General features: G+C 43.3%; 42 protein-coding genes (1 of these 42 cut by a window edge). 24 read left to right on the forward strand and 18 right to left on the reverse strand.

What is annotated here, in order from left to right; translation table 11 throughout:
- The 4 genes from L1D15_RS12145 to ttcA all read left to right on the forward strand — a co-directional run.
- Positions 1-623, forward strand: partial view of a sulfite exporter TauE/SafE family protein gene (locus L1D15_RS12145; RefSeq protein ID WP_239875830.1) — the 3' portion only. It extends 49 nt beyond the left edge of the window; only the last 623 of its 672 coding nucleotides appear in the window; its start codon lies beyond the left edge, outside the window; its stop codon occupies positions 621-623.
- A 90-nt stretch (positions 624-713) separates the two neighbouring features.
- Entirely contained in the window at positions 714-1,463 is a 750-nt protein-coding gene (locus L1D15_RS12150; protein ID WP_239836938.1) for an FNR family transcription factor, read from the forward strand.
- A gap of 129 nt (positions 1,464-1,592) precedes the next feature.
- Positions 1,593-2,540 carry a universal stress protein UspE gene (uspE, locus tag L1D15_RS12155; protein ID WP_239836940.1) on the forward strand — a complete coding sequence of 316 codons (948 nt, stop codon included), beginning with the start codon at positions 1,593-1,595 and terminating at the stop codon, positions 2,538-2,540.
- Between the two features lie 139 nt (positions 2,541-2,679).
- Entirely contained in the window at positions 2,680-3,612 is a 933-nt protein-coding gene (gene ttcA / locus L1D15_RS12160) for a tRNA 2-thiocytidine(32) synthetase TtcA (protein WP_239875831.1), read from the forward strand.
- A gap of 55 nt (positions 3,613-3,667) precedes the next feature.
- Here the strand turns inward: ttcA and L1D15_RS12165 are convergent, their stop codons facing one another.
- From L1D15_RS12165 to L1D15_RS12175, 3 genes are read right to left on the reverse strand one after another with little or no spacing between them, the layout of a single operon-like run.
- On the reverse strand, positions 3,668-4,327 hold the full coding sequence (locus tag L1D15_RS12165) for a DUF2987 domain-containing protein (RefSeq protein ID WP_239875832.1): 660 nt from the start codon (positions 4,325-4,327) through the stop codon (positions 3,668-3,670).
- Between the two features lie 14 nt (positions 4,328-4,341).
- Positions 4,342-5,208 carry a glucosaminidase domain-containing protein gene (locus L1D15_RS12170; RefSeq protein ID WP_239866413.1) on the reverse strand — a complete coding sequence of 289 codons (867 nt, stop codon included), beginning with the start codon at positions 5,206-5,208 and terminating at the stop codon, positions 4,342-4,344.
- A complete protein-coding gene (locus tag L1D15_RS12175; protein WP_239875834.1) occupies positions 5,177-5,989 on the reverse strand; it encodes a hypothetical protein in 813 nt (270 codons plus the stop codon). The genes L1D15_RS12170 and L1D15_RS12175 overlap by 32 nt, the downstream gene beginning before the upstream one ends.
- Before the next feature lie 364 nt (positions 5,990-6,353).
- On the opposite strand from L1D15_RS12175, the gene potA reads away from it, so the two are divergent.
- The 6 genes from potA (at position 6,354) to L1D15_RS12205 (ending at position 12,342) form a co-directional block, all read left to right on the forward strand.
- Positions 6,354-7,487, forward strand: coding sequence for a spermidine/putrescine ABC transporter ATP-binding protein PotA (gene potA, locus L1D15_RS12180; protein WP_239866409.1), 1,134 nt, complete (start codon positions 6,354-6,356; stop codon positions 7,485-7,487).
- Complete coding sequence (potB, locus tag L1D15_RS12185) at positions 7,468-8,328, forward strand: spermidine/putrescine ABC transporter permease PotB (RefSeq protein ID WP_239836951.1); 861 nt, start codon at positions 7,468-7,470, stop codon at positions 8,326-8,328. Before potA ends, potB begins: the two co-directional genes overlap by 20 nt.
- A complete protein-coding gene (gene potC / locus L1D15_RS12190; RefSeq protein ID WP_239875836.1) occupies positions 8,328-9,098 on the forward strand; it encodes a spermidine/putrescine ABC transporter permease PotC in 771 nt (256 codons plus the stop codon). Before potB ends, potC begins: the two co-directional genes overlap by 1 nt.
- Before the next feature lie 123 nt (positions 9,099-9,221).
- On the forward strand, positions 9,222-10,256 hold the full coding sequence (locus tag L1D15_RS12195; RefSeq protein WP_239875874.1) for an extracellular solute-binding protein: 1,035 nt from the start codon (positions 9,222-9,224) through the stop codon (positions 10,254-10,256).
- A 173-nt stretch (positions 10,257-10,429) separates the two neighbouring features.
- The gene (locus L1D15_RS12200; RefSeq protein WP_239836955.1) at positions 10,430-11,467 is read left to right on the forward strand and encodes an extracellular solute-binding protein; all 1,038 of its coding nucleotides are present in this window, start codon (positions 10,430-10,432) and stop codon (positions 11,465-11,467) included.
- 80 nt (positions 11,468-11,547) lie between these two features.
- Positions 11,548-12,342 (forward strand): GGDEF domain-containing protein, encoded by a 795-nt coding sequence (locus L1D15_RS12205; protein ID WP_239875839.1) that lies wholly within the window; start codon positions 11,548-11,550, stop codon positions 12,340-12,342.
- A gap of 7 nt (positions 12,343-12,349) precedes the next feature.
- On the opposite strand, the gene cobB is transcribed toward L1D15_RS12205, so the two are convergent.
- Positions 12,350-13,081, reverse strand: a complete 732-nt coding sequence (gene cobB, locus L1D15_RS12210; protein ID WP_239875840.1) for a Sir2 family NAD+-dependent deacetylase — start codon at positions 13,079-13,081, stop codon at positions 12,350-12,352.
- Between the two features lie 298 nt (positions 13,082-13,379).
- On the opposite strand from cobB, the gene L1D15_RS12215 reads away from it, so the two are divergent.
- Entirely contained in the window at positions 13,380-15,269 is a 1,890-nt protein-coding gene (locus L1D15_RS12215) for a methyl-accepting chemotaxis protein (RefSeq protein ID WP_239875841.1), read from the forward strand.
- 468 nt (positions 15,270-15,737) lie between these two features.
- Positions 15,738-16,811, forward strand: a complete 1,074-nt coding sequence (locus L1D15_RS12220) for a M23 family metallopeptidase (RefSeq protein ID WP_239875842.1) — start codon at positions 15,738-15,740, stop codon at positions 16,809-16,811.
- Positions 16,812-16,874: 63 nt separating this feature from the next.
- Here L1D15_RS12220 and L1D15_RS12225 read toward each other — a convergent pair whose 3' ends face one another.
- Entirely contained in the window at positions 16,875-17,747 is an 873-nt protein-coding gene (locus tag L1D15_RS12225) for a LysR family transcriptional regulator (protein ID WP_239875843.1), read from the reverse strand.
- A 109-nt stretch (positions 17,748-17,856) separates the two neighbouring features.
- Between L1D15_RS12225 and L1D15_RS12230 the strand changes: the two genes are divergently transcribed.
- The 4 genes from L1D15_RS12230 (at position 17,857) to L1D15_RS12245 (ending at position 20,648) form a co-directional block, all read left to right on the forward strand.
- Entirely contained in the window at positions 17,857-18,726 is an 870-nt protein-coding gene (locus L1D15_RS12230; RefSeq protein ID WP_239875876.1) for an MBL fold metallo-hydrolase, read from the forward strand.
- Positions 18,720-19,355 carry a DsbA family protein gene (locus tag L1D15_RS12235; RefSeq protein WP_239875844.1) on the forward strand — a complete coding sequence of 212 codons (636 nt, stop codon included), beginning with the start codon at positions 18,720-18,722 and terminating at the stop codon, positions 19,353-19,355. Before L1D15_RS12230 ends, L1D15_RS12235 begins: the two co-directional genes overlap by 7 nt.
- Before the next feature lie 281 nt (positions 19,356-19,636).
- Positions 19,637-20,350 (forward strand): AzlC family ABC transporter permease, encoded by a 714-nt coding sequence (locus tag L1D15_RS12240; protein WP_239875846.1) that lies wholly within the window; start codon positions 19,637-19,639, stop codon positions 20,348-20,350.
- Positions 20,340-20,648 (forward strand): AzlD domain-containing protein, encoded by a 309-nt coding sequence (locus tag L1D15_RS12245; protein ID WP_239836969.1) that lies wholly within the window; start codon positions 20,340-20,342, stop codon positions 20,646-20,648. The genes L1D15_RS12240 and L1D15_RS12245 overlap by 11 nt, the downstream gene beginning before the upstream one ends.
- A gap of 47 nt (positions 20,649-20,695) precedes the next feature.
- Here the strand turns inward: L1D15_RS12245 and L1D15_RS12250 are convergent, their stop codons facing one another.
- From L1D15_RS12250 to L1D15_RS12285, 8 genes are all read right to left on the reverse strand, one after another.
- Positions 20,696-21,271 carry a hypothetical protein gene (locus L1D15_RS12250; RefSeq protein WP_239875848.1) on the reverse strand — a complete coding sequence of 192 codons (576 nt, stop codon included), beginning with the start codon at positions 21,269-21,271 and terminating at the stop codon, positions 20,696-20,698.
- On the reverse strand, positions 21,268-22,851 hold the full coding sequence (locus tag L1D15_RS22115; RefSeq protein ID WP_239875849.1) for an FAD-binding protein: 1,584 nt from the start codon (positions 22,849-22,851) through the stop codon (positions 21,268-21,270). Before L1D15_RS22115 ends, L1D15_RS12250 begins: the two co-directional genes overlap by 4 nt.
- 41 nt (positions 22,852-22,892) lie before the next feature.
- Positions 22,893-23,120 (reverse strand): hypothetical protein, encoded by a 228-nt coding sequence (locus tag L1D15_RS12260; protein ID WP_239875850.1) that lies wholly within the window; start codon positions 23,118-23,120, stop codon positions 22,893-22,895.
- A 356-nt stretch (positions 23,121-23,476) separates the two neighbouring features.
- Complete coding sequence (locus tag L1D15_RS12265) at positions 23,477-25,069, reverse strand: ABC-F family ATPase (RefSeq protein WP_239875877.1); 1,593 nt, start codon at positions 25,067-25,069, stop codon at positions 23,477-23,479.
- A 251-nt stretch (positions 25,070-25,320) separates the two neighbouring features.
- The gene (locus tag L1D15_RS12270; protein ID WP_239875852.1) at positions 25,321-26,064 is read right to left on the reverse strand and encodes a hypothetical protein; all 744 of its coding nucleotides are present in this window, start codon (positions 26,062-26,064) and stop codon (positions 25,321-25,323) included.
- Positions 26,049-26,570, reverse strand: a complete 522-nt coding sequence (locus L1D15_RS12275; protein ID WP_239836977.1) for an RNA polymerase sigma factor — start codon at positions 26,568-26,570, stop codon at positions 26,049-26,051. Before L1D15_RS12275 ends, L1D15_RS12270 begins: the two co-directional genes overlap by 16 nt.
- A gap of 7 nt (positions 26,571-26,577) precedes the next feature.
- Positions 26,578-27,294: a hypothetical protein gene (locus tag L1D15_RS12280; protein WP_239875854.1), complete on the reverse strand. Its 717-nt coding sequence runs from the start codon at positions 27,292-27,294 to the stop codon at positions 26,578-26,580.
- A gap of 14 nt (positions 27,295-27,308) precedes the next feature.
- On the reverse strand, positions 27,309-28,106 hold the full coding sequence (locus tag L1D15_RS12285) for a substrate-binding domain-containing protein (RefSeq protein WP_239866380.1): 798 nt from the start codon (positions 28,104-28,106) through the stop codon (positions 27,309-27,311).
- Between the two features lie 301 nt (positions 28,107-28,407).
- On the opposite strand from L1D15_RS12285, the gene mobA reads away from it, so the two are divergent.
- Genes mobA through L1D15_RS12300 form a run of 3 tightly spaced genes read left to right on the forward strand, consistent with a single transcriptional unit; the run spans position 28,408 to position 30,790 of the window.
- Entirely contained in the window at positions 28,408-28,995 is a 588-nt protein-coding gene (mobA, locus tag L1D15_RS12290; protein WP_239836983.1) for a molybdenum cofactor guanylyltransferase MobA, read from the forward strand.
- Complete coding sequence (gene mobB / locus L1D15_RS12295) at positions 28,992-30,473, forward strand: molybdopterin-guanine dinucleotide biosynthesis protein B (protein ID WP_239875856.1); 1,482 nt, start codon at positions 28,992-28,994, stop codon at positions 30,471-30,473. The genes mobA and mobB overlap by 4 nt, the downstream gene beginning before the upstream one ends.
- Positions 30,474-30,523: 50 nt before the next feature.
- A complete protein-coding gene (locus L1D15_RS12300; RefSeq protein WP_239875858.1) occupies positions 30,524-30,790 on the forward strand; it encodes a DUF2960 domain-containing protein in 267 nt (88 codons plus the stop codon).
- Positions 30,791-30,954: 164 nt separating this feature from the next.
- On the opposite strand, the gene nagK is transcribed toward L1D15_RS12300, so the two are convergent.
- Positions 30,955-31,863, reverse strand: a complete 909-nt coding sequence (gene nagK / locus L1D15_RS12305; RefSeq protein ID WP_019276128.1) for an N-acetylglucosamine kinase — start codon at positions 31,861-31,863, stop codon at positions 30,955-30,957.
- A 142-nt stretch (positions 31,864-32,005) separates the two neighbouring features.
- Positions 32,006-32,746, reverse strand: a complete 741-nt coding sequence (locus tag L1D15_RS12310; RefSeq protein ID WP_239875879.1) for a tRNA-uridine aminocarboxypropyltransferase — start codon at positions 32,744-32,746, stop codon at positions 32,006-32,008.
- A gap of 84 nt (positions 32,747-32,830) precedes the next feature.
- Between L1D15_RS12310 and L1D15_RS12315 the strand changes: the two genes are divergently transcribed.
- Positions 32,831-33,619 (forward strand): sterol desaturase family protein, encoded by a 789-nt coding sequence (locus L1D15_RS12315; protein WP_239875860.1) that lies wholly within the window; start codon positions 32,831-32,833, stop codon positions 33,617-33,619.
- A gap of 24 nt (positions 33,620-33,643) precedes the next feature.
- Here the strand turns inward: L1D15_RS12315 and L1D15_RS12320 are convergent, their stop codons facing one another.
- Positions 33,644-35,671, reverse strand: coding sequence for a methyl-accepting chemotaxis protein (locus tag L1D15_RS12320; RefSeq protein WP_239875862.1), 2,028 nt, complete (start codon positions 35,669-35,671; stop codon positions 33,644-33,646).
- A gap of 95 nt (positions 35,672-35,766) precedes the next feature.
- Here L1D15_RS12320 and L1D15_RS12325 point away from each other — a divergent pair, with 95 nt between their 5' ends.
- Positions 35,767-36,279, forward strand: a complete 513-nt coding sequence (locus tag L1D15_RS12325) for an NlpC/P60 family protein (protein WP_239866370.1) — start codon at positions 35,767-35,769, stop codon at positions 36,277-36,279.
- Between the two features lie 2 nt (positions 36,280-36,281).
- Here L1D15_RS12325 and L1D15_RS12330 read toward each other — a convergent pair whose 3' ends face one another.
- Positions 36,282-36,626, reverse strand: coding sequence for a DUF3802 family protein (locus L1D15_RS12330; RefSeq protein WP_239837000.1), 345 nt, complete (start codon positions 36,624-36,626; stop codon positions 36,282-36,284).
- Positions 36,627-36,979: 353 nt separating this feature from the next.
- Here L1D15_RS12330 and L1D15_RS12335 point away from each other — a divergent pair, with 353 nt between their 5' ends.
- Together L1D15_RS12335 and L1D15_RS12340 are read left to right on the forward strand one after the other, a co-directional pair.
- Positions 36,980-37,846: a fructosamine kinase family protein gene (locus L1D15_RS12335; RefSeq protein ID WP_239837002.1), complete on the forward strand. Its 867-nt coding sequence runs from the start codon at positions 36,980-36,982 to the stop codon at positions 37,844-37,846.
- Positions 37,847-38,105: 259 nt separating this feature from the next.
- Complete coding sequence (locus L1D15_RS12340) at positions 38,106-38,309, forward strand: CPXCG motif-containing cysteine-rich protein (protein WP_019276122.1); 204 nt, start codon at positions 38,106-38,108, stop codon at positions 38,307-38,309.
- A 33-nt stretch (positions 38,310-38,342) separates the two neighbouring features.
- Here L1D15_RS12340 and L1D15_RS12345 read toward each other — a convergent pair whose 3' ends face one another.
- The gene (locus tag L1D15_RS12345) at positions 38,343-38,957 is read right to left on the reverse strand and encodes a riboflavin synthase subunit alpha (RefSeq protein WP_239866366.1); all 615 of its coding nucleotides are present in this window, start codon (positions 38,955-38,957) and stop codon (positions 38,343-38,345) included.
- Between the two features lie 178 nt (positions 38,958-39,135).
- On the opposite strand from L1D15_RS12345, the gene L1D15_RS12350 reads away from it, so the two are divergent.
- On the forward strand, positions 39,136-40,506 hold the full coding sequence (locus L1D15_RS12350; protein ID WP_239875864.1) for an MATE family efflux transporter: 1,371 nt from the start codon (positions 39,136-39,138) through the stop codon (positions 40,504-40,506).
- Positions 40,507-40,676 lie beyond the last annotated feature (170 nt).

The following is a 40,676-nucleotide window of genomic DNA, read 5'->3' on the forward strand; positions in this document are numbered from 1 at the left end:
GCCACTGTATGGGAATGTGTGGAGGCATTGCTTCAGTGCTTACCATGGGGCAAACCCACAGCTCTAAATGGGTTCCTGTCTTTTATAATCTAGGCAGACTGTTGAGTTATGCCAGTCTCGGTGCCATCGTTGGTGGCGCTATCTCTTCTATTGCCGAAATCAGTTCACTGAACAACGCGTTGACTTGGTTGAGGCTGGGAGCGGCAGTATTCATGATGATACTCGCCTTCTACATTGGTCGTTGGTGGCAGGGCTTACTTTACGTCGAGAAGATAGGCCAGAAACTGTGGAAATTCATTTCCCCAGCAGGGAAATCACTATTGCCGTTGAAATCCCCTGCTCATGCGCTTCCATTTGGCTTTATCTGGGGGTGGTTACCATGTGGGTTAGTGTATTCAACATTAACTTGGTCTGCCGTGTCAGGTAATGCTGTTAACGGGGCGTTAATCATGCTCGCATTTGGGGTAGGAACTTTACCTGCTATGCTGCTTATGGGCTTTGGTGCCACCTATTTGCACAAACTGCAACAGTCGACGATTTTTCGCAACTTTGGGGCGTTATTGATCTTATCTTACGGGATCTACACAGCTTACGGAGCAATAACTATATTATCATTAACTTGATATACTCCTGTTTTTCTGCGGCTTTTTTAACTACCCTTTAGGATTAATGAGTGCTAAAATATTGATGTATATCAAATCTTGAAGGTTGTTATGATTTCTGAAAAGCCTGCAACAAAACGCGTCCAATCCGGTGGATGTGCTATTCACTGTCAAGACTGCAGTATCAGCCAACTGTGTATTCCATTTACACTGAATGAGTCCGAGCTGGACCAACTAGATCAAATCATCGAGCGAAAAAAGCCAATCCAGAAAGGACAAGAGCTTTTTAAAGCGGGTGACGAGCTAAAGTCTCTGTACGCTATTCGTTCAGGCACAATCAAAAGCTATACCATCACAGAGCAAGGTGACGAGCAAATTACCGCTTTCCATCTCGCAGGTGACTTAGTGGGCTTTGATGCTATCACCGGTGATCTACACCCAAGTTTTGCACAAGCACTGGAAACATCGATGGTGTGTGAAATTCCATACGAGACCTTAGACGACCTTTCAGGAAAAATGCCTAAACTTCGTCAGCAAATCATGCGCTTGATGAGTAACGAAATCAAAGGCGATCAAGAGATGATCTTGTTACTGTCTAAGAAAAATGCAGAAGAGCGTTTAGCCGCATTCCTTTATAATTTATCGACTCGCTTCTCTCAGCGTGGATTCAGCCCTCGCGAATTCCGTTTGACTATGACACGTGGCGACATCGGTAATTACCTAGGCTTAACTGTAGAAACCATCTCCCGCCTATTAGGTCGTTTCCAAAAATCAGAAATTCTCAGTGTCAAAGGTAAGTACATCACAATTCTTGACCACGACACGCTAATGGAGTTAGCTGGAGTTTCAACAGAATCTTAATAACTTCAATGACGTAGCTCAAAACAGAGCTGCGTCATATTTTTTCCACCTTCCCAGCTTTTTTTCTAAAAATCTTCTCCCAGCTAGGCTACATTAGTCATATAACTCTCCCACTCCTAAGGAGTTACTATGAGTATCTATAACAAAATACTAGTGGTTGCAGACATCAATAAAGATGAACAACCTGCCCTAGCTCGTGCTATGCAGCTCGCTGCTAAAAGTCGCTCTCGCAGTCAGGTGACTTTCTTCTTGTCTATCTACGATTTTTCTTATGACATGACTTCAATGTTGTCCGTTGACGAACGAGACGCTATGCGCCGTGGTGTTATTGGCCAACGCGAGCAATGGATGCAAAATGTTGCGAAACCTTATTTGAATGACAATATTGATTTTGAAGTGAAAGTGGTATGGCATAATCGCCCTTACGAAGCGATCATCGCTGAAACTTTTGCGGGAAGCCACGACATTGTCATCAAAGGCACACGTAAACATGACGTCCTTGAGTCAGTAATTTTCACCCCAACAGACTGGCACCTGCTCCGTAAATGCCCTTGCCCTGTATTACTGGTGAAAAATGCGGATTGGCCGGAAGATGCAAGCATTCTCGCCTCTGTTCATGTAGGCTCTGAAAATGATACTCATCTCGGACTCAATGATAGTATGGTTGAGCAGATGAAAAGCTTAACAGAGCGCCTTGGTGCTAAGCCCTATCTAGTTAACGCTTACCCTATCACTCCGGCTAATATCACGATCGAACTACCCGAATTTGACCCTACTACTTACAGTGATGCGGTTCGTGGTCATCACCTCACAGCGATGAAAGCATTACGCCAGAAGCATGGTTATGATGAACAACAAACAATCGTGGAACAAGGGTTGCCTGAAGATGTCATTCCAGAAGCAGCCGAAAAATTAAATGCTGCCATGGTGATCATTGGAACCACTGGCCGCACTGGTTTATCTGCTGTTTTCATCGGCAATACCGCTGAACATGTTATTGATAAAATAAACTGTGATGTATTAGCCCTCAAACCACAAGGTTATATAAGCCCTCTGGACCCAAAAACCGCCGTGTAATTCAGCCTCTTCTCATCCCCTTAAGATAACTTAAGGGGATTTTTTATTGCCTTCTATTTATTAGAACTGGCATCTAATTCATTTATCCGTATCATACCCACTTCATTTTGGTTTCATGATTGATTAAGACTGCAAGCGAATGACTGAGCAAACTCAAGAGCTAACAAAAGCTCAACAATACAACTTCAACAAGTTACAAAAGCGTATTCGTCGTAATACAGGCCAAGCGATTCAAGACTTCAACATGATTGAAGAAGGCGATCGCATTATGGTTTGTCTGTCAGGCGGTAAAGACAGCTTTACTATGCTTGATATTCTGATGAGTTTGCAAAAAAGTGCGCCGATTAACTTCTCGCTAATTGCTGTGAATCTAGACCAAAAGCAGCCAGGCTTCCCAGGCTATATTCTTCCTGAATACTTAGAGTCTTTGGGTGTTGAGTACAAAATTGTAGAAGAAGATACTTACTCGATTGTTCAGGACAAGATCCCTGAAGGTAAGACAACTTGTTCTCTATGTTCTCGCCTACGTCGTGGCATTCTATACCGTACCGCGAACGAGCTAGGTGCGACTAAGATTGCTCTAGGTCACCACCGCGACGATATTTTAGAAACACTGTTCCTAAACATGTTCCATGGCGGAAAGATGAAAGGCATGCCACCTAAGCTGGTATCAGATAACGGTGAACATGTGGTAATTCGTCCGCTGGCTTATTGTCGTGAGAAAGATATTATCAAATTCTCAGATATGCGTGGTTATCCTATCATCCCATGTAATCTGTGTGGTTCTCAGCCAAATCTACAACGTCAAAATATTAAGCAGATGCTGAACGATTGGGATAAGCGTTTTCCTGGTCGAATTGAAACCATGTTCCGTGCAATGCAAAATGTAGTGCCGAGTCACTTAGCTGATCATGAATTATTCGATTTTAAGTCTATCGATAAAGACTCTGGTGTTATTAATGGCGGGGATATCGGTTTTGATAAAGAAGAGATGCCAACACAAGAGATCGTTGACGAAGATAGAGTTCAAGAGTTTGATCCGAATTTACAACTTGACGTCACTAACATCTAAACGCATTGAGTATTAAAAAAGGGTCGTATTTACGGCCCTTTTGTATATTCGAATATTACTTTGCTTTTGGTAAATACGGTAATACTCTTGCTGTTTCCTGTGGCAGCGTCATAAAGCCCCCCTTACCAATATCCGATAAAGCAACCTGAACTTTACCTTCCATGATAGGCTTGCTAGAACCATCAGAGAATTCAACTTTAGAGTTCAGTTTGTCAGCGAATTCCAGTGTCACGCCTTCAACGTCGGGCGTAAACCAACTCGCAAACATTCCCCCCAGATCCTCGAGCATCGTCTGCATTTGTGGCATTAATTTCTCAACGTCTTCATAAGTAACTTTGCCTTTAAGCGGCTCTTTAGTCATCACAACCATTGAGAAATCACAGCGTTGATCTCTTGGAGTTTGAACAAAAACCAGAGGGTTAGCTGATTTAAGATTGTTATCCAATGGAACGATCAGTTCGTGGTAAGGAGAAGACTTTAACTCTTCATAGTGTTCTTCTTTTTCCATCCATGCTTTCTCGATAATGCAGTTTTGTTTTGTATCCACATTGAGGAAAAAGAACCCGACTTTGACGTCTTCATGTCCTTCTTTCACATTTTGCTTCATGTGAGTAAAGAGCTTCGAGTAGGTAAACATGTATTCTTGAGCAGAGACAGGCAGTGCCACCACAGTTGAGAGGGTGGCTGCTAAAAAGGCTAACGGTAGTTTTTTCATTGATTATGCGGTACTTATTCTTTAGTTAGGGGCGCTTCCCAGAACGCCTGATTGTGCCTGATCATCGCTTGTAAATCCTTGACGTAGGCCTCACCCCGCTCAGAGTATTTCAACAGGCCATTGGTCAGAGCAATCGCTGCATCAGTATCTGTGAGGCTTTCGCCACTAAGATGGCGTTGATAACGAATTTCTCGCAGCTCTTCATAAGCAAGATTCCGGTTCACATTCATAAAGTAACCTTGAATCGACTGCTGAACTGAACTGAACTTAGCAACTTCATGAGTCATCCCCTCACCTCTCGCCATAGGAACCAGTCCACAGCCTGTGCTGTAACACCACTGACCGAAGTAATTGTTTGCCTGAATCGCAAAGCGTGAGGTCCCCCAAGCAGATTCATTGGCCCCTTGAACCAAAACCAAGGCTTCCGGTATCACATCAACGCGATGAAACATTTGATCCAGCCATTGCTGGTTTATACCAGAAGGTTCAAGTTCAACGTTATAAAGCTCGCTTAATCGTTTTGCATGATTCGTATCATTACTCGAAAGCTGCCCAGCTTGTAAGCGGGCTTGTATCTTATTTAGGCGCTTTCGTTCATCGAGAATACGTTGGTTCTCAAAGGCGATACCTGGGCGTAAATAATCGAAAAATGCTTTTTTCTTTGCCTTCACATCCGTGATAGCTGAAAATTCTGGCGCTTGACCCACCGAGTGACCGTCAAATGAAATCGAATACTCTGGCATTTGGTCCTGCTTCCTGCGCTCACGTTCCTGTGCTTCATTTTTCTCGTAGCTATAAAAACTACAGCTGGCGATTAAGCCAGCTGTAGCGATAGCAATGAATTCACTTTTACGCATTGAACACTTGTGAATCGTCGTCATTGTCATCCTCATCTTTCGATCTGTCCGTTGTGACAATCTTGAGTTTGATACCAAACATATTGCGATAGATTATGCCCTTCACATGAAAGAAGAACGGTAAAACAAGAATCAAACCAAGACCATAGAACCTGGCTGCAGCAACGAACATTAGCATAACCAATAAGTAGATCCCTGCCAAAACAAAAATCTTTTTATTCACCGCACGTAATGACAGCAGTAAAGATTGCATCGGTGGGATCTGCTTCTCACAAATGAGAAGGATAGAGTTACTGAACGCAAGGGACAGATACATAGAAAGGAATGGCAGAACACCTTGAAGCAATAAGCTAAACAGAGTCGCCAGAATCACAGGCATGGTATGCTGAAGCCCCTTCAAGATATGGCGAGGCTTCGTAGGTAGGCCTGCTGCGTGGCTCATCGCCATTAAGCTAACACCAGCATAAATAGGAGCACTCACCACTTCATAACTGAATTTAGCAATAAAGATGGCTTGGATCATACGAGGCTCAAACGCCTCTGGGTTTGTGAACGCATCAAAGATATTTGTGAACGCATCAAAGATAATAGATGGTTCACCTAACTGCAGTTTAAGCGCGATATAGAAAATCGCTAACTGAACGACGAGTAAGACAACAATAGCGGGAGAAAACGACAAAAAGTTTTTGATTGTATGGCTCCACGCTTCTCTGAGCACTTCGCCTACCTTAAGTTCGTAGTCACCAGAAAGAGCACGCTCAACACTTCCACCTAAATTGAAATCTTTTTCAATATCATTATTCATTATTGAACCCAGCGCTTAATACATCATGCACTAAGCTAACTTGTTGATTAAGAGTTATGTTACGACATCCAGACATTATACTGAAACCTTACCAAGTCCAAAATCGATTCGTACTCATCTTCTTGCTTTATTACCCATATGATTGATAATTGACCATTAACTGCGCAATCAAAGCCTAAATTTGCCATAAGTTTTCTATGTTTAAAGTATTAGAGTCACCTTAAAACAGTATGGTAAAAAATGTTTACCTTAACCTGCAAAATTTTTTGTGTTTCAAGGTAAGAAAATACTTTGATTTCACACTTTTGGTGATTATGATGCGCGCCTCTAATTTGTGTAACTACGGGTCATTTCTGTTGGCCGATTGGGAGAAAGACAGACGTTGAACGCTAAACAACACGCAGGACAGCCAGTTATCCGTTTAACTGGTATAAGCAAAAGCTTTGATGGCAAAGAGATTATCAGAAATCTTAACCTTGATGTGAATCATGGTGAATTTCTAACCATTTTAGGTCCGTCAGGCTGTGGTAAAACCACTGTATTAAGGATGATTGCCGGTTTTGAAGCCGCTGATAATGGTGACATCATTCTTGATAGTCAGAATGTCACTCATGTTCCTGCTGAGCAAAGACACGTCAACACTGTATTCCAAAGTTACGCCTTGTTCCCACACATGACCGTTTTTGACAACGTGGCCTTTGGCTTGCGTATGCAGAAAGTCCCCTCCACTGACATTGAACCGCGTGTCATCGAAGCATTGAAAATGGTGCGTCTTGAAAAAATGGCGCAACGTAAACCACATCAGCTTTCGGGCGGTCAGCAACAACGTATCGCGATTGCACGTGCCGTAGTCAACAAACCCAAGGTTTTGTTACTTGACGAATCTCTGTCAGCTCTCGATTACAAATTGCGTAAACAGATGCAAATAGAGCTTAAACAGCTTCAGCGCCAGCTTGGCATCACCTTTATCTTTGTCACACACGATCAGGAAGAAGCGCTTTCAATGTCAGACCGTATTATTGTGATGCGCGACGGCGTAATTGAACAGGACGGCTCGCCTCGTGAGATCTACGAAGAGCCTAAGAATTTATTTGTTGCTCGCTTTATTGGTGAAATCAACGTATTTGACGCAACCATGATAGAACGTATCGATGAGAAGCGAATTCGCGCTGAAATTGAAGGTGTTGAATCGATTGTTTACTACGGTAACGAAGCTCTGACAGGAGACAAACTTCAAGTCCTGCTCCGCCCGGAAGATCTCCGATTAGAAGAAATTAACGAATCCGAACAAAAAGGGATTGTTGGCCACGTAACAGAACGTACGTACAAAGGCATGACCTTAGACTCAGTGATTGAACTCGACTCAGGGACTCGCGTTATGGTGAGTGAGTTCTTCAATGAGGATGATCCTGATGTTGACCATTCATTAGGCCAGAAAGTGGCGATCACTTGGGTTGAAAGCTGGGAGGTGGTTCTTAATGATAAGCAAAAAGCTTAATCTGCAGAACGCCATCATCACATTGATTGTCGGTTGGCTAGCGCTGTTTGTGCTTGTGCCCAACCTCATGATCATTGGTACCAGTTTTCTGACCCGTGATGAAGCGAATCTGATTGAACTAACATTTACGTTCGATAACTACCTTCGTTTGATGGATCCGCTCTATGCAAAAGTGCTATGGCATTCTTTCTATATGGCGATTGTAGCAACATTACTGTGTTTGGTGATTGGTTATCCTTTTGCTTACATCATCGCAAAGATGCCAGAGAAATGGCGACCTATCATGCTGTTTTTAGTGATTGTGCCTTTTTGGACAAACTCACTGATCCGGACTTATGGCCTAAAGATTGTGCTTGGGACTCAAGGAGTATTGAATAAATCCCTAATGGCAATGGAAATCATCGAAAAACCTATTCGTCTGATGTATACCGAGACAGCGGTGATGATCGGCTTAGTCTATATCCTACTGCCATTTATGATTTTGCCACTCTATTCAGCTATCGAGAAACTTGATGATACTTACATTGAAGCGGCGAAAGATCTGGGCGCGAACAAATTTCAGACGATCACAAAAGTGATTTTGCCACTGACGATGCCAGGTATTATAGGTGGTTGCCTGCTAGTGCTTCTGCCTGCTCTAGGCATGTTCTACATTGCGGATCTACTTGGTGGGGCGAAGAACTTGCTCATTGGTAACGTGATTAAAAGTCAGGTCCTTAATGCTCGAGATTGGCCATTTGGCGCCGCGACGAGTATCGCACTGACTATTGCCATGGCGATCATGCTCTATGCCTACTACCGAGCCGGTAAGTTATTGAATAAAAAAGTGGAGCTAAACTAATGGGACGTACAGTTAGATTTAGCTTTATGGCATTGGTTTATGCATTTCTGTATTTGCCAATCATCGTGTTGATCGTCAACTCATTTAATGCCAATAAATTCGGCATGAAATGGGGAGGCTTTACCACCAAGTGGTACGAAACGTTAACTAATAATGACAGCTTAATGCAAGCGGCTTGGCACTCATTGAATGTCGCGGTTTTTTCGGCGACTGCAGCGACTGTGATCGGTAGCCTAACGGCCGTTGCCCTATTCCGTTATACGTTTAAAGGAAAAAGCGCAGTCAACGGCATGTTATTCGTGGTTATGATGTCACCCGATATTGTAATGGCCATCTCGTTGCTTGCGCTGTTTTTGGTTTTGGGTGCACAACTGGGCTTTTTCACCCTGTTAATTGCGCATATTACCTTCTGTTTACCTTTTGTTGTGGTTACGGTTTACAGCCGCTTAAATGGCTTTGATGTAAAAATGCTTGAGGCTGCCAAAGACCTTGGTGCTAGCGAATGGGTTATTCTCAAACAAATCATTCTGCCACTGGCGAAGCCCGCTGTGGCGGCAGGCTGGTTGCTGAGTTTTACTCTATCACTGGATGACGTCATCATTAGTTCATTTGTGACAGGACCAACTTATGAGATATTGCCACTCAAGATCTACTCAATGGTTAAAGTGGGAATCTCTCCAGAAGTGAACGCGCTTGCTACTGTCATGCTGATAGTGTCACTCATCTTAGTCGTGATTTCTCAGTTACTCGCGAGAGAAAAAGTTAAATAGATTTACACCTTATTTCATGAAACAGAATGGCTTGATGTCATTCTGTTTTTCTATCGACCGCCAACATGCTCAGAGATTTATCCAAAGAGTATTATGGCAACGTTTGGTTTGGAGCTAACGTCAATGAAAAAATGGGCTACTTTTTTAGCTGGTAGTGCATGTGCGCTTTCACTGTTCTCAAGTTCAGTGTTCGCCGATGAAAACAAAGAACTGGTATTTATGAACTGGGGGCCATATATCAGTAGCAGCCTTCTGGAACAATTTACCAAAGAGACAGGTATTAAGGTTATCTACTCGACTTACGAGTCAAATGAAACCTTATACGCCAAGCTAAAGACACACAATCAAGGTTACGATTTAGTTGTACCTTCGACGTATTTCGTCGCCAAAATGCGCGATGAAGGTATGCTGCAAAAAATCGATAAATCAAAACTGAGCAACTTTAATAATCTGGATAAAAACTATCTGGATAAACCTTATGACCCAAGCAATGACTACTCTATCCCTCACGTTGTAGCGATTACCGGCCTAGCTGTTAACGCCGATATGTATGACCCTAATGATTTTCAAAGCTGGGCAGATTTGTGGAATCCAGAGCTTGAAGGTCAGGTCATGCTGATGGATGACACGCGTGAAATATTCCACATTGCACTACGTAAACTGGGTTATTCCGGCAACTCAACTGACCCGAAGCAGATTGATGAAGCTTATGCTGAGCTGCAAAAATTAATGCCTAACGTACTAGTGTTTAACTCTGATAATCCGGGTGCACCCTATATGTCAGGCGAAGTCGGCGTAGGCATGCTGTGGAATGGCAGTGCGGCAGCCGCTCAAAGTGAAGGCATGAACCTCAAGCTTATATTTCCTAAAGAAGGAGGAATTGGCTGGGTGGATAACTTTGCAATTTCATCCGGTGCAAAAAATGTAGATGCTGCTCATAAGATGATTGATTTTCTCCTAAGGCCAGAGATTGCAGAACAAATTTCGCGTGACACTGGGTACCTTACTGCAGTTCAAGCATCCAATGAGAAGTTTAAAGATGTCGCCCCACTCTTCCCTTCTCAAGAAGACCTTGACCGTGTCGAATGGCAAGATGCCGTTGGCAGTATGACAGTAAAATATGAAGATTACTTTATGAAGCTCAAATCAGGTCAATAAGCATTCATTTTCTTCGAAATAGGCAGCATGAGCTGCCTATTTTCGTTATTGGCTGATATAATTCTTCTCTGTATGGTTTGTCGTTACGATAAACATCCTTACTCACGGCTTAATCTCCAAATATCGTCAGGGTTGACGATTGACTGATTCAGCAAAAACAAAACGGAAAAAGAATGAAAAGTAAATTCTATGCAAGTGCACTTTGCGCAGCGACGTTAATTGCTTCCCCTGCAATGGCTGCTGATCAAGAACTCTACTTCTATAACTGGTCTGAATACATTCCAAATGAAGTTCTTGAAGACTTTACGAAAGAAACGGGAATTAAGGTTATTTACTCTACCTACGAGTCAAATGAAAGCATGTACGCCAAGCTTAAGACTCAAGGATCTGGTTACGATTTGGTAGTACCGTCTACTTACTTCGTTTCTAAGATGCGTAAAGAAGGTATGCTGCAAGAAATAGACAAGAAGAAACTGTCACACTTCACTGACCTTGATACAAACTTCTTGAACAAGCCTTTCGACCCAAACAACAATTATTCTATCCCTTATATCTGGGGTGCGACGGGCATTGGTATTAACTCTGACATGCTAGATAAGTCTTCCGTTACTAAATGGGACGACTTGTGGGACAGCAAGTGGGAAGGTCAATTAATGCTAATGGATGACTCACGTGAAGTTTTCCATATTGCGTTGACTAAGCTTGGCTACTCACCAAATACAACCAACCCAGACGAAATTAAAGCAGCCTACGAAGAGCTGAAAAAGCTGATGCCAAACGTATTAGTGTTCAACTCAGACTTCCCTGCAAATCCATATTTAGCTGGTGAAGTGTCTCTTGGCATGCTTTGGAATGGTTCTGCATACATGGCACGTCAAGAAGGTGCATCTATTGATATTATCTGGCCAGAAAAAGGCACAATCTTTTGGATGGATAGCCTAGCCATTCCAGCTGAAGCGAAGAATGTTGATGCGGCACATAAGATGATCGACTTCCTATTACGTCCTGAGAATGCCGCCAAGATCGCTCTAGAAATCGGTTACCCGACACCAGTCGCTACTGCTCATAAACTACTGCCTGAAGAGTTTGCAAATGATCCGAGCATTTTCCCTCCGCAGGAAGTGATGGACAGCGGTACTTGGCAAGACGAAGTTGGAGAGGCAAGTGTGCTTTACGATGAGTACTTTCAAAAACTAAAAGTCGATAACTAAACACGTAAACTTGTTTTCAGTTATATACTTAATAAAGCGGCTCTGGCCGCTTTATTTGTTTCACCTAAGCCGAGGGCACTATGATTGTAAGATACAAAAGGTTCCTATCTGGCTTCTGCGTACTTTCTGCTCTTGCGATATTGGTTACGGCAATCAGTTATCAAACACATCCGGAATCCTATAGTGACCTTCTTTTCGAAACCAATACTCTGCTCGTTCTTCTCTTTATCTACTCTGTTTCTCGGGAAATTTATCGCAATAACAACTTCCTAAAGTGGGGCTTAATACTACTAATCGCTGATCAAGCGTATGATATCTTGACTGAAATACCCGCTCTAGATAGATGGGCAGACAATAACGAGTTTACTCATACGCTGATTGAAGATGGTGGAATTCAGATTGCCTACCTATTAATTGCTTTTGGTGTCACCCAACTGTTTCGTCAAATGAACGAGCACGCTTACACGGATGAACTGACAGGCCTATTTAACCGAAAAAAATTGTTCTCGATTGATCGTAAACAATTCGATTTGATATATATCGACTTGGATGGTCTAAAGCAAATCAATGACACGCATGGCCACGCGAGTGGCGATTTAACCATTATTCGTTTTGCACAAGCCGTTAATGCATCGGTTAATCCAACAGACAAGGCCTTTCGTATCGGCGGAGATGAATTTGTGATTGTGGTTGGCCCTGGAGAAGGTGAAGCTCTTATCGAGCGAATCAAAGAGGAACTTATTGAAGAAGAGATACTCTTCAGCTACGGTATTGAGTCCTCAACACCTGAAACCTTAAAAGAAAACCTGATAAAAACTGATAAAGCTATGTATGAAATGAAAAACTCTCAACGCAAACGCGCCGAGAGCAATTGAGCTTATTTTATTTAACCTCTGATTCCTGCAGAGCCAAAATTTCCTCAACCAGCTTAGGCACCTCTATACTTGCCTTGCCATATCGTTTTTCTTCGAACTCACTCTCAATGGCACTTGGCTCTAAGTTAATCTCTAGCGTATGAGCTCCATGCATCTTTGCATCATGTACAAAGCCTGCGGCTGGATACACTACTCCAGAAGTACCTATTGAAATAAACAAATCAGCTTTCTCTAACGATTCATAGATATCACCCATTCGCAGAGGCATTTCTCCAAACCATACAACATGAGGGCGCATCTGAGCAGGGATCTGACAACAATGGCAAAGATCACCTGTGTTCACCTCTCCTTTCTTCTCAACCACCTGATTTGATTCGCTGCATCTTGCTTTCAATAGTTCTCCATGCATATGGATTACATTTTGACTACCGCCACGCTCATGTAGATTGTCGATATTTTGCGTGATGATGGTAACAGTGCCTTCTAATTCCTTTTCAAGGCGCCCTAGAGCAAGGTGGGCTGCATTCGGCTCTATACCCTTTTCCTGAAGTTTGAAGCGACGCTGGTTGTAGAATTCTTGTACAAGATCAGGGTTGCGTTCAAATCCCTCTGGCGTTGCTACATCTTCAATGTGGTGATTTTCCCATAAGCCATCCTGAGCTCTAAACGTTTGGATTCCTGACTCGGCTGAAATTCCAGCCCCTGTGAGTACTACTATGTTGTTGTAAGGAAACGTCATATCAAATCCCTTTCATTATATTTGATATAAGCTTACCACCTGAGATTTATCAGCAATAGTCGTTCAGATTAGACCATAGTTGTATTTTAAGGGTTCAACTTCCAAAAAATGTGAGGAGGAATAAGTGAAATGCCTCAGCTTAGCTGTGGTAGAAGGTGATAAAAAATTATATTTGCGGCCTTCTAGCTTGCAAAACGCTTCCCTAGTGCTATTAGTTTTATATTCGCATTAACAAAACTGTCATAATGTACATAATTTAAGCGAATATCCAACGTCATCAGGCTACAGGGAGGTGTCCATGAGCGGATCACCTAAATCAGAACAGTTTGCTTTTTCTTTTTCCATTCGCGCTAAGCTTATTCTTATCAATTTAACTTTACTCGTCAGTGTCGGTTTGTACGCTTATTACGAGCAAATCAGCTTTAACAACTTGAAGTCTCTAGAAAACGCTGCCATCGATAACTTACAAAGTTCCGTTGACCTACTCATGTTACGTCGTCACGAAAAAGATTTTCTGGCACGGAAAGATATGAAATACCCACAGCGTTTCGACAAAACATTTGAAGAGTTATCGGAACGTTTAACGGCTCTCACCGCCGTTTTAAAGTCCCACAACCTTGATATGGAAGAACGTACATCAACGATTATATCGACTCTGAATCAGTATCAGGTTCAATTTCATCAACTGGTTGATCAAGTGAATACCATTGAGGGCGTTGAATCCTCCTCGAATTTAATTTCAGAATTGGAACAAGCAAGAAAAGCATTGAAAGTGGCAGCGGCCGATAAAGACAGTTTCGCTTTAGAGGTTGAGCTGCTTGAGTTAATGGAAGCAGATTACCGATATCTCGCGAATACCGACAAGGAAACCAGTGCTGCCCTGCTGGCCGCTATCGATAAGTTCTCTACTAGTAAGCATGTCCCTGTTGATCTTCAGCCTGTATTCAATCAATACCAACGAAACGCCGAAAAGCTCGTTGAAGCATGTGAAGTTCTAGGTCTGACTTCTAGCGACGGGGTAAGAGGCGCACTCAGATCTAACGTTCACAATACCGAAAAAGCAATTAATGGGCTCCAAACCGAGATAAGCCAAGTCATTTCTCAAAAATCCTCAGACATCAAAAATAAGCTTTTCTTAATTGGAGGAGCCATTGTAGTCTTACTTTCCAGTATGCTACTCCTTATCGGAAGAAGCATACTCAGTCGAATTCAAGCTATAAACACACTTATGGAGAACATTGCCAGCGGTGATGGTGATCTCACGGTGCGTATGAATGCCAAAGGGGATGATGAGCTGGCCCAGCTTGCTAACTCTTTTGATCGATTTATCTCCCAGTTACATGGTCACATTAAAGAATTGGCAAACGTAATGACAGTATTGAGTGAAAGCTCATGCAGTTCTGAGCACGCTGCCGCTAAAAGCATGAACAACGCAGAACAGCAAAAAATACAATCTGAGTCAGTAGCAACTGCTGTGAATGAGCTCGTAATGACCAGCAACGAAATTACTGCCAATATCGAGTCAGCAGCACAAAACGCTGAAAGCATGAAGTATGAAGCTGATAGCGCCCTCAAGGTAACGCATTCCACCAGCGAAAGTATACAAACGCTGTCATCAAACATTGAAGACTCGCAAAACTTGATTGAAGACTTAGCTGAGCAAAGTAAGGAGATCAATCAGGTCATCGCCACCATTCAAGGTATTGCCGAGCAAACCAACCTACTTGCATTAAACGCCGCGATTGAAGCTGCCCGTGCAGGTGAAAACGGACGAGGTTTTGCCGTAGTCGCTGATGAGGTAAGACAACTTTCACTGATGACCAATAATTCTACTCATCAAATTGAAACGACTATTCAAACACTAACCTCAGGCATCCAACAAACCGTCGCCAAAATGTCCACCAGCCTTGAGCAAGCTCACCGCACTAACGCGAGCACTAAAGACGTGGTAAAAGCGATAGATAATATGGCGCTACGTATCAATGAAATGTCTGATATGAATACTCAAATTGCTACCGCTTCAGAAGAGCAATCTATGGTATCCGCTGATATTGACCGAAACATCACGGAAATCGCACATCTAGCAGGAGATACGCATAAAGTCGTTGCAGGTTCAGTACGCTGTAGTGAGCAAGTATCCGGTGTTAGCCATAAGTTGGAGCAAATTGTTGCAAACTTCAAATATTAGACGGTATTCACTTTAACAGTGATTATCTTCTAAAAGTAATAAACAGCAGTGTTGTGGGGATGGCATGGAAACTTCTTCCATGCCATGAATCGCAGCGTAATTATCTTTGTACATCCGTTTAAAGCCTTTGTGATCAGAACGCTCATCTCTTCATTTCACCTCATGACTCGTTACCCGACTTGCTTATGTTCAATATTCTATACAGCGTACGACAAAGGTCGATTTTGGCACTAATCGGGCAACTCATTACACTTTCATAACGGTTACGTTTTGTTCTATTCAATATATAACCAGAACATCACACCGTATAAGGCTTAAATACATTGGCAATTTTGCCAGTCATACGCACGCAAGCCAACAATGCATAAGAGAAAAGCCCACGAGCAGTCGTTCTTCAATGAATCAGCTGTCAGCTCGTAAGTTCTACACATTGGAGCTTGCCGTTATAACAGTTGGTTGGAGAACGTCATGAAAACACTATTGGGTATCTTGCTATTACTTTTCAGTATACAAGGCCATACACACTCACTTCTGCCTGTCATTGACACAGGAAACCTTAATATTTCCACTCTAGAAAAGCACAATATCCCGACTCTGATACCAGACGGAAGATTCGTATACAGACCAATTAAATACCCCTTTTCAATGTCTGATCACTTTGCTAAAGGCTCCCAATGGCTAGCATTAGAAGAAGAACTGAACCATTGGAGTGGTGCTATGGGCGTGGATCCTCGTGTGGTCTTGGCCACACTAGCCGCATCTCACGATTGGTCGCCGGCTCATACGTTATCAATATCTGAGTTAGAACACTTTAGAAGTGAAATTCAACATGTAGCAAATCGCCTTTCGCAACTTTTCTATCACGTCAGACAGCAGCCAAACACGATAGATCGTGCTGCCACCTATGCCATCGTGTCATCACTGCAGAATATTGAACAATGGCCTAAATGGCAGGCATTTTATTATCAACAGTTTGGCTCACCAACATTTGTTGAAGATATCTCTTTCGTCTCCCCCCCTGAGATGCAATGGCCATGGAGAGCTGGCTATAACTGGATACCCAATGGTCCACACTCACACACAGGATCAGGGTTTCCGCTCTCATCGCTTGATGTCTCTTATGATTGGCCGCGCTGGGGAGGACAAACTTATAGCGTCACAGCAGCACATGAAGGGTACGTTTCTGTATTTTCTCGTTGTCAACTAAGAGTGACAGCAAAGAATGGATGGGCCACAAACTATTACCACATGGATGGGATCGAAGTACAGGATGGATCTTGGGTGGCTAAGAACCAAAAAATCGGCACCTACGCTAGCCAGAAAAACATCGCCTTATGCCAAGGTGGCTCATCCACAGGGCCACATCTGCATTTTTCGCTGCTGTATAACGGGCGTTTTCAATCATTACAAGATAAGTCATTTGGCCCCTATACTATTGACGTAGGTCGTTATAGCTATGACAGCCATTGCAGCTACACGTGGATGTTAGATGCTAGAACTAACTCAAAACAATGTTTCTGGTACCGTGTCGACAATCCTTAGTCATATATCGCTATCCCTCAATTCTCCTGGGGGATAGCTTTTTGGCTTGCTCAGTTAGTTTATCTAGGAAAGATACTGTTCAAAAAAGTCGATAAGACAGCGTACTGTTGCCGACAAGTGCTTTCGAGAAGAATACAAAGCGTAGACCTTCATTTGTTGAGGTTTCCATTCTGGAAGCACTTCGACAAGTTTGCCACTTGCAAGATACTCATCAGCAAGATATCTCGGCTGAACCGCTAATCCCGCTCCGTTAATTGCCGCATGCAGCAAAACAGTTGCCTCGTTGGCTGTTAACTGACACTGCACTTCCACCGCTCTATGTTCTGCTCCTTTACTTAAATGCCATACATGGCGCTGAAAGTTTTTGTAACCCAAACAATGCAGCTGAGAGAGGTCTTCTGGTTCACTGACTTGTATTTGTTTAGCATAACTCGGGGAAGCAACAATCACAGAATCACACACAGCAATGGGCTTACCAATCAAGGAGGGATCTGGGTTAGAAGCAATTCTGATCGCCAAATCAATTTGGTTGTCTGCCATATCGGTTACTGAATCTTGAAGATCGATATCAATGCTGACTTTGGGGTGCAGATTCATAAAATCAGTAATTGCAGGTACTAATTGAGCAAAACCAAACGACATGCTGGTCGCGATTCTCACCGTTCCGGTTAGCTCATTCGCGGTATCCGTAATAGCCAATAACTTATCAGCCTGGTTTAGCCATTGCTCAACCTGTTTAAAGCACGCTTCTCCTGCAGTAGTGAGAGAGACTTTCCTTGTCGTACGATGCAAGAGCCGTACATTTAGCCAATCTTCCATCGCTTCAACATATCTTGTCACCATTGGCCTCGACATGTCTAACCTATCAGCTGTGGCGGTAAAGCTTCCCGACTGTGCGACATCAATGAACACTTTTGCTGCAGTCACTCTATCCATAATATGCTCGATTTAAGAAATAATGTTGTTAACTTTGTGGTATTTTTCAGAACAGGTCAATGCCCTACTATTCTCCCGTCCACACACAACCATGTTAATGGAGAGAATGATGAAAAAACTGACATTACTTGCGGCTTCAATGCTTATTGCAACTCACACTTATGCTGCAGAACAATCGAACCTCACTTTTGATGTTTACAGTGCTGACCAAAACAGTTTCTACGTCAATTCAACACTCATTGTCGGAGACACAGAAGTGATGGTCGTCGACACTGGATTTACAAAAGCAGATGCTCTTCGCATTGCAGCCAAGGTTCTAGACGCAGGAAAACCTCTGAAAACTATTTTTATTAGTCAGGCAGACCCTGATTACTATTTTGGTGCGGAAGTTCTCCATGAATTATTCCCAGAGGCTCAAATCATTACAACACCTGCTGTGAGAAAAGTCATTGAGGAAAAGCTACCAACCAAACTGAAAGTTTGGGCACCTCGTATGGGAGCTAACGCGCCAGTAAAACCTTACATTCCAGATGCCTATACGGCCTCTAATTTAACCATTGACGATCATACCATTGAAATCCGTGGTAATGATGGCGACATTGCCCATCGACCATATCTATGGATCCCTTCTGAAAAAGCGGTGCTAGGAAATGTTTCAATCTATGGTACGAACCTTCACTTGTGGATGGCCGATGCTCAAAGTGATGATAGCCAAGCGCTTTGGTCTAAACAATTGAATGAAATACAGTCACTAAAACCTGAAATTGTTGTCCCAGGGCATATGCTATCGGGTACAAAGTTAGATGTGAATTCTATTCAATACTCTCAGCAGTATCTAAAAGACTTTAAGCAAGCAAAGCAAACCACTGAAAACAGCGAGCAGCTGATTGAAAAAATGAATGAAAAATACGCTGAAGCGGCGTTACCCGTGGCTCTAAGTATTGGCGCAAAAGTTCACAAAGGAGAAATGGAGTGGTAAAAGTTCACGTTTTTTACGACCCAATGTGTGGTTGGTGCTACGGCGCCACCCCACTAATGGAAATGATTGAAAATCATGCACATTTTGACCTTTGCTTGCACCCTGGTGGTATGGTGTCATATCGCTCTGTCGAACCTGATTTTCGACAACATATTTTACACAGCGACAAGCATATCTCAGAGCTGACAGACGCCAAGTTCGGTGAATCATACCTAAGCAAGGTAGCCAGTAACAAAGAGTTCATTCTTGATTCTTTCTTACCAACAAGAGCTATCTTGCTCGCAGAATCCCTTGGGATCTCATCTTTGAAGAGTTTGAAGGAGATTCAACGGGCACATTATTTCGATGGCAGCGATGTAACTCAGCCAGCAATACTTGCTAAGGTCATGCAGAATCTAGGAGGAAATTTAGTAGAATGGCATCAGGCACTCGCAAATCAAGAGCAGCCAGAAATAGCTAAAATTAAAGCCTCAAAGCAGCTTATGAAGGCATTAAATGTAACCAGCTACCCGACTTTTGTCGCTGAATCGGACGGACAGTATATAAGCCTGCCACACAGTGACTACTACGGGAACCCAGCATTGTGGCTACAACATTTAGAGCATACACTGCTTAATGGAACGAGCTGAGGTCACCTTCACTATCTTAACAACACGTATAAGCTAAACCTTTGGAAGTCTGTGTTTGCGATGAACAATGGCTTCCATTCACACTCCCTCCTCAACGTTTCAGACACACCACACAGAGTCAAGAACACAAACGCAAGTCTGTTGTTAGCTGTTAATTTATGGCGTCAAACGATCATTATTCGATTTTGAAATGAGTGAATTCTGAATTATTCGCTTTTCGATTGCATCATTTCAGTTTACTGTTTATTTCAATTCTTATTACTCAAAAAATGGCTAATTACATGCTCGAAAAAGAACTAAAACTAGAGTATCAATCAGTACAACAAGGCTTTATTAGCTTGCTACCGATCTCAATATTTGTTGTGGTCTTTGGTACAGCTTTTGGTCTAGCTGCCGTTCAAGTCGGTCTAAGTGAATCCTCAGCTTTGTGGATGAGCACTCTGGTATTTGCAGGCGCTTCTCAGTTTGGGGCGTTAGACCTTTGGGGCGTGCAAGTCCCTATTATTCCTTCGGCTATCACGGTATTTGCGATTAATGCTCGCCATCTTCTGATCGGGGCAACGCTATACCCTCATATCAGAACAATGAAAGCTTTACCACGTTACAGCGTAATGCTATTTGCTTCAGATGCTAACTGGGCGATGTCCATGAAAGCGTTTGCTAATAATGACCACTCAAAAGGACTAGGAATTTTGTTTGGTGGAGGTCTAGCGCTTTGGATTTTCTGGATTATTGGTACTTGGGTTGGTGTTTATTTTGGTAACGCAATTCAAAACCCAGCAGCTTATGGTATTGATATGGTAATGGGCTGCTTTCTACTGACTATGGTACTTGAGGGCAATAAAGACCATGGCATCTACATTATCTGGGTATCTGCTGCATTCTCATCGATTATCGCGTATTTGTACCTACCAGAGAATGCCCACGTGATTGTAGGAGCACTGACTGGGGGGATTGCTGGAGTGCTGGTAGGAGATAAAAACAATGAACATTGAGACAACAGAATTTGGCACTTTGGCGATTATTGCCATCATGACTGTGGTAACCATCATTACACGTTGGGGTGGTATATACGTGATGTCCTACATTCCAATTAGTCAGCGAGTACAACAATTTATAGCCGCCATGTCGGGCTCAGTGCTAGTAGCGATTATTGCGCCATTATTTATTACTGGCGACATAGGAGCTAAAGTTGCTTTGCTAGTGACCGCCATTGGCACGCTAGTTTTGAAAAGGCCACTTTTATCAATCACATTTGGGATTTTGTTGGCAGCGCTAACACGGTCCTTGTAGCGTACCTAGCTGAAAAGAGCCTTTTACAGGCTCTTGATAAATTCCACTTAGGTGGTCACTGCTTTCAGACTTCTAAACCATTTTTTAATCGGTTGAACAATCCAGTATCGCGAAATGAAGAGCCCAATCTGAAAGAGAATATACTGACGCCGGCAGTATAGCATACAGACATAATCAAACTTCTCAGTTGGGCCTTCAAATAGGACATGAGGATAAATGTACTTCTGCCTCTCGGCAACTTTAGGGTTACGAGCACCTGACATGAAATAGCGTTTCTTCATGCGATATGCTTCCCAGCTAGCATAAATAAAGACAAACCCACGCTCAAAGTCAGAAAGCGCTCGTTCAACCCAAAGCCCCCCACCTTCAACAATATTTTCCGTTGCATATTGAAGGGGATGCTCCTTCATATCTACTGGTAAGTCAGCCATATAGACCAAAGGGTTACCGCAGTTCACTGAATACCCTGCACACATCTCTCCTTTTGAATCAAAAAATGCACGCACACATGTTCGACTTTGTAGATGTTCGACCCTAGTTTTATTACCTGATATCGATTGATAGTGCTTGGCAAACGCCTGAAAGTCCTCATCACTGGAAATACGTTTGCTCCTTAAGATCATGATTGATCCTCCATCGTAAATGGATAAGACACATCCATTTGGTAACGACCAGGAGAAACAATGTTGTCAGGATCAAATGCAGCTTTGATTCTGCTACGCAGCGTTAATGCATCTTTTTCAAGTTCGTGATCGCGACGGAATGGCATCTCATCGACAGCACGTCGATAGCAAGGCCATTGATAATGCTGATAGAGGGTTCGAAGTTTTTTTACTAGGTCTGTCGCTCGACTCACTTCGTCTGGATTGCCTGCATCATAATAAATGCTGATTATTGCCTGACACATATATGCGTTAACGGCAGTCAAAGTTACACCAAACTCAAAACCTGCTTTATCAAAAGCCTGTTTTGAAATACGCATACACTTTTTTACTTCTTCACCAAGCATAGGTAACGTTGGCGCAACCCAGTAAAAACCCGCTCCGTCTTCTACGGGGTTCATTTTTTCCGGTACGTTGCCACGGTAACGCCAATAACAACCTTTTAAAGCCAAATCTTTTGGGTTCCCCTCTAACATATCCATCATCTCAGTAAACTCATTAAGGCTATTCTGTAGACGCCGATAGACAGGCAAACGGCCCAAAAATCGGTTGGCACTAATAGCAATTTGATTCATCTGCTTCAATGTGGATAGGCTAACCACATTCACCTGTGCAACCGATTTGAGTAGTGCTTTTACACGCGCGGCTTTTGCTTTGGCAATTTTATGTGTTCCAGTAATAACAAAGGCTCCCGACCAAGGAGTCAGCTTGTACTGCTTACACAGTGACTCAATATCCCCCAGGTTAGCACCTTCATCAGAGCTCCACTTGGCGAAATTGAATCGTTCCATCATGGTTAACATTCGATAGGTGTTACCCAAGTGCGGTAGCCCATCAATACTACCTTCTGATTTCAGGCGACGCATGATTTCGATGTAAGCAGGCAAATCATTGGCTGACTTTAGACGAACGAGGCAACGTAAGCTGGACTCAGGTTTGAGCATCAGTTCAAACTTCATTTTGCTGATCACCGCAATATTATTCTGGGTGAACAATTCGTGAAGGTTAGCAGCAAGTCCCGCTCGACCACAGTATCGCACGCTCTGATTAAGCTTCATCACTTCGCCATTGGCTAATATTAACTCGCTGATGGTAAAGTGTTGACTTCGGTTACCCACAGGACCATGACCAAACCCTCTTTCCAGTACATTTCCCATTACACTTGTATCTGGCCCTGCTCCGGTACAATCCAGCATCCATGGAGTGTGCTTAAGATAAGATGACACCTGACCTTGTGTGACACCTGGTTCTATTTCGATGACTCCCAGTTCTTCATCAAAGCTCAGGATGCGATTCATGCCACTTAGGTCGAGTAGTGTACAGCCATCAGTGGCAGGTGATTTATAACCATACCCCCAGTTATTCCCTCTACCGATTGGATAGACAGATAGCTTTTTTACGTAAGCCTGCTTGATGGTTTGTTGTAAATCCACATCGTTCTCAGGATGGAGAATTTGGGGGACGGTACGCGAATGGTGACCAAGGCCACTGCGAAGTTCTATTGGCTGAGGTAAATCAACCTGTTCCACAACAGATGACACGTGTAGCTCCTTTACCGGTGAATAACAAGACTATTGAATTCTCAATCAATAGCTTCTTCTGCTGTTCTTATTGGGTGCAGGATTATCTCAGTAGCTGAAATATCAAACAACACACATATCTGCGGGGTGAATGCATTCAGCAAAAACAAGTAGATAACAACATTCACATTGACTTCACGAATAAAAAGTAAGGATTGGAAAGAGTGATTGATGAAATAGGTGCAGAATAAGAAGAAAAGGCGCTCTATAGATATAGTGAGTCTATTCATGATGCCTTACCACTCATCTAGTATTCAGATGATTCTGAGACAGACAAGTCAAAGGCCTGCTTCTTGCGCTTTTTGCGTTCGCTTTCTTACATTCAGAACTCCACCTGAGAGCTTACGCTAAAGGTAAGAAAATAGTCAGATTCGGAACCATCTCAGATGTCGAGAACGAAGAGCAAGAAGAAAACTCATACAAGAATCACTTTGCTACGGTGTACGCTAGTGTGGCGCTGACCCTTGTCTTTGTTATATTTAAGTTGGTTCAGTAACGACAAAACTAGATTCTCAAAGGAGTACAAGCACCTCCTCAAATACAAAAAAGCCTCACATGTGTGAGGCTTTGATTCATGTGTAAATCGTTAACCATCAATTCCTTTCGACTTTAGGAATTCGGAGTAAGTGCCACGGAAATCGTTAATCTTACCGTCTTTAATTTCCAGAATACGAGTAGCCAGAGAGTCCACAAACACTCGGTCATGCGATACGAAGAACAAAGTTCCTTTGTATTGCTCAAGCGCCGTATTCAATGATTCAATAGACTCCATGTCCATGTGGTTAGTTGGCTCATCCATTAGCAGCATGTTTGGCTTATGCATCATGATTTTACCAAGGAGCATGCGTCCTTGCTCACCACCGGAAAGCACTTTTACAGACTTTTTAATGTCGTCTTGACCAAACAACATACGCCCTAAGAATCCACGAATTACTTGCTCGTCGTCACCTTCTTGACGCCATTGCCTCATCCAATCCATTAAGTTCATGTCTTCAGCAAAGTCATGTGCATGGTCTTGAGCGTAGTAACCAATGTTAGCGTTTTCTGACCATTTAAATTCACCAGCGCGCGGTTCTAGTACACCCGCGAGAGTGTTCAAAAGCGTAGTTTTACCGACACCGTTCTCACCAATAATTGCTACACGCTCACCCACCTCAAAGATTGCATTGAAGTCTGAGAATAAATCTTCATCATAGCCTTGAGATAGGTTTTCAATGATAAGCGCATTACGGAACAGTTCTTTAGATTGTTCAAAACGAATAAACGGGTTCTGGCGACTAGACGGTTTAACTTCTTCTAACTGTATTTTGTCAATTTGCTTGGCACGTGAAGTCGCCTGCTTAGCCTTCGAGGCATTAGCAGAGAAGCGCGCAACGAATGTATTTAACTCGGCGATTTGAGCTTTCTTCTTTGCGTTATCAGCCAGTAAACGTTCACGAGCCTGAGTAGCTGCAACCATGTACTCATCATAGTTACCAGAAAATAGACGCAATTCGCCGTAATCTAGGTCGGCCATATGTGTACATACCGAGTTTAAGAAGTGACGGTCGTGCGAGATGATAATCATGGTACAGTTACGCTGATTCAATGTTTCTTCAAGCCAGCGAATAGTGTCCATATCAAGGTTGTTCGTAGGTTCGTCAAGGAGCATAATATGTGGGTCAGCGAACAGTACCTGAGCCAAAAGCACACGAAGTTTCCAGCCAGGTGCCACTTCGCTCATCAAACCGTAATGCTGTTCTTCTGGTATACCAACAGCTAGAAGAAGCTCACCGGCTTTTGCATCAGCCATGTAGCCATCCATTTCTGCAAACTCAACTTCAAGTTCAGCGACTTTAATACCGTCTTCTTCGGTCATTTCAGGCAAAGAATAGATACGATCACGTTCTTGTTTTACTTTCCACAGCTCTTTATAGCCCATGATAACGGTATCAATCACCGTAAACTCTTCATAAGCGAACTGATCCTGATTCAGCTTAGCAACACGCTCGTTTGGATCGTAACTAACGTTACCCCCTGTCGGGTCTAGTTCACCACTCAAAATCTTCATGAACGTTGACTTACCACAACCATTAGCCCCAATTAGGCCATAACGATTTCCTTCGCCAAATTTCACTGAAATGTTTTCGAACAGTGGTTTCGCCCCAAATTGCTGCGTGATGTTATTCGTACTTATGATGAGAGTATCCCCCTAAATTTCTCTATACTATTCATAAAGATAGAAAAATATTTTTTTGAAACAGATAAAAAATCGAGCAGAGTATAACAGCTTGGAACTGTGAACTACATCAATTGTTGGGGTCAATTACTCTTTCAGGCTGATTTTATAACCACCACTGATGTAGCTCCCAATCTCTAGCACAATAAAAAGGTGCCTTTAGCGAATCACTAAAGGCACCTTTCAACAACCCATTCCTAAAGGACAAAGGACTAAATTGATTCCCAACCACTCAATTCAACACATCGTCCTCGATACAAAACATCACTCTGGGGATCACGACTTGCAGTCACTATCAATTCAGAACTACTCTTTAACGTCTGCCATTCCACTGGCGACATATAACGAACATCTTCTACATTTTTCAGGCTATCAATCAATATAAGCTTGCCCGTTTCTCCCTCTCTCATCCAGACCATTGCTTGGCCCATCGGCACTTCATCCATACCTAGATTACGTTGCATGCGAAGGCTCGATTGACCCGGTTTATCGCCTTGGTATGCCACCAATGCAAAATGATTCTTCTCCGTTTCAGATGACATCATAGCCAAGTAGCGAACTTGAGCAACTTCAATGGGAGCAGAATTGTGCTGTAAAACTGGTTGAAGCCAAACACCAACTAACAGAGACATCGCCATTCCAGTTGGAAGCCACCACCAGCGTATACGTTTAGTCTCACTGCGAGCACTAACGGTATGAGCAGCGATGCGTTTCCAAACACGTTTAGGTGGCGGTTTGAACTCATGCTCTGAGGCACCAGACACTGTCGAAGGGCTCAGACCAGACAATTGCTGCTGCCAAAATTCTACATGCTCCCACCAAGTTGGGTCAGAAAGCATGAGTGCTTCCAGCCTTCTTCTTACTCGAGGAGTTTGAGTTCCCAGCACATATTCACTCGCTAGCTTATCTCTTAACTCAGAGTTTTGATAACGCCTGCTTATCAATCTGTCAGACATCGTTTCAACTCCTGTAAACCACGGCGTATCCAAGACTTGACGGTACCTAAAGGGGTTTCTACGTGGTGAACTATCTCCTGATGGCTCATTCCATGTCGATACGCAAGAACAATCACATTTCTCTTGTCTTCACTGAGCGCGGCTAAACATCGATTTAGCACAGTATCTGGTGTCGTTACGTGGCTCATTTCCACTTCCTCTAGCGACAAGGGCAAAGGCTCCTCCCCTCTCCTGGTGCGTTTTCTGACTTCATCGATAGCAAGATTCCTCATACTCTGGCAAAGCCAAGCCCAAGGGTAATCCACGGGATACCTTCCATCGTTATACCAAAGTTTAACGAAGCCTTCTTGAAGAAGGTCGGCTGCAACTTGGTCGTCTTTTACAACCCCACGGATTAGGCTGTACAATCTTGAACTGGTTAACCGATAGAGCGCTTCGAACGCCTGTTTGTCTCGAAGCGCTACTCTGGAAAGCAGTAAACCTATTTGATGTTTATCTGTACTCACACTTTCCTCATTGGATTACTAGGTGCCAGACGTTTTTGACCCCGTCACCACTGGTTTCACCGGGGGCTTTATCTTTAAACCAACGATAAAGCGGTTTACCCTGAAATGTCCACTGATACGATTGGTCATCTCTCTTAGCGATACCGAACCCACCTGATAACTTGAGGTTTTCAACCCCTTTTTTAGTTAGCTTAGAATCAACATACGCCGGAGGCCATTTCACTTCGCAATCCCCATAGCAAGTTGACTGATTCATTTTATCTTTATCGAAGGTATAGAGCGCTTGGTTACTGCTGTCGACCAAATAGCGCCGTTGACCATCATTAAAGAGCTTCACTGTCACATCATCGGCACGAGCAAGTGGCCATACACCTTTAACGCCTGCACCTGTTATGTCACCCGTTTGAGTATCTTTAAACCATCGGTATAGTGGTTTTCCTTGAATGGCCCATTGGCTGGTCCCATCAGCACGAGTAATTTTACTAAACGCGCTAAGTCCAGCAAATTGCGTACTATCCTCTCCTTCTGCCAATAATGGGGGCCATAATTTCTCACAGTCATCTACACATACGGATTTTCCCACTGGATCTTTAGCAAAAGTGTAAAGGGATTTACCTGCGCTATCGGTGTATACCTTACCGAAGTCAGTATCGCTTGTCTGCGTTGAAGCCATTGTGTAACTACTTGGTAGTAAGATCATCGCTGAAATTAAAAATGTTTTCATTGTCTTTATCCTTGCTATCGAGTCCAACCTTCACGGGCAAAAAAGAGGTTACCTTCGCTACTTTTAACAAAATCAATGAATGCCTGAGTTTGAGGCTCTGCTCCTTTGGTTTTGGCTAAGGTAAGATCACGATAAATCCGGCGTTCTGGCTCAATTTCAACGTAGTCAACCTTGTCCGCATGATTCAGAGGCCAGTGAATCCAGGTAATCCAAGCGTCCGCGTTCTGCTGTTGAAACGCTTTAAAACTGGCACCACTGCCCTTGGCGTACGCAATGATCTTCTCGCGGAAATTTTGAACATCAGCTAGCGAACCCGTTCGACCTGCAACATCTTCCCAGACACCTGTACCTGATGTGTTATAGACACCGAGACCTTCAGTCACCACAATACGCGATGGCTTATCTAATAAGTCTTTTATGCCAGTAATGTTTTTCGGATTACCTTTCTGGACTGCAATAACCGCTCTACGTAGATAGACAGGTTCAACATTTTGGTGGCTAATAAAGGGGTAAGTTTCAACAAAAGCACTCATAGATTGTTCAGAAGACCCAAAGATCAAATCTGCATTTTTTTGTGCACCTAAAGTCCATTTAGATTCAGGCCCAGCGATGACATTAACCTTTACGCCACTTTTTTTCGTAAACGCCTCTGCAGCATGACGCAGTGCGGTGTCTGGTCCCCCAGGGCCATAAACATTAATCACACCATCTCGAGGCTGGTGAACAATATTCGGGTCAAGTTTTGGTGATGCGAATGAGGACGTACTTGCAAACACCATAGCTAAGCTGGTCAAAATCAGATGACGCTTCATGTTTTCTCCTTGAAATAATAAAGATTCAGACAAGAGACGTGCAGACTTATGGTTTGGATGCAGAGAATTGGAATTTTTTTAATGTTTGATTTGTGAACCAGCCAACTCGTTCTACCCCACAAAACAAATCGCATCAGATACAAAGAGACTCACTCAAAGCTAAGCGAACTCAAGGAATTATCACGTTACACGTGGTAAGCTTGGCTAGTTAAGCGGGTGAAGATTCTTCGTTAGCGAAAAGCCATATGGATTCAAGACACGCCGCTACAAGTCATTACAGATACAAAGCAAGAGAACATTTATGCTTCTTCCAACGCAAACGAGTTGGGTTATTTTAGCTGGCGGTCAAGCCAGACGCATGGGCGGAAAAGACAAAGGTCTTATCGAACTCGATAATAAACCTCTGATTCAACATGTTTTTGAAAGACTGTCCAAGCAAGTTTCAGACATTATGATTAATGCCAACCGAAATCAGGAGATCTACTCCAAATACGCCACGGTCATTGGTGATGAAATCAAAGATTTTCCAGGGCCGATGGGCGGAATCCACGCAGGGTTGTCAGCGGCAAACAAGGACTGGGTTGGCTTCGTACCTTGTGATAGCCCGCAGATCAGCATGAATTTGGTTGAGCGATTCTGTGCCGCCGCCCAAGATGACTATGACATACTCGTTGCGCACGACGGGGACTTTCAGCAACCCGTCTTCACTCTCTATCACAAACGTGTGTTGCCAAAACTGACGGCATTTCTCGAGCGTGGCGATAGAAAAATCACTTTACTCTATAAAGAGTGCAAAACACGTAACGTCGATTTTAGCGATGCCAATGAGTGTTTCGTTAACCTAAACACTCCTATAGAGTTGGCACAATTTGGAACGGTAAACCAATGACACACTCGCTCCCTATCCCCATTCTGGGTTTTGCCGCTTACTCCGGCACAGGCAAGACAACCTTGTTGGAAGCATTGTTGCCTAAATTAACTCAAGCAGGGTTGCGCATTGGCATGCTTAAGCATGCCCATCATGACTTCGATGTCGATAAAGAAGGTAAAGATAGCTTTCGATTACGTAAAGCTGGAGCGTCTCAAATGTTGATTGCTTCCCGCAATCGATATGCTTTGATGACAGAAACGCCAGAAGCAGAATCTGAATTCGACTACCTTCTGAGCCGCTTTGATATCAACTCGCTTGATGTCATTCTTGTTGAAGGTTGTAAAAACATTGCTTTTCCAAAAATTGAACTTCACAGAGAAGAGATCGGAAAGCCTTGGCTTTATCCTAACGATGACAACATTATCGCTATCGCAGCAGATACTACTGTGGATAACGTGCTACTGCCTCAAATGAGCATTAATGATATCGATATGATCGCTCGCTTTGTCTATGACTACGTCAAGCGCGATCATCAGCCTCAAAACAATACGTCAGCAACCAGCGGTGACACTCTTTCTCCTGCTTTTCATTCCGTTGAACAGGGTTTAGAAAATGTCCTCTCTTCGCTCAAACCTATTGATCTGTTAGAGTCATGCTCCATTGAACTTAGCCAAGGGCGTGTTCTCGCTCGAGACGTACTCTCGCCAGTTACAACAAATGGTGCAGCCCTCTCTCATGGTCAAAGGCTCGCATCACCGGAAATGGGTATGATGGCTTCCCTTGGCTTGACACAATGCGAGGTTTATCGACGGTTAAAAGTAGCCATGTTCTTCCCTAGTGATGAGACAAAAGGGCCAGAGACCAAGCAAACGTCTAACTCAATGCACCAATCCAATCGCTTTATGTTATTGGCATTACTTGAAAAGCTTGGTTGTGAGATTCTTGAGCTTGGCTTTCTCGAAGGTAATGAGAAAAGCATAACACCTGCTCTACTGTCTGCTTCTGAAAAAGCCGATGTGATTATTAGTATTGGCAGTATTTCCATAGGTGACGCTAGTCCAGTCCAGCTTGATTGCGACAAGTTAGGTAAGATTGACTTCGGCATGAGACCAGGACACCGATGCGCCTATGGACAAGTCAACGATAAGCCTTTCTTTGGTCTTGCGAGTCACCCTATTGCTGTTATGGTGTCATTCATCAATGTTGTGGAGCCGGCACTGCGGAAAATACAGGGTGAAAAAGGCTGGCTGCCCCTCAAAGTTAGCGCTGTTACACAGGAGAATTTGCATTCGCGACAAGGTCAAACTGAATTTCGCCTTGGCAGCTATGAAATAGATTCTAATGGGCAGCTCAGGGTTAGAGGCACAGGCAAGCAAAGCTCTGGAGACCTGCAACCCATTAACGAAGCCAACTGCTTGATCGAGATTTCCCCAGCCGTTGATACTGTCAAGATTGGAGAAAGCGTGACAATCATTCCGCTTCAAGGCAGAATCTAGTGCATCCAAGGCCAGCTCAGCTGGCCTCATTTATCTTAAGAGAAATACATATGGCTCGCACAATCCTGTATACCTATAAGGGTGAAGACAAAACGCTAACTTTTTCGTATCAGCAACATCGTAATATTCATGAAGCCGTAGCCGAAGCTGAAGGTATCGATATTTCCGAGTTCCTAAAGATGGAACAGCAAATTGAAGCCGTGTCAGATACTAAGGCAATGCGCAATTATCGCGACAACCATTTCAGAAAATTGGGATTTGAGAAAATCACTCTCAAACAAAAAGAAAACCTTGGTGTCGGTAAGAAGAACAAGTAGTTATAAACAGGAGCCTAGCGCTCCTGGTAGTTAAGCTCAGCGGAATCGATCCAGTCGATAAGTTGCTTATAGTGTTCTTGTTGAAAGGCGTGCAAAGTCACTGTGATTACCATAAAAAAGAGCCTGCCTAAGCAAGCTCTCAAATTTATGCAATCAAATCAAGATTATTTGATGTTGAGGAAGGCAGCCCCACGTACACCACCAGAATCGCCATGTTTTGCTTTGATAATCTTCGGACACTTAGCAACAGATAGCAGATACTTAGGCACACGCTTTGGCATCTCTTCGTAAATGAGTTCGAAATTAGACAACCCACCACCTAGTGCAACAACATGTGGGTCATTAGCAGTAAAGATATTAGCAAAGCAAATTGCCAACAACTCCATAAAGCGCTCAACATGCTCTGCTGCTTTAGCTTCGCCTTCCTTGTATGCATTGATGATATCAATCGCTTTCTTCGCTTCGCCGTAATAGTGCTCGTATATTAACTCAAAGCCACGACCCGATAAGTAGCTGTCCAAGCAGCCTTTTTTACCACAGCCACAACCTAGTAGTGGCGCGTTGTCTCCTAGGTGGAACCAAGCATCAATCGGTAAACGCATATGTCCAAGCTCACCCGCCACGTGGTTACGACCGGAAAATACTTTGCCGTCGTAAATCAATCCACCACCAAAGCCAGTGCCAAGAATCAGCCCCATAACCGAAGGCTCATCTTTAAGCTCTTCATCCCACGCTTCAGAAAGTGCAAAGCAGTTCGCATCGTTTTCAATTTTAACGCTACGGCCTATTTTGGCTTCAAGGTCAGCGCGAAGTGGCTTACCTTTGGCCGCAGGCACATTGACCGTCAGAACGGTGGCATCATCGGCATCTTCCATTCCAGGTAGACCTAGACCGATCTTTCCTTCGCAGCCGAACTGTTTGTCATACTTATTCACCAGTTCAGCAATCGTGCTCACTAATAAAGAATAGTCTTCCGTTGGCGTTGGTACGCGCTCTGTGGCAACACGCTCTAGTTGTTCATTAAACGCACCAAATTCAATCTTAGTGCCTCCAACGTCAAAGCCGTAGTACATCGTATCTCTCCCAGAAACAAATATAAAAAAGTCAAAATCGGTTCATTATCCACATTGGTACGCCTACAATCCGTGACGTGGAACGAATTTAACCACTACCTAGACTTAACTGTGCAGACTATCGCCAACAAGCCGATTATTTTCAGACTGAATTCTCGTTTTTCACCTTCTGAAGATAATGTTGCAGCTGTGGCCGGTCAAAATTTGGCTTAATTCGGGTTTTGCTTAACAGGTAGCTTTCTTTAAACACGTCAAACCACAGTTTAAGCGTTTGCGCTGTCTGTTCTTCACCTAGCTGTTCAAGTACCAATGTGGCGACTTCCGCCGTAGCAAGGTGTTGCTCATTGTCAGAACGTCTCATGACGTACTGAGAAATTGATTCTGGCGACACTGACAAAACGGGAAGCGCATTCAGATATGGCGACTTTCGAAAAATGCGCCTAGCTTCTCTCCAGCTACCATCAAGAAAGATGAGTAATGGTTTTTTACCACCACACTGCTGGCGAGGATGTTCTCCAAGCAAACGAGACTTATCTTCAACGTACTCATCAGGAAACACCACGATGGGCTGATAATCTTGATGATTGAGCAGCGACAGCATCGCCTGATCAGGCTCTGTGCGACTCCATTGATACACATAACCTTCTTTTACCGTATCAAGGATAAGCCGCCCAGTATTGCTTGGCTTGAAGACTTCGTTTTCAGACACTAGCAGCATCACCGCCACTGAACTGGAGACATCTGGCTGATATGCACAGATACAAAAGTGTTCAGCTACCTGACAGTACTGACAACGCTGGACTTTACAGCCTCTTGCATTGAACGGTTTCGTCGAGTGCTCTAGGCGATGCTGATAGAGACGGTGAAAAGCGTGGATTCTCATGTAAGTTGATGGATAATGATAAAGGGTGCAGAGTTTACCTTGAGACAAATCCGTTGCAAGTTCCATGTGGGAGAAAAACGTCGTATGCAGAATCCAGATCTTATTCGCTTAAGCTTTTTTCTTTCTGTGCTCATGCTGTGTGGATTGTGGGAGTGGCTAACTCCACGAAAAAAGCTGACCCAGAATAAGCTCTATCGCTGGATCAACAACCTTGGTTTGGTCGGCTTTAACTCGCTTTTTCTTAGCCTATTTATGCCAGTATTGGCATTCGAAGCCGCAAACGTTGCTCTCAAACAGCAATGGGGCTTACTCAATCACCTAGATTTCCCCTTATTAGCGGAACTCATCATGTGTGTCATCTTTCTCGATCTGGTGATCTACCTCCAACATCTGGTCTTTCACAAAGCCCCTTGGCTATGGCGATTGCACAGAATGCATCATGCGGATCAGGATATTGACGTAACGACAGGCAGCCGCTTCCACCCGATTGAAATCGTGTTGTCGATGTGGATTAAAATTGGACTTGTGGTAGCACTGGGGGTTTCTCCTGTTGCAATCATCGTGTTTGAAATCGTTCTCAATGCAAGTGCGATGTTTAATCACAGTAACGCCAAGCTACCAATCAAAGTGGATGCTGTTCTACGCAAAGTCATTGTCACACCAGACATGCATCGCGTGCACCACTCAGTAATACCGAGAGAAACCCATTCTAACTTTGGTTTTTTTCTCTCTATCTGGGATCGCTGCTTCGGTACTTATATCGCCCAACCAGAGCATGGCCACAATAAGGTAAAGATTGGCATTCCACTTTTCCAGACGCCAAACGAACAAAGGCTCGATAAGATGCTTACCCAGCCTTTTAGAGAAGAGTAATAAACCTAATACCTATCTTAATAGTTAATGCAGCAGTTTATATTTATGAAGCATTGACTGTTGATGCCCTGCAATGTCTGCCACTTGCTCTGAGTTTTCGACCATAGATTCGAGCTGAAGCTTGGTTTGCTCTCCCTGATCCGATACATGAGTGATGGACTGGCTTACATCAGCAGTTGCCCTCTCCTGCTCTTCTGTCGCTACAGTAATTTGCTCCACTCGAAGACGTATCTGATCCACCGCTTGCTCGATATCTGCAAAGGTATTTTTCACTTGCTCACTAGACTCCAACGCATAAGTCATTTCTTCACGACTGGCTGATACTGCTGTACGTGACTTTTCAGCTGCTGCTACTAACTCATTCATTCGATCACGTATGTTTGATGTTTGCTGGGAAGTATCACTGGCAAGCTTACGAACTTCGTCGGCGACAACCGCAAACCCTCTACCCTGTTCACCAGCTCTGGCGGCTTCAATAGCGGCATTTAACGCCAATAAGTTGGTGTTTTCAGCAATACCAGAAATCATATCAACCATTTCACGAATCTGTTTAACTCGGCTATCCAATTCCACCATAGAGTCTTCATTGACATTGAGTGTCCCTTCTAAAGATTGCAGCCTACTCTGGTTCTGTTCAATGACGCTGACACCATTACTCGACAGTGCAGCAGCTTGCTGAGATTCTGTGTAAGACTCATTCGTTACAGTCGCTATTTCTTTGATCGATGCTTCGAGTTGAGTAACAGTCGCCACCATACTGGCTAAAGATTCATTTTGTCGAGCTAAGCTCAGGTTTGATTGTTCGGCCGCATCATGGCTAATTTCAGCGGTCTGATAAAGCGTTTCGCAATTTCGAGTAACTGTCGATATAGAATCTCGAGTTGACTCAATAACCTGATTAAGTTTTCGGGCAACTTCCTTCATTTCAAAAGGTCCGATCAATTGCACAGCACACGTTAAATCGTGTTCTGTCAGCTTATTCAAGCTTTCTTTAATATTATTAAGACCGCGATTTATCCAAGTGCGTAAAGAGGCCCACGACACTACAATGATGCCAACCAGAACCAAACTACTCACAATAAGTATTGTCGTCATTGAAGAAATAGTGCCATTAACAACAGCTTTACTGTCATCAATTAAGTCTTCCGCAGTATGAGAAATATTGTTAAGCAATGTAATCGTCTCATTTGCTAAGATTGCGGCTTGAGCAATTTGAGCTCTTTGTTTTTTTACCAACTCTAACTTGGTTAATATTTTTTTCAGTACCCCGGATTCAGAAAAACCAGCTTGAACCATATCGTAGGGGGCAATTAAGCTCGCAAACTCTTTAACATCCGGATGCCACTCCGCAAAGTCATCAAACGCCAGATTGATCCCTGCAATTCGACTTCGCATTTCTTTGTATTCAGACATCGCTTTGTTTAAGTCTGTTTGCATCATAAGCACTAAAAATGTGCTCTCCATTGAGCTCGCACTGGCAATGAACCGATTCGCCGCATCCGATGACTCAGGGTTATCCACGGCAAGAAATGAGCTAATACGATTCATTTCTGGGCCAATCGAACTGAGCCCGTATCGAAACTCTGTCACTTGAGCATCAATACTTGACTGCATTGTGAGTAGCGACGACTGTGTCATCAATATATTGCTGGTTAATTTAGACAGCGCGTCAACATTTCCTCTCAGAGCCAACTCCTGCTGTTGTGATATCGCTTGGTTAAAATTTGACGATATTTCAAATACTTGCTCTGCGAGCCCCAAGGTTTCATCTACGCTGCTTTCGGCTTTAGCCTTTATCGCGTTGAGCTCTTCAATGTCACTGGCTTGAGAACCATAACCTAACTGTTTGACCTGCTCCAAAATACTCTGTGTCAGCTTTGCGTTTGTCATGGCTAAAGGCAGGGCTTGATCTGAAAGACTGTTAAATTGGGCACCGACTCTCTCAATGCCTCTTAAGCTAGTGACAGATAAACTAATGACCAGTAAGGTAATCGTTAAAAAAACGACACTGATAGTTTGAATGAGTGAGTAACTCGTCTTTTGTTTGGGCATAAATTTGAACCAACATCATACAAAAGTTTAATCAGTGTGCGATTTTATGTAGACAATATGACAAGCAAATGTCATCAACAAATGGAATAAGCACCATGAATAGAGTTGCTTCGCAATTTTTGAAGGCTTTTTTAATTGTCCTCTTATCGGGTTGCTCAAGCCCACCACCCTCTGAAAGTTTTAATGACTTAGGAGCGACTCAAGTACTCAGCTCTTACGAAAAAAATGTTCAACAAGAATTTCTTGATGTCTATCGCGGTTGGAAAGGTGTCCCTTACCGGTTAGGTGGAAATAGCTACAACGGCATTGACTGTTCAGCCTTTGTTCAAATCGCTTACAAAGAAGCACTTAACATTCATTTACCACGGACAACATTAGCCCAAGTCAATATTGGTAATGAGCTGAATTACGAGCAAGTCAAGGTGGGAGATTTGGCTTTCTTTAAAACTTCAAGCAAAGTTCGTCATGTCGGTGTTTACATAGGCAACAAGCAGTTTATGCATGCTTCGACTTCGAAAGGTGTCATTATTTCAAGATTGGATAACCCTTATTGGGCATCAAAGTTTTGGCATTTCAGACGGGTTGCCACGCCGTCTGCAATTGATTGAAATTAGTCGTATTTAGCGACTGCGGAGTCAAATAAGTTTTTCACCAGAGCGATATACTCGTCAAGGAAAGCAATCTGCTCGTTTGTTGCAGGTTTAGCCCATACACCAGCTAACACTTCGCTCAAATCTTCAACCACCGAATCGGCCTCTTTAAGCAGTTGGAAGCGAACGCTTGAGTGTAGCTCTGGGTTTTGCTCAAAAATGGCCATGATGTTACTTGCTACCATATCGGTAACCACATCTTCGACACTTTCAGCACCTACGTCTCCATCTTCAGATGAGAAGACATCAAGATTAAATGCCAGATGCTCAATAAGTGCTAGGTAGCCATCGGTTTCAACAACCACTGTCGTTCTCCATTCGTTATTCTGTTTTGCGAGTCACTTTCTAATACTAAGACATATCAATGAGTTTTCACAACTCAACTCGACTCGGATACTCATAAAATTCGAACGTTGGTTATACCTCAGTTCACGGATTTGACTTAATTCGCGACTGATGGCTTTGAACTAGGATCAAGTTTTATCGAGCGAAACCATTTTACTCACTAACCCTCACCATATGGATATGACCAAGCTCACAAATTAATAAGCTTAATGAAAACCTCAACTAAATGATTGAATTTTTTGCAGTCTGATTCAGAATTAACCAGCGCCTTATTCTATAATGTTAATACTCAACTGCGAAAACGGATCGAGATATGTGGCAAGCCATCACTAAACAACTGTCTGAAACACTCTTGTTTTCTTTTGATATTGTCGAAAAAAATCGTCTCAGTGGCGGTGATATTAGTGACTGTTACATGATTAGCGATGGTGAGCAGCGCTATTTCGTTAAGATCAATCAAAGAGACTTTTACCCTAAATTCGAAATAGAAGCCGAAAATATCCGCATATTAAGAGAAAGCTCCAGCGTTTTCGTTCCTGAGCATATACTCACAGGTAAGTGTAAAGAACATGCCTTTATTATCTTAAATTATTTACCGACTAAACCGCTCGACGATAGCAGTAACAGCTTCAAGTTCGGTCAACAACTTGCCAAACTTCATCAATGGGGTGAGCAAAGAGAGTACGGTTTTGACCAAGATAATTTCATTGGTTCAACCTTGCAGCCCAACAAATGGGATAGAAAATGGGGGCGTTTTTTTGCTGAGCAACGGATTGGCTGGCAACTCCAACTTATGAAAGAAAAAGGCGTTACTTTAGTCGATATTGGCGATTTCACTCGCCTTGTTCAAGATAGGTTATGCAATCATCATCCCCGTCCTTCCCTACTGCATGGCGATCTTTGGCACGGTAACGTTGCAAACTCAGTTTTTGGACCTATTTGTTATGACCCAGCTTGTTATTGGGGAGATAGAGAATGCGATATCGCAATGACGGAACTATTTGAAGGTTTTCAACCCGAATTCTACCAAGGTTATGAGAGCATCCTGCCATTGGATTTAGCCTATAACGAACGCAAAGATATATACAATTTGTATCACCTACTCAACCACTACAATCAGTTTGGTGGGCATTATCTGGATCAGTGTGAAAGGACAATCAATAAAATATTGACCTATTAATCATGGTAGTTCCTTATTTAACAATTAGTTACATACATCCATTAGCGAAACTGTTAATACTTATTCCAACACCGAGCTCTATCTTGGTGTTTTTTATTAGCCACCTCAAACTTTGAACTTAATTTACGTCTATTACTAACTTAACGACTTAAGATTAATGTGTCGGAGCCACAAAGAATGGATTGCCATACCCCATATTCCACCCACGGGTATGGATGGCTTGGGCATTGATCTCATCAAAGACGTAAGGAAGAGAGCTATGCGAAAATACACTGAAAAAAGAGTTACCTGCCCTCACTGTGGGCACTCGATTGGTATCACTTTAGATGCGACCAACGGGAGTCAAAACTTTTATGATGACTGCCCTGCTTGCTGTAATGCCATTCATCTCAGCATGATGGTTAACGAACAGTTGGACGAAATAGAACTCTCAATTGACGCTGACGACGAGCAAATTTTTTAAAAAAGCGCCGTTAGGCGCCTTTGTACATCTCAACTAAAGGAGTTTCTTAGCCGCTAGAACACGTTCTACCGAATCCACAATAGCCTGTGTTTGCGGGTCAAACTCAACATTCACTTTATCGCCCTTTTGGCGCTGACCAAATAGCGTTCTTTGCAAAGTTTCTGGAATCAAGTGAACTGAAAAGCGATTCCCTTCCACTTCACCAATCGTTAACGAGCAACCATCAAGCCCAATAAACCCTTTAGGTAAAATATATCGCATGTTTTCTTCAGGAAGTTCAAACCACACGGTACGGTTATTTGGTGTATCGATCACATCTGACACTTCAGCAGCTAAAGCAATATGCCCAGACATAGTGTGGCCACCAATTTCATCACCAAACCTCGCCGCACGTTCGATATTGACAGCATGACCAACTTCTAATTCACCCAGGTTAGTTAACCTCAGAGTCGACTGAATCAAATCAAAAGACACATTTTCGCCTTCGATTTTCGTCACTGTCAGGCAACAGCCATTATGAGCAACCGAAGCACCAATAGATAAGCCTTGGCTCATTGAAGAATCTAATCGAATAACATGAGTTTGAAACGACTCTTTCTTTTCAATGGCAATCACTTCTGCCATTCCCTGAACAATTCCAGTAAACATTGCAAATTCCAGCAGTTTTTCGTGGAGGTTAGTGTGACATTTAATTATCATTTAGCACAACAGCACCATGTATAAATTATCGATAATAATCTGGTGCTCTCCTCTTTGATTTTCGAGTTGATTCCATAGTTTGATTCTGCAGAAATCAAAACACTTTTGCTTTCATTGGAGTTTTTACGTGCATCGATACAAACAAGAAGCGAATACCTTGGTCAAACTGGCAACACCGGTATTGATCGCCTCTGTCGCCCAAACGGGCATGAGCTTTGTTGATACCGTCATGGCTGGTGGCGTCAGTGCCATAGATATGGCTGCCGTATCCATTGCTTCAAGCATCTGGCTACCTTCTATACTTTTTGGTGTAGGCTTATTGATGGCGTTGGTTCCGGTCGTCGCCCAGCTCAATGGCTCTGGTCGCCAGATTAAAATTCCATTCGAAATACAACAAGGCATCGCGATGGCTCTACTCATCTCGATTCCAATCATTGGCGTATTATTTCAAACCAAAGCCATCATGGGTTTGATGGATGTCGAACAGCTTATGGCAGAAAAGACCAATGGCTACATGCATGCAGTTATGTACGCCGTACCTGCCTTTCTCTTGTTCCAAACACTGCGAAGCTTTACCGACGGTATGTCGCTGACCAAGCCCGCAATGGTTATCGGATTCATTGGTCTACTGTTTAACATTCCACTTAACTGGATCTTTGTTTACGGTAAATTTGGCGCACCAGCACTTGGTGGTGTAGGCTGTGGTGTTGCGACAACCATCGTTTACTGGCTGATGTTCTTTATGCTGTTGTTTTATGTCATTACATCAAAACGCGTTGCACACATTAATCTTTTCGGACAGTTCCACAAACCTCAACTGAAACCCCTTACGCGCTTGTTCAAACTCGGTTTTCCAGTGGCTGCTGCGCTCTTTTTTGAAGTTACCCTATTCGCTGTCGTTGCCCTACTGGTTGCTCCGCTTGGATCATTGATTGTTGCAGCACACCAAGTCGCCATTAATTTCTCTTCGTTAGTGTTTATGTTGCCAATGAGTATTGGCGCAGCAACCAGTATTCGTGTCGGCCATAGCCTTGGGGAAAACAATGTTGAAGGGGCAGCTATTGCGTCTCGCGTTGGCATCATTGTGTCGGTCGCTTTGGCTCTTTCTACCGCGCTCTTAACCGTGCTGTTCCGAGAACAAGTTGCGTTACTTTATACTGACAACCGAGCGGTCATTGATATTGCTTTGCAATTGTTATTGTTTGCTGCAATTTATCAGGTCACAGATGCCGTTCAAGTTGTCGCGGCTGGTGCATTGCGCGGTTACAAAGACATGGCTGCTATATTCAATCGTACTTTTATCGCTTACTGGATCTTGGGCTTACCTATTGGTTACATCTTAGCTATGACGGATTGGATTGTTCAACCTATGGGCGCGCATGGCTTTTGGATAGGTTTCATCATTGGCCTATCTTCCGCTGCACTTATGCTCGGTCTTCGCCTTCGGTGGATGCATCGGCAACCTAATAACATTCAGTTGGAGTTTGCCTCCAAATAACAGTGAAAGGTCAGCCATGCTGCAATGTAGATCAGATAAGGATCGGTTGACCGATCCTTCTGATGAGAGACAATCGGAAATCTGTTTATAGGTTTCCGATTTTTTATGTCTATTCAACACTTCTTTGCCGACTTCCTTGAAGAAAACCCTGTTGATGTTGCCCAGCTCAC

Origin of the sequence: Vibrio sp. Isolate25 (assembly GCF_022398025.1) — a bacterium.
Lineage (GTDB): Bacteria > Pseudomonadota > Gammaproteobacteria > Enterobacterales > Vibrionaceae > Vibrio > Vibrio coralliilyticus_A.

What these genes read in the sequence shown, in the direction of transcription:
- L1D15_RS12325 (WP_239866370.1), top strand. Translation starts at nt 35,767, where the DNA reads ATGAATAGAGTTGCTTCGCAATTTTTGAAGGCTTTTTTAATTGTCCTC.
- L1D15_RS12245 (WP_239836969.1), top strand. Translation starts at nt 20,340, where the DNA reads ATGAACATTGAGACAACAGAATTTGGCACTTTGGCGATTATTGCCATC.
- ttcA (WP_239875831.1), top strand. Translation starts at nt 2,680, where the DNA reads ATGACTGAGCAAACTCAAGAGCTAACAAAAGCTCAACAATACAACTTC.
- L1D15_RS12170 (WP_239866413.1), bottom strand. Translation starts at nt 5,208, where the DNA reads ATGACGACGATTCACAAGTGTTCAATGCGTAAAAGTGAATTCATTGCT.
- L1D15_RS12300 (WP_239875858.1), top strand. Translation starts at nt 30,524, where the DNA reads ATGGCTCGCACAATCCTGTATACCTATAAGGGTGAAGACAAAACGCTA.
- L1D15_RS12250 (WP_239875848.1), bottom strand. Translation starts at nt 21,271, where the DNA reads ATGATCTTAAGGAGCAAACGTATTTCCAGTGATGAGGACTTTCAGGCG.
- L1D15_RS12310 (WP_239875879.1), bottom strand. Translation starts at nt 32,746, where the DNA reads ATGAGAATCCACGCTTTTCACCGTCTCTATCAGCATCGCCTAGAGCAC.
- L1D15_RS12270 (WP_239875852.1), bottom strand. Translation starts at nt 26,064, where the DNA reads ATGTCTGACAGATTGATAAGCAGGCGTTATCAAAACTCTGAGTTAAGA.
- nagK (WP_019276128.1), bottom strand. Translation starts at nt 31,863, where the DNA reads ATGTACTACGGCTTTGACGTTGGAGGCACTAAGATTGAATTTGGTGCG.
- L1D15_RS12340 (WP_019276122.1), top strand. Translation starts at nt 38,106, where the DNA reads ATGCGAAAATACACTGAAAAAAGAGTTACCTGCCCTCACTGTGGGCAC.
- L1D15_RS12345 (WP_239866366.1), bottom strand. Translation starts at nt 38,957, where the DNA reads ATGTTTACTGGAATTGTTCAGGGAATGGCAGAAGTGATTGCCATTGAA.
- mobA (WP_239836983.1), top strand. Translation starts at nt 28,408, where the DNA reads ATGCTTCTTCCAACGCAAACGAGTTGGGTTATTTTAGCTGGCGGTCAA.
- L1D15_RS12280 (WP_239875854.1), bottom strand. Translation starts at nt 27,294, where the DNA reads ATGAAAACATTTTTAATTTCAGCGATGATCTTACTACCAAGTAGTTAC.
- L1D15_RS12220 (WP_239875842.1), top strand. Translation starts at nt 15,738, where the DNA reads ATGAAAACACTATTGGGTATCTTGCTATTACTTTTCAGTATACAAGGC.
- L1D15_RS12175 (WP_239875834.1), bottom strand. Translation starts at nt 5,989, where the DNA reads ATGAATAATGATATTGAAAAAGATTTCAATTTAGGTGGAAGTGTTGAG.
- L1D15_RS12215 (WP_239875841.1), top strand. Translation starts at nt 13,380, where the DNA reads ATGAGCGGATCACCTAAATCAGAACAGTTTGCTTTTTCTTTTTCCATT.
- L1D15_RS12260 (WP_239875850.1), bottom strand. Translation starts at nt 23,120, where the DNA reads ATGAATAGACTCACTATATCTATAGAGCGCCTTTTCTTCTTATTCTGC.
- L1D15_RS12150 (WP_239836938.1), top strand. Translation starts at nt 714, where the DNA reads ATGATTTCTGAAAAGCCTGCAACAAAACGCGTCCAATCCGGTGGATGT.
- uspE (WP_239836940.1), top strand. Translation starts at nt 1,593, where the DNA reads ATGAGTATCTATAACAAAATACTAGTGGTTGCAGACATCAATAAAGAT.
- L1D15_RS12200 (WP_239836955.1), top strand. Translation starts at nt 10,430, where the DNA reads ATGAAAAGTAAATTCTATGCAAGTGCACTTTGCGCAGCGACGTTAATT.
- L1D15_RS12195 (WP_239875874.1), top strand. Translation starts at nt 9,222, where the DNA reads ATGAAAAAATGGGCTACTTTTTTAGCTGGTAGTGCATGTGCGCTTTCA.
- L1D15_RS12240 (WP_239875846.1), top strand. Translation starts at nt 19,637, where the DNA reads ATGCTCGAAAAAGAACTAAAACTAGAGTATCAATCAGTACAACAAGGC.
- L1D15_RS12335 (WP_239837002.1), top strand. Translation starts at nt 36,980, where the DNA reads ATGTGGCAAGCCATCACTAAACAACTGTCTGAAACACTCTTGTTTTCT.
- cobB (WP_239875840.1), bottom strand. Translation starts at nt 13,081, where the DNA reads ATGACGTTTCCTTACAACAACATAGTAGTACTCACAGGGGCTGGAATT.
- L1D15_RS12165 (WP_239875832.1), bottom strand. Translation starts at nt 4,327, where the DNA reads ATGAAAAAACTACCGTTAGCCTTTTTAGCAGCCACCCTCTCAACTGTG.
- mobB (WP_239875856.1), top strand. Translation starts at nt 28,992, where the DNA reads ATGACACACTCGCTCCCTATCCCCATTCTGGGTTTTGCCGCTTACTCC.
- L1D15_RS12315 (WP_239875860.1), top strand. Translation starts at nt 32,831, where the DNA reads ATGCAGAATCCAGATCTTATTCGCTTAAGCTTTTTTCTTTCTGTGCTC.
- potC (WP_239875836.1), top strand. Translation starts at nt 8,328, where the DNA reads ATGGGACGTACAGTTAGATTTAGCTTTATGGCATTGGTTTATGCATTT.
- L1D15_RS12285 (WP_239866380.1), bottom strand. Translation starts at nt 28,106, where the DNA reads ATGAAGCGTCATCTGATTTTGACCAGCTTAGCTATGGTGTTTGCAAGT.
- L1D15_RS12205 (WP_239875839.1), top strand. Translation starts at nt 11,548, where the DNA reads ATGATTGTAAGATACAAAAGGTTCCTATCTGGCTTCTGCGTACTTTCT.
- potB (WP_239836951.1), top strand. Translation starts at nt 7,468, where the DNA reads ATGATAAGCAAAAAGCTTAATCTGCAGAACGCCATCATCACATTGATT.
- L1D15_RS12225 (WP_239875843.1), bottom strand. Translation starts at nt 17,747, where the DNA reads ATGGATAGAGTGACTGCAGCAAAAGTGTTCATTGATGTCGCACAGTCG.
- L1D15_RS12320 (WP_239875862.1), bottom strand. Translation starts at nt 35,671, where the DNA reads ATGCCCAAACAAAAGACGAGTTACTCACTCATTCAAACTATCAGTGTC.
- L1D15_RS12230 (WP_239875876.1), top strand. Translation starts at nt 17,857, where the DNA reads ATGAAAAAACTGACATTACTTGCGGCTTCAATGCTTATTGCAACTCAC.